The organism is Streptomyces sp. NPDC054765 (assembly GCF_053612065.1).
This window is the reverse complement of record NZ_JBSHBP010000033.1, coordinates 1-57,671: the sequence shown is the minus strand read 5'-3', so window position 1 is coordinate 57,671 and position 57,671 is coordinate 1. Positions and strand designations below refer to the sequence as shown.

At 69.9% G+C, this 57,671-nt stretch carries 36 protein-coding genes and 2 pseudogenes (1 of these 38 running past the window's edge); 24 read left to right on the top strand and 14 right to left on the bottom strand.

Annotation, left to right across the window (positions count from 1 at the left end; all coding sequences use genetic code 11):
• Together ACWGJY_RS21335 and ACWGJY_RS21330 are read left to right on the top strand one after the other, a co-directional pair.
• A protein-coding gene (locus ACWGJY_RS21335) for a hypothetical protein (protein ID WP_453262391.1) crosses the window boundary here: on the top strand, positions 1–17,456 show its 3' portion. The gene continues 13,588 nt to the left of window position 1, outside the view; the window shows 17,456 of its 31,044 coding nt (coding positions 13,589–31,044); the start codon falls outside the window, past its left edge; the stop codon is at positions 17,454–17,456.
• 558 nt (positions 17,457–18,014) lie between these two features.
• A complete protein-coding gene (locus ACWGJY_RS21330; protein WP_453262390.1) occupies positions 18,015–18,488 on the top strand; it encodes a LuxR C-terminal-related transcriptional regulator in 474 nt (157 codons plus the stop codon).
• 142 nt (positions 18,489–18,630) lie between these two features.
• Here the strand turns inward: ACWGJY_RS21330 and ACWGJY_RS21325 are convergent.
• Positions 18,631–19,525 (bottom strand): annotated as a pseudogene (locus ACWGJY_RS21325) (IS982 family transposase).
• A 296-nt stretch (positions 19,526–19,821) separates the two neighbouring features.
• On the opposite strand from ACWGJY_RS21325, the gene ACWGJY_RS21320 reads away from it, so the two are divergent.
• The 3 genes and pseudogenes from ACWGJY_RS21320 to ACWGJY_RS21310 all read left to right on the top strand — a co-directional run bounded on the left by ACWGJY_RS21320 (position 19,822) and on the right by ACWGJY_RS21310 (position 23,237).
• Entirely contained in the window at positions 19,822–21,807 is a 1,986-nt protein-coding gene (locus tag ACWGJY_RS21320; RefSeq protein WP_453262389.1) for a DUF6461 domain-containing protein, read from the top strand.
• Positions 21,797–21,913, top strand: a pseudogene (locus ACWGJY_RS21315) (IS982 family transposase); the annotation flags it as partial. The gene ACWGJY_RS21320 and the pseudogene ACWGJY_RS21315, both read left to right, overlap by 11 nt.
• Positions 21,914–22,331: 418 nt before the next feature.
• Positions 22,332–23,237, top strand: a complete 906-nt coding sequence (locus ACWGJY_RS21310) for a S1 family peptidase (protein ID WP_453262388.1) — start codon at positions 22,332–22,334, stop codon at positions 23,235–23,237.
• 228 nt (positions 23,238–23,465) lie between these two features.
• Here the strand turns inward: ACWGJY_RS21310 and ACWGJY_RS21305 are convergent, their stop codons facing one another.
• The gene (locus ACWGJY_RS21305) at positions 23,466–24,464 is read right to left on the bottom strand and encodes a chitinase (protein ID WP_453262406.1); all 999 of its coding nucleotides are present in this window, start codon (positions 24,462–24,464) and stop codon (positions 23,466–23,468) included.
• Positions 24,465–24,886: 422 nt separating this feature from the next.
• Between ACWGJY_RS21305 and ACWGJY_RS21300 the strand changes: the two genes are divergently transcribed.
• The 12 genes from ACWGJY_RS21300 (at position 24,887) to ACWGJY_RS21245 (ending at position 35,812) form a co-directional block, all read left to right on the top strand.
• Positions 24,887–26,392, top strand: a complete 1,506-nt coding sequence (locus ACWGJY_RS21300; RefSeq protein WP_453262387.1) for a hypothetical protein — start codon at positions 24,887–24,889, stop codon at positions 26,390–26,392.
• A gap of 170 nt (positions 26,393–26,562) precedes the next feature.
• Positions 26,563–27,288 (top strand): Flp pilus assembly protein CpaB, encoded by a 726-nt coding sequence (cpaB, locus tag ACWGJY_RS21295; protein WP_453262386.1) that lies wholly within the window; start codon positions 26,563–26,565, stop codon positions 27,286–27,288.
• A 13-nt stretch (positions 27,289–27,301) separates the two neighbouring features.
• Positions 27,302–28,762, top strand: coding sequence for an AAA family ATPase (locus ACWGJY_RS21290; protein WP_453262385.1), 1,461 nt, complete (start codon positions 27,302–27,304; stop codon positions 28,760–28,762).
• Positions 28,763–28,765: 3 nt separating this feature from the next.
• A complete protein-coding gene (locus ACWGJY_RS21285; RefSeq protein WP_453262384.1) occupies positions 28,766–29,149 on the top strand; it encodes a TadE/TadG family type IV pilus assembly protein in 384 nt (127 codons plus the stop codon).
• Positions 29,146–29,718: a TadE/TadG family type IV pilus assembly protein gene (locus ACWGJY_RS21280; RefSeq protein ID WP_453262383.1), complete on the top strand. Its 573-nt coding sequence runs from the start codon at positions 29,146–29,148 to the stop codon at positions 29,716–29,718. The genes ACWGJY_RS21285 and ACWGJY_RS21280 overlap by 4 nt, the downstream gene beginning before the upstream one ends.
• Entirely contained in the window at positions 29,715–31,055 is a 1,341-nt protein-coding gene (locus ACWGJY_RS21275; RefSeq protein WP_453262382.1) for a CpaF family protein, read from the top strand. The genes ACWGJY_RS21280 and ACWGJY_RS21275 overlap by 4 nt, the downstream gene beginning before the upstream one ends.
• Positions 31,052–31,999, top strand: coding sequence for a type II secretion system F family protein (locus ACWGJY_RS21270; RefSeq protein WP_453262381.1), 948 nt, complete (start codon positions 31,052–31,054; stop codon positions 31,997–31,999). The genes ACWGJY_RS21275 and ACWGJY_RS21270 overlap by 4 nt, the downstream gene beginning before the upstream one ends.
• A 38-nt stretch (positions 32,000–32,037) precedes the next feature.
• The gene (locus tag ACWGJY_RS21265; RefSeq protein WP_453262380.1) at positions 32,038–32,931 is read left to right on the top strand and encodes a DUF5936 domain-containing protein; all 894 of its coding nucleotides are present in this window, start codon (positions 32,038–32,040) and stop codon (positions 32,929–32,931) included.
• Positions 32,932–33,543: 612 nt separating this feature from the next.
• The gene (locus ACWGJY_RS21260; protein ID WP_018089307.1) at positions 33,544–33,708 is read left to right on the top strand and encodes a membrane protein; all 165 of its coding nucleotides are present in this window, start codon (positions 33,544–33,546) and stop codon (positions 33,706–33,708) included.
• 23 nt (positions 33,709–33,731) lie between these two features.
• Positions 33,732–34,466, top strand: a complete 735-nt coding sequence (locus tag ACWGJY_RS21255; protein ID WP_453262379.1) for a pilus assembly protein TadG-related protein — start codon at positions 33,732–33,734, stop codon at positions 34,464–34,466.
• Between the two features lie 124 nt (positions 34,467–34,590).
• Entirely contained in the window at positions 34,591–35,175 is a 585-nt protein-coding gene (locus tag ACWGJY_RS21250; protein WP_453262378.1) for a hypothetical protein, read from the top strand.
• A 10-nt stretch (positions 35,176–35,185) separates the two neighbouring features.
• Positions 35,186–35,812, top strand: a complete 627-nt coding sequence (locus ACWGJY_RS21245) for an OmpA family protein (protein ID WP_453262377.1) — start codon at positions 35,186–35,188, stop codon at positions 35,810–35,812.
• A 90-nt stretch (positions 35,813–35,902) separates the two neighbouring features.
• Here the strand turns inward: ACWGJY_RS21245 and ACWGJY_RS21240 are convergent, their stop codons facing one another.
• Positions 35,903–36,256 (bottom strand): DUF192 domain-containing protein, encoded by a 354-nt coding sequence (locus ACWGJY_RS21240; protein WP_453262376.1) that lies wholly within the window; start codon positions 36,254–36,256, stop codon positions 35,903–35,905.
• A gap of 99 nt (positions 36,257–36,355) precedes the next feature.
• Here ACWGJY_RS21240 and ACWGJY_RS21235 point away from each other — a divergent pair, with 99 nt between their 5' ends.
• The gene (locus tag ACWGJY_RS21235; protein ID WP_453262405.1) at positions 36,356–37,084 is read left to right on the top strand and encodes a prepilin peptidase; all 729 of its coding nucleotides are present in this window, start codon (positions 36,356–36,358) and stop codon (positions 37,082–37,084) included.
• Positions 37,085–37,279: 195 nt separating this feature from the next.
• Here ACWGJY_RS21235 and mgrA read toward each other — a convergent pair whose 3' ends face one another.
• Positions 37,280–38,311 (bottom strand): L-glyceraldehyde 3-phosphate reductase, encoded by a 1,032-nt coding sequence (gene mgrA, locus ACWGJY_RS21230; RefSeq protein ID WP_453262375.1) that lies wholly within the window; start codon positions 38,309–38,311, stop codon positions 37,280–37,282.
• A gap of 140 nt (positions 38,312–38,451) precedes the next feature.
• On the opposite strand from mgrA, the gene ACWGJY_RS21225 reads away from it, so the two are divergent.
• From ACWGJY_RS21225 to ACWGJY_RS21210, 4 genes are all read left to right on the top strand, one after another.
• Entirely contained in the window at positions 38,452–39,231 is a 780-nt protein-coding gene (locus ACWGJY_RS21225) for an isoprenyl transferase (RefSeq protein ID WP_453262404.1), read from the top strand.
• A gap of 552 nt (positions 39,232–39,783) precedes the next feature.
• Positions 39,784–41,106, top strand: coding sequence for a PhoH family protein (locus ACWGJY_RS21220; RefSeq protein WP_453262374.1), 1,323 nt, complete (start codon positions 39,784–39,786; stop codon positions 41,104–41,106).
• A gap of 406 nt (positions 41,107–41,512) precedes the next feature.
• Complete coding sequence (locus ACWGJY_RS21215) at positions 41,513–42,217, top strand: aggregation-promoting factor C-terminal-like domain-containing protein (RefSeq protein ID WP_453262373.1); 705 nt, start codon at positions 41,513–41,515, stop codon at positions 42,215–42,217.
• Positions 42,218–42,344: 127 nt separating this feature from the next.
• Complete coding sequence (locus ACWGJY_RS21210; protein WP_453262372.1) at positions 42,345–43,859, top strand: AI-2E family transporter; 1,515 nt, start codon at positions 42,345–42,347, stop codon at positions 43,857–43,859.
• Between the two features lie 78 nt (positions 43,860–43,937).
• Here the strand turns inward: ACWGJY_RS21210 and ACWGJY_RS21205 are convergent, their stop codons facing one another.
• Both ACWGJY_RS21205 and ACWGJY_RS21200 read right to left on the bottom strand, forming a co-directional pair.
• On the bottom strand, positions 43,938–44,471 hold the full coding sequence (locus ACWGJY_RS21205; protein ID WP_086718421.1) for an alkyl hydroperoxide reductase: 534 nt from the start codon (positions 44,469–44,471) through the stop codon (positions 43,938–43,940).
• A gap of 32 nt (positions 44,472–44,503) precedes the next feature.
• Positions 44,504–45,058, bottom strand: a complete 555-nt coding sequence (locus tag ACWGJY_RS21200; protein ID WP_361173960.1) for a peroxiredoxin — start codon at positions 45,056–45,058, stop codon at positions 44,504–44,506.
• Between the two features lie 132 nt (positions 45,059–45,190).
• On the opposite strand from ACWGJY_RS21200, the gene ACWGJY_RS21195 reads away from it, so the two are divergent.
• Positions 45,191–46,150, top strand: a complete 960-nt coding sequence (locus ACWGJY_RS21195; protein WP_453262371.1) for a hydrogen peroxide-inducible genes activator — start codon at positions 45,191–45,193, stop codon at positions 46,148–46,150.
• A 3-nt stretch (positions 46,151–46,153) separates the two neighbouring features.
• Here the strand turns inward: ACWGJY_RS21195 and ACWGJY_RS21190 are convergent, their stop codons facing one another.
• From ACWGJY_RS21190 to ACWGJY_RS21155, 8 genes are all read right to left on the bottom strand, one after another.
• On the bottom strand, positions 46,154–46,753 hold the full coding sequence (locus tag ACWGJY_RS21190; protein WP_453262370.1) for a Uma2 family endonuclease: 600 nt from the start codon (positions 46,751–46,753) through the stop codon (positions 46,154–46,156).
• Positions 46,754–46,924: 171 nt separating this feature from the next.
• A complete protein-coding gene (locus ACWGJY_RS21185) occupies positions 46,925–47,524 on the bottom strand; it encodes a dihydrofolate reductase family protein (protein ID WP_453262369.1) in 600 nt (199 codons plus the stop codon).
• Between the two features lie 57 nt (positions 47,525–47,581).
• Positions 47,582–49,978, bottom strand: a complete 2,397-nt coding sequence (locus ACWGJY_RS21180; protein ID WP_453262368.1) for an FtsX-like permease family protein — start codon at positions 49,976–49,978, stop codon at positions 47,582–47,584.
• Positions 49,979–49,986: 8 nt separating this feature from the next.
• Complete coding sequence (locus tag ACWGJY_RS21175) at positions 49,987–52,413, bottom strand: FtsX-like permease family protein (protein WP_453262367.1); 2,427 nt, start codon at positions 52,411–52,413, stop codon at positions 49,987–49,989.
• Positions 52,410–53,099 (bottom strand): ABC transporter ATP-binding protein, encoded by a 690-nt coding sequence (locus tag ACWGJY_RS21170; RefSeq protein WP_453262366.1) that lies wholly within the window; start codon positions 53,097–53,099, stop codon positions 52,410–52,412. The genes ACWGJY_RS21175 and ACWGJY_RS21170 overlap by 4 nt, the downstream gene beginning before the upstream one ends.
• Positions 53,096–53,620 (bottom strand): PadR family transcriptional regulator, encoded by a 525-nt coding sequence (locus tag ACWGJY_RS21165; protein WP_453262365.1) that lies wholly within the window; start codon positions 53,618–53,620, stop codon positions 53,096–53,098. Before ACWGJY_RS21165 ends, ACWGJY_RS21170 begins: the two co-directional genes overlap by 4 nt.
• 170 nt (positions 53,621–53,790) lie before the next feature.
• Positions 53,791–54,057: a hypothetical protein gene (locus ACWGJY_RS21160; RefSeq protein WP_453262364.1), complete on the bottom strand. Its 267-nt coding sequence runs from the start codon at positions 54,055–54,057 to the stop codon at positions 53,791–53,793.
• Positions 54,054–55,025 carry an SPFH domain-containing protein gene (locus tag ACWGJY_RS21155; protein ID WP_453262363.1) on the bottom strand — a complete coding sequence of 324 codons (972 nt, stop codon included), beginning with the start codon at positions 55,023–55,025 and terminating at the stop codon, positions 54,054–54,056. Before ACWGJY_RS21155 ends, ACWGJY_RS21160 begins: the two co-directional genes overlap by 4 nt.
• 319 nt (positions 55,026–55,344) lie before the next feature.
• Between ACWGJY_RS21155 and ACWGJY_RS21150 the strand changes: the two genes are divergently transcribed.
• Entirely contained in the window at positions 55,345–57,621 is a 2,277-nt protein-coding gene (locus tag ACWGJY_RS21150; protein WP_453262362.1) for a transglycosylase domain-containing protein, read from the top strand.
• The last annotated feature ends 50 nt before the right edge of the window (positions 57,622–57,671 follow it).

Sequence of the window (57,671 nt, the reverse complement as noted above, 5' to 3'; positions counted from 1 at the left end):
ATTCCGGCTCGCAGCTGTCCACCGCCGCATCCGCTGGGATCATCGACGTGTGGACGGCCTCCGCAACCGCCACGCCCTCCGCGCACGCGCCTGCCACGGACCCTGAGACCACCCCCCCCTGGCCAATCGTTGACGACACAGAATCCACCAGCGGGGACCCCGACACCACCATCAACGTGTGGATGGCTTCCGTCCACGACCCGATGATCAATGGCTTGCTCTCGGCGCTGCGCGGTCCGGCAGCCGGCTCGTCCCCTGAACGGCGTGAGGAGCTGCTCGAACAGCTCGGCACGTACGAAAAGGTGATGACGCCCGAACAGCTAAAGGAGTTCAAAGGGATCGGCTCCCCGATCCCCCCGGCTGTCCCGGCCCAGGGGGCGGCGCGTGACGTAGCGCCCCGGGCAACTGGGTACCTGGACCAGGACGGCCTGGTTGCGGCCGATGATGGAACGACGGTGCTCTCCCACCCCGACGACGGACAGGTTGAGCAGGTTTCCGTCTCGGAACAAGGCGCGGACGAGCAAGCCGAGGGCCTCCGGCCGATGACCCCGCCGCCGGTGCCGCCGGCGACCCGGCAAGCCGACATCAAGAAATCCGTGGCCCCGCGCACAGGTCCGGAGCCGATGGGCTGGGAGGGCCTGCGGGAATTCGTGAAGAACGCGGGTGTCTCCGGCCAGCATGAGGCCGGGATGACTGGTGGCCCAAGGACTTCCGGACAGCCTTCGCTGTCGCCGCATGACATGACGGAGCAGGACTGCCTGGTGCGGTTGGCCGCCTTCCGGGACAAGCTTTTCCCGCAGGGCATCGCACCCGCGAATGCTGTGGACGACAGCGTGTTGGACGTACATCCGCAAGAGGGACTGCTCGCCGTCGGACCAGGTTGGCGGACTGTTGACTCGTGGGATGCGGTAGCGAACGAGCTGACAAGTGCCGGCATGACCGCGTTCGTCCTGGCGCGGCGTACCTCCGGCATGGGGCACGCCTTTGCCGCCTACGCCCTCGCCCCCACCACCACCGACGGCGCCCCCCAGGTCGTCTGGATCGACCTCTCGGCAACCAGTGAAAACGCTCAGGTGTCCAAAAAGACCCCGGACATCAAACCAACCGATGCACGCGCACTGATCGTCGACGAAAACTCCCGCGTCGTCCCCCCCCGTAATCAACTCGGCATCCAGGCATCCACCTCCACCGCCCATGCACTGATCGACCCAGCCGCCAACCACCAATACGGCGCCCTGGGACTGGAAGTGGAATACAACAACATTCTGAACGAAGGGTGGGCGAACTTCACTGACGACAATGGTCTCCACCGCGAACTTCAATACGGTCGCGCCCTGGCCACCCATGAAAAATCTGGTTCGCGTATAGAGATCGATACGCGGAGATTCTGGCAAGATCGTGCCAACGGTCGGATCTACATGCGTGACGAAGCGCCCCCGGAAGGATCTCGTTGGGAACGTGAGAATCTCCTAATCCCGGAGTTTATCTCGACTCCCGCGCGAATACTCGACGGGGAAACTCGTAAACTTGACATCGAATCGTTGATGAAGCTTGCAGAGGAGACCCAGAAGGCGTTCAACAACGTTAACGAGAGAACGACGTTGGAGAAAATTCTCCTACCTGAGGACGGCTGGAAGGTCAAGCGCGGATTTAAGCAACTTACCGTCGATCCTGCGCCCATAGGCAAAGATAGGCAATCTGCATACACGCAGATCACCGTAGGCGTTCCCGTGGGTGGCATCCTCCCCCTTCTGCTCAACGCCGGATCTCGACTGAATGAATTCTCGGAGCAATGGAAACTCTTTTTCGCATCCAGGGGCTTCGGCCTCAATTTGGCGCTGAAGTTTTCGAAGCAACACGACCAACTCCCGTCGGAAAAGCTTGACTTGCTCGCGGACGAAGTATGGGGTTATGGCTGGCTGTTCTTCAATCACGCGGCAGCAACACCGGTCAGAGATGGATTCTTTGGGCGTGAGATTCCGAAGAATATGACTCCCGTTGCATCACGGAATCCGCTGGGGGAAATTCTGGCCGCTTTGCAGCCAGAGGTGAGAGAATTCCTGCAGAAGGAATTTGAGGACATTAAGTATCAATTTGAAAAGGCGTTGTCGCAGTTCTTCAACGAACTGGGCGGCCCCGATGGGGCTCTCCACCCCGACTTCCTGACTCAGAAGGTGGCAAAAGGCCCGTTCACTGTGGAGGACTATCTCAAGTATGCCGTAACCGGGGATGGGGTTGTCGTCAGTCAGCATCACGGCATCGGCATGAACGACGTTGATTCCAGTTTTGACGAGCTTGAAAAGCCCTCCGGTATCGCCCTCGCCGTTTTCGAACTCCGGCGCTACGGAACGTCTGCCTGGATGTTTCCGACGGAGGTGAATGAATACATCGACGAGATAACCAAGCAAGCGCAAAAATATTTCCTCCAGCAGCAGCTCGCAACGCCGTTGCCGCAGCGGCCCTTGACACCCGCAACACAACCCGCCACGAGCACTCATCGTCCCTTGCCGCCGGTGCCGCCGGCGACCGGCTCGCAGCTGTCTGCCGCCGCTTCCGCTGGGACCATCGACGTGTCGATGGCTTCCGGCCACGACGCGGTGATCAGTGGCTTGCTCTCGGCGCTGCACGATCCGCTTGACACAAGCAAGTGGACTGAACCCGTTCGGGACAGTGAGACCATTCATGTGCCCTTCGAGGAGGGCGTGAAGGCTGAGCCGTCGGGCGCTGGCCAGACCGCGCTTGACAATTTCGTCGGCCGGCTGGTTCTGAACAGCGTCCGTAACTGGCGGCAGAAGTTGCCCTTGCCGAAGATCAAGGTGACCGGGTACGGCAACGGCAGGTTCCGCCGGGGCGGCGGCAGGGCTCAGCAGACAGCGGAATCGCGTGCGGAGACCGTTGCCAACGAACTGCGCACGCAGATCGAGGCACTCCTGCAGGGGCAGAAGGAGCCCAAGCCGAGGGCCAGCGACTTCGACATCGATCGGGTGGCCGGGGAGTGGCAGGCCGGGGTGTCCGCGGATGATCGGCGTCGTGTGACTGTCGTGGTGGACTACGACCAGCGGCAGGTCGTTCTCGGCGGCCCCGGTGGCAGGCCGGTGGAGGTCGCGAAGAATCTCCACACCTTCGATCCGGCCCAGCACGAGACCTGGCAGGGCCTGCAACTGCTCACCGACGAATCCGAGAACCAGGGCATCGCGGATGACGCGCACTCGGGCGCCGCCGCATCCGCTGGGACCACCGACGTGTGGATGGCTTCCGGAAACGACGCGATGCTCAATGGCTTGCTCTTGACGCTGCGCGATCCGGCAGCCGGCTTGTCCCCTGAACAGCGTCAGAAGGTCCTCGAACAGCTCCGCACGTACCGAACGCTGACGCCCGAACAGCGAAAGGCGTTCGAAGAGATCGGCTCCCCGATCCCCCCGGCCGTCCCGGCCCAGGGGGCGGCGCGCGACGTAGCGCCCCCGGCAACCGGGTACCTGGACCAGGACGGCCTGGTTGGGGCCGATGATGCTGACGAGCCGCTACGGCATATGGCCGTTCGCGCCGGAGACGATACGTCGGTGCAGCACGATGAACCCTCCGGCATGCCTGCCCCAGTCGTTCAGCGCGACAAGGGGAAGCAGCCGGTCCGCAGCGGGCAGCGCGATCAGGACCCGCACCAGCGGACGGAGCCTTCCGAGGATCACGAGCCGGCCGATCCGCAAGGTCTGCACGAGAAGTACGGCGACGTCATGGCCAACCTCGATCGCGCGCAAAGGGACCTGGAGCTGGCGAAGCAGTTGGACGAGGTCGGCATCGGCACGTCCTCCGACGCGCCGCATGGACGGGCCCACGCAGCGCTCCGGCGCGTCCAGGCCGCCGAACAGGCCGTCGAACAAGCAAGCCTGTTCGACGTCCTCCCCTCCGTCGCGCCGGACCAGGAGAGCGACACCGATGTCTCCGCGGCCGCGCCCGTCGATCGGCACACAGCTCCTTTCCAGGCGTTCTTCGACGCCCCGAGGGGTGACGTCGCCCGACCGTCCTCCGAAGCGGCTTCCCCGCCGCCGCGCCCCGGCACGGCCGACGACGGGGAAGCGCTGCAGGCTCCCGCCGCGGAAGCGGCGTTCCGGGGCACCGAGGCCGGGTCCGGCATCGAAGAGCCCGTGTCGGCCGCCGCCGACCCGGCCGACGAGGGGAGTATCCGCACCGACGCCGCCGACCAGCAGCCGGCGAAGAGCGAGCCGTCGCGGCAGCTGCCGGCCGGCTTCGGCGAGCAGGACGTGTCCGGCAACGTGCAGTACCCGCTGGGCCGCCGGGGACGGATGCAGAGCCTGGACCAGGCGTGGCTCGGCGACGACGACGCGGTCTCGGACCTGGTGGGCGACAGCCTGCCGCCCGCCACCGACGTGACGACCCGTGAGGCGGTCAAGGCCGCGTTGCGCGACGAGCTGATACGGCTGGGCAATCGCGAGGCGACCCAGCGGATGCTCGAGGGCGGGCTGAAGTTCCTTGTAGAGCCCGAAAATTCTCCGAGCCAGGAGGTGACGGTCAAGCTGGACCTGGGCGACCTGGGGCGCGCCCGCCATGTGCCGGACTGGGAGGCCAAGCGCGATCAGGAGAGCGCGCCCGCCTCCCAGCAGGCGCCGTTCGGCCAGACCCACAACGATGCCGAAGCCACCGACCACGGTCGCACCGCCGGTTCCTCGACCGGCCAGCAGAACAGCCGCTCGGTCTTGGTGACGGCCAGCCTCACCACGCCGTTCGGCGGGATGCCGGACGCGATCTTCTCGGCCATCCCCTCGGTCGCTTTCGGCGGGAACAGCTCGGACGGGACCTCCCGGGGCATCAGCACCACCTCCAAAACGAAGGCGCTACCGGCGGTGGGCGGTCAGGAGGCCATGTTCGACTTCCCCGAGGCGAAGCTGACGGTTGATCTGGGCGGGCCCGGCAGCCGCGCCGAGCGCGAGACGTTGCTGACGATCAGGATGGCCTTCCCGCGGGAGCTGGCTCCGGAGCAGCCCGCGGGCGGCGGCCAGGTCAAGCCCGCCCAGCCGCGCGGCAGTTCCCACCCGGTGCTCGGTATGGACGCAAACACCCAGCACGTCGCCTTCAACGATGTCGCGGGCGAGAACCCCCCCGCGACGGTGGAGCAGGTCCACAGCCAGCTGCCCAAGGTGATGACCGTCTCCGAGTCGATCTCGGGCCTGGAGCAGCTGCGCGAGAAGCTGCGGGCGAGCCTGCCGGACGACGCCGCGAAGCTGGGCTCGGAGCTGGACGAGGGCATCGATCACTGGGTCAGCGAGTCCAACTTGCTGCGCAACTACCGCGACCTGATGTCTGGCGGCGCGCTGTCCCCGGCCTACGCGACCGCCGACGGCAAGGCCGTGGTCCGATTGTCGGTGACCGCCCTGATGGTCAACGCCCAGCGCGTCGGCGAGGACGCGGTGCCGCTGAAGGAGGATCACCAGCGCTCCTCCAGCATCAGCAGCAGCTCCAGCAAGTCCGGCGGCTTCAGCATCACACCAGTCAAGGGCTCGTTCGGCTACGCCCTCCCCGGCGGCCATATCCTGGGCCTCAACTTCAGCGTGGACCTGGGCGTGTCCGCCACCCGGTCGATGAGCGAGAACGCCGGTGCGAGCGCCTTCCGCCAGATCACCTACAACGGTGACACCGTGCTGTACAAGCTGACCGCCCGGACCAGCGTCAAGGTGATCAGCAGCATCGAGGGCTTCAAGCCCAACGGCCCGGTGGTCCACAACATCCTCGCCTACGTCCGGGTCCCGGTCCGCTCGGCCGCGCGGTTCGAGGCGTTGATCCGGCGCGCGGCATCCGGCCGCGTCCATAGCCGGGCCTGGAAGGCGCTCACCGTGCCGGACGACCGGGATCCACGCCCGACCGACCCTGACGAGGCCGCCGCCCTTGACGCGGCCTGGGCTCAGGCCAAATACCCGCCCGCCGTGATCAGCTCCGGGCAGGGCATCGGTCCTTCGGTAGTGGAGTACCTGACCGGCTCCGACAAGGTCATACCCACGATCCTGGCGACTCTGGCCACGCTCGAGGGCGCGCGGCCCTGGAGCGAGCTGGAGGAAGCCGACTGGTTGGACCAGCTGGGGGCCAAGTTCAGCGCCGAGACGCTGCAGAACCACGCCGCCTCGCTGTTCAAGCCGGGCGGTGTCTTGGAGCACTACCGCCGCCAGGCCGAGGGCGGCACCGTGGTCATCGAGGTCAGGGTCACGGCCACGAAGACGAACGAGCAGCCGGTCGTCGGGTGGCCGGCCATGGCCACCTTGGAGACGATGCAGACCGCCTTCGCCGGTGCCGAGGGCGGGGAGTCACTCTCGGCCTCGGCGAGCGGCAGCGTCAGCGGGGGCGTGACCCTCGGCATCAGGAATACGACCGGCGACGCACTGCGCACTGTCGGCCCGTCCGCCGGCTACTCCCGCAGCTTCTCCAAGTCGGCGAGCACCGTCGTGAAGGCCGGGACCTACCTGGGAATCGGCCAGGAGTTCGAGGGCTACGCCCGCACCTTCGACTTCAACGTCGAGTACAAGGTCTCGGTGTCGGTGCGGCGCGAGCAGCCGACCCCGGTCGCCGGCTTGCCGATGATCGCGGTGCGGCGCCTGGCGTCGATCGGCGAGTCGGCCGGCCCGCAACGCAAGCCCTCGAGCGGGCAGGCGACCCTGAGCGGGGAGGTGCGCTTCGTCGTGCCCGAGGCCCTGGCCCTGGACGCTCCGCACACTGGCTCAGCGCCGGGCGGCAAGGTCTGGCACTCGTGTGGCGTTCTGGTGAAGCGCGCCCAGGACGGCCGCGCGGTGATCACGTTGGACAAAATCTCCCCCAGCACCCTGAGGGGGGTGGATTCCCGGCTTCCCTTCCACACGCCGCTGGCCGGGCCGGACGTGGTCATCGAGGCCATCGGCTCCCAGCACGTGGAGGAGGAGGTGCGCACTCTGCTCGGTTGGGTGGGCACCATGCGTGAGGATTTCGCGGACCTCACGTGGACGGTCACCGAGAGCGACATACTGACAGCGGCACATGTGCGCGGGCCCTCTGACATCACCACAAGGATGGTCACCCAGGGCTACCTCACGGACAAGCAGACCGTCGTGCGGATCGAGGCCTTCCCGGTGGGTGCCCACCCGACGGCGGCCGGGGTGGTGCGCATGAAAAGGATCGACATGGTCGAGGGCAATCTCGGTGTCTCGGGCGGCCAGGGCCGCGGCTCCAGCAATGCCTTCAACGTCGGCCTCGGGTTCGGCGTCAAGACCGGTGAGGCCGGTGGCGGCACGCAGACGGTGTTCCCGAGCTTCGGCTACGCGCGCAGCGGCAACTCGAGCACCTCGCACACCACCTCGCTCATCCATACAAGTGGCCGGATGATCTTCATTTCGGAGAGCTATCAGGAGCACTCCGCGAATGTGCTCTACCGCATCACGGTGGTCAACCAGGCCAAGAACGTCTTCTCCTCGGGCCGGCCGCAGGTCGCGGTCAGCCTGTTCCACATCACCGACGGCATCACCTTCCTGCGCCCGACCAGCGCGCACGCCGACCCGCACCACCGCTACCTGGTGACGGCCGCCGAACCCGCACCGGACGGCCGTCCGACGCTGCTGCGCAGCGACCTCCCCGTTGCGGAGCGGGCCACCTTCAAGCCCACCAGGCGCGCCACCGACCACGTCGTCACCTCCTTCCCGGCGACCGCTCGTGACCGGCGGCTGAGGGACAGCGATCAGCCGTACCGGCAGGTGACCACCGAGTCACCGGTGCCGCACGGCGCCGCCTCCGAACTGCTGCTGGCCAAGCCGTCCGAAGGCGTGTCCACGCCCAGCGCCGACGTCACCGGCCACGGCGACGTGATCCGGCGGACGGTGGAGTTGCTCCTCGCGCGGCACGGCTCGTACCCGCTGGAGGAGTACTACTGGCACATCGCCGGCACCGATGCCCGGCCGATGAGCAAGCTGGCCAACCTGCTGGACCTCAAGCAGGGCGCGGGGGCGCTGGACCACATGCTCAGCTCTGGCCTGGAGCTGTACGTAACCAAGGGCCGCATCCTCCACGACGTGGCCTACGTGCTGCGCCTGCAGGCCACCCGGGACCCGGAGCGCAAGGGCTTCCACTTCGTCGAGTCCGTGCCCGACGCGGACGTCGCTATCTACCACACTGAGACGCACCGCACCGAGACGAAGACTTCCGCTTCGAAGAACTCCAGCGGGTCGATCAGCACCAAGGTGACCGAGAGCCCGGCCGCAGGCACGGCGGGCGGCCGGCTGAACCAGGTCAACGGCACCCCCGCCATCAGCGCCGGCCACACCGCCAGCCAGGGCAGCGCACTGGGCCGGTCCGACTTCACGCGCGACTGCTTCACCATAAGCGGCCCTGCCGACCGCTACGCGGGTGATCTGAGGATCGAGATCTCGCTGGTGACGACCTCGATCCCGGCTTCGTTCGCCAACGCCGTGCTGGGGACCCTTCCGGACAAGGTCGCGAGGAGGCTGCAGCAGGACCCCAGCGCCAGAAAGACCGACCTGACCGTGCGGGAGCAGGCCATCGTGCCGCGCGTGCTGCTCAAGGAAAGCCTGCAGCGGTACCTGCCGGGCCCGAACGACGTGGCCGTCGAAGAGGTCGACCCCGCCGCCACCCCCGCCAGCTTGGGCGGCACCCCGCTGGGGATCACCGGTGCCCATGTGAGGGACCGCGGGGTGATCAACCTGGGCTGGGACCACGACAAGCTGCAGATCCTCGACGAAGAGGTGTTCCGGGCTCTCGACGGCACCGAGCAGCCGCTCGGCGGTTCGGCCAGTACCGCCGTCACCCGGGCCACCAGCCACGGCTCGCGCCCCCGGAGCTCCCTCCACGCGCTCCTGTCGCACTTGGCGATGACCAGCGAGCTGAGCCGCACGCTTGGCGAGACCGGCCTGGTCTCACCCGAACTCGTCCGCTCCGGAGGCCCGCTCACTGACGACCACGTCACGGTCACCATCAAGGTCCAGCCACTCAACCCGTACGTCGGCAACTACGTCGACGGCAGCTCGGTCTCCGATACATGGCACAAACTGGAGACCGGACAGAGCAGTTCAAGCGGCAGCTCCCGCAGCATCAGCGTCTCGCCCGGCGGCATCATCACCTCCGGCGACACCTCCCCCCAGCCGCCCGGCTCGCACCAGGCCCAGAACCCGGCCGCCAGCGTGAGCCTCAGCACCACCCAGAGCAGCGATCAGTCCTCCTCCGCCACACACTCGGACCAGACCCACGCCACCTCGCGCCGGCGCGAGGCACCCTGGCTGACCGTCAAGGCGGATGCGATCGTCCGGATCAAGATCGAGGTGCACAACCGGCGCGGCCTGTTCGACTATTCCGGAGGCACCACCGAGCTGGCGTTCCACGTCCGCCACGGTCTCAACCTCGTCTTCAGCCCGGAGGGCGCCCTCGAGCTGCTGGACTCTCCGGAGCTGCACGCCCACGGCATTCCCACCCCGGCAGGCGTGTTCATCCCAGCCCGCAACTACCCGTCCGCCCAAGGCCTCGCCGTCCTCAACGACGGTCCAAGCCACCTCCAGGCCGCGTACAAGGTCCCGAAGGTGGACAATGCCACCGTCATCCACGTCCACACCGACCCGGTCAACGGCAAGTTCATCGTCGGCAACCGGAGGCTGACACCGCAGGAGTTCTCCACCAAGGTCCTTCAGCCCAAGGTGCAGGACCTGCCCGCCGGCCACGTGCTGGTCTTCGTCGGCGGTGACGTCAACAAGGTGCCGGCCGGCGACATCGACTCCCCCGCCGACCTCATCCGGGCCGAACACCCCGGTCTGCACCTCGTCAGCACCGACAGCCCGGTCTTCACCACCCAGGACGGCGCCGTGCTGGCCGGTCGGTTCAGCTACGACCGCGACGGCCGCCCGCGGGCCGAGGGCGGTCGGCCCGGCACCTTCGCCCTCGCCGCCGCGGACGGCAGCAAAGTCGATCTCGGCCACGACCTCATCGCCGCCCTGAAGAAGGACCTGGCCACCCTCACCGGCGGCACCGGCCACGCCGTCCCGGACACCGCCGTGCCGGTCGCCGACAGCACTGTCCCGGCTTCCGGCACGCACACCGGATCCGACGCTCCGCCGGTTCCGCCGACCGCGCCGCCGCACGACTCGACGGACCCGACGCCGGACGACCCGACGCCGGAGGACCCGACGGACCCGCCGCCGCACGGCCCGAAGGACCCGCCACCGCACGGCCCGACGAGCCCGCCGATCGCGCCGCCGCGAGACCTGCCATCCGACACTCCGCCGGCCTTCTTGCTGGAGGCGCTGCCGAGCACGGAGGAGGTGCCCCCGAGCACGGAGGAGACGCCGCCGAGTACGGAGGAGGCGCTGCCCGCGGAGGAGGCGCCGCCCAGCACGGAGGAAATGCCGCCCAGCACGGAGGAGGCGCTGCCGAGCGCGGAGGAGGTGCTGCGGCCCGATACCCGGACGTACGGCGATGGTGAGGTGCGTACCCCGGCTCGCCTGGAGCGCTTCCGGATCAGCGCCTCGGACCACGTGGACGAGCTGACCGCCAATGAGGCGGGGGTCGTCGACTACGTCGAGGAGGTGCTGCGAAATCGCCTCGGCCCCAAGGTGTGGCAGGAGGTCGCGCCGCAGGTCCAGCCGTCGCTCGCGGGCAAGATACTCAAGTCGCGGCTGTCGCCGATGTCCCGTGGCGACAGCTTTAAGGTCGACATCCAGCACCACCAGTGGCTGGGTACCGTCGTGGTCGACGGTGCCGTCGGACGCTTCGGCGAAGGCGCGGCGCAGAAGTCCGTCGAGTTCGCGACCGGCTCGGAGAGCCAGAAGTCCAACGGCATCGGCCATGACCACCGCACTCAGGGTCAAGCGTCGTGGCAGAGCACGTTGAAGGTGGGCCCGAACGCGCTCACCGCGACGTTTGCGAAGGGGCGCGACTGGCAGCAGGCCAAGACGCAGACGACTGACGGCCGGACGGTGTCCAAGGCCAAGACGGTTGAGGACGGCGCCCAGTTCAAGGGTTACGCGGTCTTCGGCATCGAGATCGAGCTGTCACACGCCCTCGATACCACCAAGTCGTTCCATGTGCCACGTACCGAGGTGGTCTCGGGCGTCACGATCACCACGCCGATGGCGGACACGCGGAAGGCGGACGGCAGCGTCCACACCGCACCCCGGCAACTGCACGTGCCGCGCATACAGGAGCGCGGATTCGGCTCCACGGACGTGATCGAGGACGTCTACCCGCTGACGAACGGCTCCGGCCCGCTGCGGGACTCGCGCGGTATGGCGGGTGTTCTGGACGGACTGGACACCGAAGGCCGCGAGGTCTTCGGCGACCGCTGGAAGAACGTCCTGAAGCAGGTCAAGCAGCAGGTCAACCTCGACTCGGTGCACATGGACCTGAAGGGGATGACCGCCGGGCAGCCGATGACCGTGTGGCTGGAGAACGGCGGCCGGGTCGAGTTCACCGCCGAGGTCACCAGCCACAGGCACCGGCGTCCCACCACGGCCACCGAGTTCAACACCGGTACCGAGGTCCGCGGTGCGGTCGCCACCCAGCGGGGTGGCGCGAGGCGGACCCAGGTACCGCTGCCGCTGACGCAAGGTCAGTTCGACGGCCCGGGCCCGACCGACGGATACGCGGGCGGGGTCGGCACCTACACCCGTACCACGGCGTCGTTCGACTCGTTCGGCACCCGCAACGGTATGGGCACCAAGTCCAAGGTGCCGGGTGACATCTTCGACACGGAGGTGACGCTCAACGCCAAGCTCGTCGGCCCCGATTCCGACGACGCGGTGAAGACCAGGGTGAAGGGGCTGAACATCGGCGCCCAGGTGCTGGTCGAGCACGACGAGACCGAGCCGCTGCCCGCCCCCACCACGCCAGTGGGCAACAGGCACACAGCGGACGGCCAGCTGCTGCCGCCGCGGCGCGTCTGGAACGAAGGCCTCAAGCCCACCGACGTCGTACGTGGCGTGTACGACTACGGGTCGGTGCCGACGACGCTGGAAGAGCGCGGCGTCGAGTTCTTCGGGCCGAAGTGGCCCGCCATGCGCCGCATGGTGCTTGACTTCTTCCACAAGGACCTGGTCGAGGCCAAACTTGGCGCGATGACTCGCGGCACGGTGCTCAACGGGCCCACGTTGCACCAGTTCGACACGTTCCCGGGCGCCAAGATCTACGCCACCGCCGAGGTCGACTCGATGACCTTCCGGAAGTCGGGCGACACCCAACTCTCCCCGGTGCGGCGCAGGTTGGCCGGATCGGGCACCGGTACCGCGGGAACCCACGAGGAAGCCTTCACCGGCGGTCCCGGTGGAGGCGGCGAGGTCGGCGAGACGGCGCTCTCCGGCCTGGTCACCAAAACTCTCGCGGTCGGGCACCTCACCGGCAACCGCTCCCTGACCCACGGGGTGTCGCTGGGCAACGCCAAGTTCCCGACAAAGATCGGTGTCTTCGACTCCCGGGTCAAGCTCACCTTCCACTTCGAAGCCACCGGGAAGGAGCCCGCGGCGCACAGCACCGAGGTGGGCGCCGAGGTGACCATTCCCAAGGGCGAGACCATGGTGGTCTCGGCCAAGGATCTCGCGCCGATCACCGTGACCGAGGGGACCCACGACGCCGAGGTCGGGAAGCTGGGCACGGAGGTCCGCGAGCCCACCGGCTACCTCGTCGCGCAGCCGAAGACGGGCGACGACCTGCTGCTGCCGCCGACGTATGCGAGCAACGGTGTGCTGCGCGTCAACGACCTCGTGCTCAACATGTTCCCGCACGACGACGCGGTGATGGAGAAGATCACCGCAGACCTCAAGGACGTGCTCGGCAGCGGCTGGGAGAAGTCCGAGCAGGCGCTGCGGGCCGAGTTCGACTCCGATGTGCTACAGCCCATGGTGGCCAACCTGACCCTGGGCGACTCGATCTCCGCCAGCGTCTCCGGTAACGGCTGGAGCGGCGAGGTCGTCATCACGTCGGCCAGGGTCGGCGACCTGACGCACAAGGAGAACATCCCGTCCTTCGAGACCGAGGTGGCCACCGACGCCCAGGCGGAGCTCGTCGTCGACGAGAACACCTCGTTCCGCAACGTGACCACGGCCGGCGTGAAGGCCACGGCGCGGTGGGCACGGATCACCGGCTCTGTCGCGCACCAGCGCACTGCCACCGACAGCCTGTCGACCTCGGTCATCGGGCGCGAGGTGCACCGCTACAAGGCGGTGGAAGACGGCTCGCGCTTCGTCGGCGAGGTGAAGTTCCACGTCGAGTACCGGCTCAAGCGGTTCTTCGGGCTGCAGAAGCTGAACACCAAGGGCGCCACGGTTGAGGCGCCGATCGATGTCGTGTTCCCCAAGGCGGACACGATGATCAAGCGACCTGATGGCACGGAAGTGCCGCAGCCGGTGGACAAGGTCTTCGAGGCGCCGAAGCGGATCGACGAACGGCGTGTGTTCACCTCGTCGGACGCCGTCACCCATGTCGCGCCGCTACGCACGGACGGCACCCCCGGGACGATCGAGGACATCGTGGACGGGGTGGCGAAGGAGGGGCGTCAGGTCTTCGGGCGCCTCTACTGGCCAACCGTGCGCAAGGACCTCATCGACGGTCTGAACCTGACTGAGTTGCAGTCCCACATGCGGTTGATGACTCAGGGCCAGCCGTTGGTGAAGCACACCAAGCTCGGTCCGGTGGAGATCACCGCTTCCTTCCCCGGTTACTCGAAGACGCTCGACATCACGCACACGCGGAACATCACGTCCGCCGAAGCGAACGTCGGTACCCGCAGCTCGACCAGCAGCGCCACGGTCTCCAACGTCGCCCACCAGGTCACCGGCACCGTGACCTTCGACGGCTCGGTGGAACACTCGGGCACGGTCCACTTCGGCAGCGGCGGCAGCGTCACGCTCGGCGAGGACAGCCAGTCCGGCGTCGTCCAGAAGACGGCGAGCGCCCAGCACACCCAGACCAAGACCGCAGGCGCCGCCTTCGAGTCCGGCATGCAGCTGCACTTCCGCTTCGCGTTCAGGGAACTTCCCCTCTTCACCAAGGTGGAGAAGATCGGCGACGTCAGTGTGCAGGTCTCGTGGATCAGCGAGCAGGTCGAGTCGGTCGAGCAGAAGGCGGTGGCTGCCGCCACCACCCACGGGATCCGCTCGACGATCCCCGAGGAGCCCGAGGAGTCGGGTACCACGCGCCTGCTGCCTGATGAGTTGAAGCAGCCGGCTCCGAAGGATGCGGTGGCTCCGCCGCAGCGGGTGTGGAAGGTGCCCGAGGGGGTGCCTGAGGGTTCGGTGCCTGAGGGTTCGGTGCCTGAGGGTTCGGTGCCCGGCGTGCGCGAGACCGACACGGTCCGCGGTCTGACCGACACCAAGGGCATCCGCGACGCTGTGAAGATCGCGGCGAAGGATCTGCTCGGCAGAAAGTACCAGCGCAACAAGGACATGATCCTCACCGCGGTCAGCAACCCGATCCTGCGCTCGCACTTCCCGGCGATGACCCGGGAGCAGAAGCTGCTCTCGCCCACCGGCGACAAGCGCGTGCAGGTCAAGGGCAGCGCGAAACTCGTCCAGCTCACCTACGTCCGCACCGAGAACATGGCCCAGACCCACCAGGTCAGCGAGACCACGACCGCGTCCAACAGTCGTCAGCAGGGCGCCACGGCGCTGGGCGGCACCGCCTATGTTGCGGGCAACGCCACCGTCCTCGGCCATGGCCTGAACACGCAGATCACCGGCGGCCTCCAGCACCGCCGGCAGGAGAACGACACAGCGGCCGGCGACGGCCGCATCGTCGACAACATCAAGCGCCCCGAGAAGATGGTGATTTACCAGGGCTACACGCAGTTCGTCATCACCATCACGCACGGTGATCAGGAGACGACCGTCTCCGGTGTGGTCCCGGTCGAGCTCGGCCTGCCGCTCTCCGAGACACAAGCGCTGAACAACGGCTACCAGGGCCCGGCGATCTTCATCCCGGAAAAGCCGTGGGGCGTGGGCGAATCGTACGGCGATCCCCAGGCCGACCTGCCCGCCGCCACGAGCAACACGCCTGCCCCGACAGTGCCCGCCGCGACGAAACCCGACAGCAAGGCACCCGTTAGCCCGGCGGACGCCACGGCAACCGGCGCCATCGCGGACACGACGGCGACCGGTGCCACCGCGGACACGACGACACCGGTGACGACCGCCAGCGAGGACGGGCCCGTCACCGATCCCACCGCTCAGCCCGGGGGCCGGACCACGGGCCGGCCTGCCGAGCGCTCGTGGGCCGGTCAAGTCGAGGTCAGGATGGCGACCACTGAAGACGCCATGGTCGCCGGGCTCAGGGCAGGACTGAAGGCCGTGGATCCTGAGCGGGACCCGATGCGCCACGGACAGCTCAAGAAAGCGCTGGACACGTACTCCGGCTATAGCGAACCGGGGACGGGGTCCGCGCCGAGCTCTGTTCCGAAGACGGGAGCGGACCCGGAGCACATTCAAGTGCCGCCCGCCGCCCATGTGACGGAACATCTCGCCACGGTCATCGACGACCCCGCCGCCGGGGCGGGCCGTGGGCAGACTCCCGCCTTTTTGGATGCGCCGCGTTCGGTGTCGGGGCAGCGGGGCATCGACGCGGCGGAGACGGGCAAGAGCACTGCGGCGGACGCGGACGAGGTGCAGCGGCAGTTCGACTCGTTCAGTTTCGGGTCGGCGAGCAGGCAGGCGCCGGCGGCGCGGGCCGTGGTGGATCCCCTGGCCGCTGATCCCGGCACGGGGTACTTCGATGAGCCGCTGATGGAGGAGCCCCCCGGGGAGGGGAACGCGGGAGGCGTGCGAACACAGGCGGCGCGCCGGACCAGCGGGGTGCTGCCGGCCTCGGCGCTGTCCGCACAGACGGAGCGCAGGTTCTCTGCGTTCCGGCGGACACCACAGGATTCGGCGTTTTCGGTGTCGCCGGTGGAAACGGGCAACGGCAGTTTCAGCCGGAGGCCTTCGCAGGCGATTGTGACCAGGAAGATGTCGGCGATGTCAGACCCGGCGTCGCTCTCCCGCAGGGCGTCGGTCGCGGCGTCGTTGGGTGTCTCCCCGCTTGATGTGACGGGTGGTAAAGAAGGCGGTATCGCTGACCGTAACAGCGCGTTGTTCCGGGAGGTGGCGGACAGGCACGGGGTGCAGATCCAGTTCCGCAAGACGAATGTGGAGTCCGTCCCCTGGAACGAGCACGGCTCAGCCGCTGTCCCCAAGCCGGAGGCGATCAAGGCCAAGTCAGCAAGCAGGATCGACGCTCATCTGGGTGTGGTTCCCGCGGCGCTGCGAGGTCTGGTCGCCTACTACCGGCCCAGTCTGCCGCGGGCGGAGCAACTGGCGCACCTACCGGCGGAGGAACAGCACGCCGTATGGGGCGCTTTCATCACCCGGTTGCGTGAGTTCATCGTCCTCGCTCCGGACATGAAGAAGGTCGAAGGAACGTTCCAGGCGCACGAGTACGGCATCGTCCACCAGTTGGTCCACGTCGATGACGACGGCGACATCAAGACCGCGGTCCGCCCTGGTCCGGACGGGGTGACCACCGACGACGATGGCAGGCGGTTGACGGCGAAGTGGATCCCGGTCACCTCGGACTACGACCTCATGCGGATCACCGATATCGACGGCAATGAGGTAGAGCCCTCGAAGAAGGAACAGATCATCCAGGAGATGTGGCAGGCCGGTGTCCGTCATGGCGCTCTGATGGACTGGAAGCCGGTCACCGATAGCCACGAGCGGCTGAAGCAGAGCCTCCTCGACGCCACCGATGAGGTGGTGACCTACGCCCAGGATGTCTCCCCCTTCGTCGAACGTTTCCCCGACCATATTCAGGACCGGCCAGCGCCGGCCCGGCCGGCCGGTGTGGAAGACCTTGAGCGGCGGGCGGCCCGATTCGACGCCGCTTTCGAAGCCCACCAACAAGCCCGCGCCGCCCTTACCGCCCTCGCCCAGGCCACCGCAGTCGGCACACCCACGGAGGTGAATGATTTCCTCACCACCGGCTGGAACCTGGGGGCCGCGGGCGCCGACCCCTTCACCCCCTGGGCCGAGGCTGCCGGCAGCCTGCCCCACCTCACAGCGGTCCTGCCCACGCTGACCGAACCCCTGGCCAGCACACCTCCCTGGGAAACCGCTGACCAGGCCTGGAGGCTGGGCGCCCTGATCGTCGCCCACGACCACGCCGGCCCCGACACCACCCGCGCCGTGGCCGACGCCCTGCGCTCCTTCACCCCGCCCACCACACCAGCCGAGGAGGAGCGGACCGTCTCCGGTGTGGTCCCGGTCGAGCTCGGCCTGCCGCTCTCCGAGACACAAGCGCTGCGGAACGGCCACCAAGGCCCGGCGATCTTCATCCCAGAAAAGCCGTGGGGCGTGGGCGAATCGTACGGCGATCCCAAGGCCGACCTGCCCGCCGCCACGAGCAGCACGCCTGACCCGACAGTGCCCGCCGCGACGAAACCCGACAGCGGTCTGATCCAACCCTAGCCCGAGTTCCCGGGCTACGTGATCGACATGCTTCAACATCGACCGAGTAGGACTACGGCCTGGCCAGCGGTGCCCCCGTGCCGGGACCCCCGACGCGATCAGTGGCTGTGTCGATGCGGCAGCAGAGCTCGGGAGGGCCGTCCCCCACCTCCCGATCATTGCGGAAGGGACCCTTGGCACCGTTGCGAGAGGGCGCCGGATCCGGCTGACGCAGGCTCCGTGAACTCTGACCGGCCCCCTGATGTGGTCGGTCCACAGGTTCTTGGTCGGGACCTGTCTACGCGCACTATCGGGCCTCCGCTGCCCGATGGCTAGGCTCCGGGCGAAGCGAAGAAGTGCAGCACCGGAAGAGCAAGAGTGCGAAGGACGATGACGTCAGGAAAGCCACGCCAGAGCGGACAGTCAGAATCCGTGTCCCTTCCGAACGTGGCCGTCCTCTCCCGGGATTCGATCACCCGAGAGGGCATGCTTTCCTGCTTGCGGGCCTGTGACCAGGTCAGAGTTCTTCCCCCTGGGTCCGAGGCCCACGCGGACGTGGTGGTCATACTGGCTTCAGAAGTGGCCGAGCAGGTGCTCTTCTCGATGCGGCGCCTGGTCGCCGAGGGATCACGTGCCGACATACAGGTCGTCCTCGTCGCGAACTCCATCAGCGGGCCTCATCTGCTGAGGGCCATACGTTACGGCCTTGTCAGCTTCCTCCCCAGGGACCGGACCAGCATGGCTGGTGTGCTGCAGGCCGTACTGGCCGGTCAGCAGGGCCGGGCCCAACTCCCCGACGAGTGCCTCAAGTCGCTGATCGATCGACTAAGAAATCTGCAGGGGCTCGTGGTTCAGGATTCGGCCGGACTGGCGAGTCGTGAGGTCGACATTCTGCGGCTTCTCGCCGAAGGGATGGACACGGCAGAGATCGCACGGAACATGAACTACTCCGAGAGTACGGTCAAGAGCATTGCCACCGAGATGATGAGCCGCCTGGGGCTGCGCAACCGCACGCACGCTGTTGCCTACGCCGCGCGAGCAGGCGTCCTTTGACAGGGCGGCCGGCAGGCATCCGGAGTGACGCGCTGCCTGGAGGCACGTCGGACTCCCCCATCGACTGCGCATCCCGGATGTGGGCCGAGCACATTCGGCGAGCCCCACCCCCCACCTAGCTAGACGAGTCATTCCGATGTGATCAGTGGTCGTAGGCGATCAGGGACCGTATGACCGGTTGGCTGGTCTTGTGGTTGTGCCAGATCGCCGCGGCCAGCGCCAGGACGCGCTGGGCGACGCGGACGGCGACGCCCTCGAAGGTCCGGCCGCCGTGCTGTTCCAGGTCGAGCCGGCCCTTGAGGGTGTCGTTCACCGACTCGATCAACTGCCGCACCGACTTCAGCCAAGGACTCGCCCTTGCGGCGCTTCTCCCGCTTGAACAACGGACGCAGCAGCTCCGCCCCGCGCCAGGCCGGATCGGCCTCGAACTCCTTGGAGGCGAAGCCCTTGTCCGCGATCAGCAGCAGGCCGGGCCGGTCGGTGACCGCCTCCGGCTCTCGGTCCAGCATGGCTGTCAGCACCTCGCGCTCGTCCAGCTTCGGGTTCGCCAGGGCCCACAGGATCGGCATCCCGGTCGGGGTGTACACCAGGTACAGCCGCAGGCCCCAGAAGAACCGGGAGTGGCCGGCGCAGTATCCGTACCCGGCCCAGCCGGCCAGGTCCGACCGCTTCACGGTGGGCCGCGAGCGTCCGCACTCGACCGGGGTGGAGTCGATGATCCAGTGGTTGTCGAGCCAGAAGTCGGTGTCCGTGGCGAGGAGCCGTATCGCCCGCTTGATCAGCGGCAGCGCGGCCCTCAGCCGCTTGTTCCAGCCAGGCTGCTTCGGTACGTACGGGAACATCGTGCCCAGGCGGGAGCGGACGAACCGCAGCCACCTGGCCTCCGATGCGAAGCCCAGCATCGCCTGGGCCACGGCGAGGCAGACGAGCTCGGAGTCCGTCAGTCGCGGCGGGCGGCCCAGCCGTCGAGTATCTCCGATCTCGTCGTCGATCTTCACGTACGGTGCGGTGAGCAGAGTGTCCAGGTCGCTTGTCATAGAACGATCTTGGGCACCCTGGCTGCGTTCCCGGACGCACCGTCAGCGTCCGGAATGACTCGTCCAGGTCCAGTAGCCGATGAGCCGGGCTGCCGGCTCGGCGTCAGTGTGCGAGTACTCCATGACTGAACCCTCGCCGATGGCTCGGCTCTCCGCCCGCACAGGGAGCGTACGACCCCAAGAGCGAGGTCAACCTCTCCCGGCTCCGCGCCCCGCCCGATTGTCAGTGGTCGGTGGCAGGATCGGTGGCGTCGAAGGTTCGCCTGGCGATTCACCTGGCGAGAGAGAGGGCCACCATGCGGGAGTTGACCCAGTTCGGGCGTCTTCGGGAGGACGATCCGCTGCGGTCGCCGTCCGGGCGGTTCGTGCTGCACTACGACGGGGAAGGTGTCGCGGTCCTCACGGACACGAGAACGGGTGAGACCACCTGGCGGGCGGGCGAGGAGGGGCGACCCGCGGCCGGGAACCTGCTGCTCGGGAACCGGGACGAGGTGCAGGTCGAGAGAGTGGACGGGGACCGCGAGACGATCTGGTGGTCGGGGATTGCCGCGAGCGGGGCGCAGGAGCTGATCCTCACGGACGCGGGTGACTTGGAGCTGCTCGACAGAGCGCGCGTCCGGTTGTTCAACTCCCGCACCGGCCCCGTGGAAACGCGGGCGACGCACGACTCCGCGCCCGCGGCCGACATCACCGCCGACCGCTTCCTGGTGCGTGAGGACGGAAAACTGCGCCGGACCGTCGCCCGCGAGCAGGACGGCTCGCTGCGGGTCTGCGAGCACACACGGAACGGCGGGATGAGCTACACCATGTCCGGGCCGCTGGTCCTCTGGCTGGAGCAGGACGAGACCGTGCTCACCTGGCGGTTGCTGCCGGAAGACGGTAAGCCGAGGTGGTGGACGCTGTGTCTGACGGATTCCGACGGTTCGGTGCTCTGGTCCGAGCTCAGGCGCAACCTCGAAACCGCGCTGCCTCCGGCGGAGCCGCACGCGTACGGCGGTCCGGAACTCGGCGCCGGCGGGCGGCTGCGCCACCAGTCGCTGACCTCCCCCTCCGGGACCCACACACTCGTCCACCAGGAGGACGGCGACCTGGTGCTCTACTGCAATCCGGCGCACCGCGCGGTGTGGTCCACCGGCACCTGGTGGGCCGGTGGCGGCTGGGCCGAGCTGACGGCCGACGGCGACCTGGTGGTGCGCAATCCGTACGGCGCCGCGGTGTGGCGTTCCGGAACGGCGGGTTCGGGCGAGCGACGGCTCGTGGTCGGTGACGACGGCCGTGTGGCGCTGCGGGACACCGGCGGCGTGGAGGTCTGGGCGGTGGCCGCGCACACGTCCTGCGCCGAGCCCGGCACGAACACCGCGCGCGGCTCAGTGCTGCGCCGGGGGCAGACGCTCCAGCGCCAGTCACTCACCTCCGCCGACGGGGGCACGGTGCTGGTCCACCGGGAGGACCGGCGGCTGGTGCTCCACGCCGACGACGGACAGTGGATCTGGAACGCGTGCGGGTGGGACGCGGAGCGGTCGGCGCTGGCGCTGGACGAGGACGGCATGCTGCGAGTCCGGGCCGAAGACGGCGGTGTGGCGCTGGAGTTGGGCGGTCCGGCCGACGAGCTGCGGGTGCTGCCGGGCGAGGTCCAACTGTGCCGCGCGGACGGGACCGTGGTCTGGCGCAACGGTGCGGAGGTGGCCGAACCCGAGCCGGGGACACCGCCTGCCGAAGACGCCGACGACGCCGAAGACTTCGAGTCCTGGATGGACGAGCTGACAGGCGGCCAGGCGTACTGCGCCACCGTCATCCACCACACGACACCCGACGAAGCGCTACGCCGACTGGGCGCCGAGCCCGACCGCATCACGACCGGCACCTGGGATGACCTGCGGACGCAGGGCGAGATCGAAGGGGTCGACATCGACGACCTCGTCGTGGCCGCGTTCGCGCTCGGCCCGCACACGCTGCTCGTGGAGGACAACGGGTGGACAGGGGTCAACAGTCCGCAGCTGTCCCAGGGCACGTTCGCCGTGTCCTGCTACATGAGCATCAACGCGGACGCGAGCTTCGTGGTGTTGCGCGACGGGGAGGTGGTGGCCGACCACTCCGACAACGGCAGCGCGGAACCGACCACGCCCGAGGTCCAGGCGGCGCTGGACGCGATGGGCGCTGACGACCCGTTGGACGCCGCCTTCGAGTACGACCTGGAGCTGCTGTGCCGCACAGCCGGCGTGCGGCCGACGGTGGCGGACGTAACCGGAGTCGCGCGGTGGGCGATCATACCTGGGCCGTGACGGGACCGTGGGAGCTACCAGATGGCTGGGCCGCCCGCCGCGATTGACGGACTCCAAGCTCGCCTGCCTCGCCGTCGCCCAGACGATGCTGGGCTTCGCCTCCAAGGAGTTCGAGGCCGATCCGGCCTGGGCTCGGCGGGCCGCGCCGGCAGCCGGAGCACCACCTCGCGGTTACGGGAGGGCTCCTTCGGGGTGACCGTGTCGCGTGGGGGAAAGCCGTCGCCCAGCACGGGTGACGGGCGCATCTCGGACGTAAGCGCGAAGACCTTCGGTCTCCTGTGGGGTGTGAGCCGAAGCGACGGCGTCAGTTCTGGCGCGCCGGCATGGCGGGAACGAGGCGTCGGGAGGCCAGATGTGCGGTGGCCGCGGGCCGGCGGGGGCCGTCCTCGCGGGGAGGGAACCCGGCAACTTCCCATCGGTTCACGGAAATTGATTGCCTCATGCGGCTGTGGCGCCAACAATGCGCACGACAAAACCGAAGGCACCTGATGGGCCTTCGGTGACAGAAGCTGAGAGGACCCCACATGAATCGACCTCTCGTCGGCACCCTGGCCACGGCCGTGCTGGGAGCCGCAGCCCTGGTGGGCACCGTCGGAACGGCCCATGCGGCGCCGCAGCGCGGAGCGCAGCAGCCCAGGCAGCACAAGACCGGAGCGCAGCAGGCCAAGCAGCACAAGGCCAAGGCGGTGGACTTCGCCGGCACCGTCGCGCTGAGCAACTGCTCCGGCTCGGTCGTCCGGATGCCCACCTCGCAGCCGAACGACCCGGCCCTGGTGATGTCCAACGGCCACTGTCTGGAAAGCGGTATGCCCGGCGCGGGCGAGGTCGTCGTCGACCAGCCGTCCAGCCGGAGCTTCACCCTGCTCAACAAGTCGGCCGGCCGGGCGGGCACGATCCGGGCCACCAAGATCGCGTACGCCACGATGACCGACACCGATGTGTCGATCTACCAGACCGGGTCGACCTACGCCCAGATCGAGCAGAAGTACGGCATCAAGCCGCTGGAGCTGGCCACCGACCACCCGGTCAAGGGTACGGCGATCAGTGTCGTCTCCGGCTACTGGAAGAAGATCTACTCCTGCAACATCGACGGGTTCGTGCCCACCCTCAAGGAGGGCGACTGGACCTGGAAGGACTCGGTCCGCTACACCCCGCAGTGCCAGACGATCGGTGGCACCTCCGGATCGCCGGTGGTCGACACCACCACCGGCAAGGTCGCCGCCATCAACAACACGGGCAATGAGGACGGCGAGAAGTGCACCGTCAACAACCCGTGTGAGGTCGACGAGAACGGCAATGTCACGGTGCACCAGGGCACCAACTACGCAGAGGAGACGTACGGGATACCGAAGTGCTTCGGTGCCGGCAACAAGCTGGACCTGAGCGCGGCCGGGTGCGCGCTGCCGAAGCCGGCGGCCACCCGTAGGTGACCGACGGCCACCCGTAGGTGACCGGCGCCACCCGTAGGTGAGAGGGCGCTGAACGGAACGCCGGGTCCCGTGCACGCGGTGCGCGGGACCCGGCGCTGTGTCGGCCTGCTGGTGTGGGAGCCCGGTGGTGTGGGGCCCGGTGGTGCGTGTGGGGGGCGGTGCCGGGGCGCCGGAGGGGCCGGCGCGGGAGTGACGCGGTGTCCGCCGGGGGACCGTGGTCCGGGTCCGTTACGGGAGGCCGTGGACGTGGGCGCCCACCTGGCGGGCGAAGGCATTGCCGCCCGCGGCGTCCCAGTTGGCGGACCAGGTCATCGCGCCGCGCAGGCCCGGGTAGGTCCTGGACGGCTTGAAGGAGCCGCAATGGGTGCCCTGGCTAAGGCAGTCCAGGGCGGCGTTGACGACGGACGGGGCGACATATCCGCTGCCGGCTGCACTGGTGGAGGCCGGTACGCCGATGCCGACCTGGGACGGGTCGAGCCCGCCCTCCAGTTGGATACAGGCGAGCGCGGTCAGGAAGTCGACCGACCCCTGGGAGTAGACCTTGCCGTCGCAGCCGTTCATCGAACCGCTGTTGTAGTACTGCATATTGACGGCGGTCAGGAAGTCCTTGATGCCGAGCGCCGTCTTGAAGTACTCGTTCTGCGGCGACTGCATGTCGATGGTCTGCGGGGCCATGGTCACCACGACGTCGCCGTGCCGGTCGTGCACGGCCTTGAGCGCCTGCGTCATATACGTGGAGTTGAGGCCGTTTTCCAGGTCGATGTCGACGCCGTTGAAGCCGTATTCGTCCATCAGGCCGTTGAGGGAATCGGCGAAGTTCTTGGCGGAGGCGTCGTCGTTGACGGACACCGCGCCCCTCTCGCCGCCGACGGAGAGGATCACCGACTTGCCGGCCGCCTGCTTCGCCTTGATATCTGCCTTGAATTCGTCGGCGGAGCCGTAGCCGACGGCCGGGTCGAGACGGAAGGTGACGGCGCCCGGCGTTCCGGTCGCCTCGGCGAACGAGACCGCGATGATGTCGTAGGCGTCGTCGACGTCCTTCAGTTTCTGCACCGTGGCGCCGTTGTCGAAGTTCTGCCAGTAGCCGGTGACGGCGTGCCGGGGAACGGCGGCAGTGTGCGCGGCGGGGGACGGCTGGGGGTGTTCCCCGGACGCGTGGGCGGTGCCCGGCGCGAGGATGCCGCTCCAGGCCAGTGCCGTGGCGGCCAGCGGGGCCAGCGGGGCCAGAAGCCTTGTCCGCAGCCGGTTCTTCCTGTGCTTCCTGTTCTGCGGCGTCTGCGGCGTCTGCGGCGTCTGCGACTTCTTCGACGTGCCTGATCGTGCGCGAACCACGACTGCCTCCGTGTGGGGGGAAGGTGAGGGGGAGTGGTGCGGACGCGTGTTTCAGGGGCCCCTGCGCGTGCCGTACAACGTGGTCCAGACCATTGGCCCTGTCAAGAGTCTTGGCTGAAGTGGGTGTTCCCCTCATGGCCGCTCGGGAGGTATGCGCCATTTCCCTACGGGGTGATGGTCATGACGAGTAGCCCAGAACGTGTTCTCCGGGGCGTATCTCTGTGGATAAAGTGCTGAGCGTATGGCGCCGATGGCGCAGAGCTGTGCCGATCCGCGGTCCCGGGGCCCCCGGCGGCCGGAGGGAGTGGGGGAGCGACGTGCCGACCGCGATTGCAGTCACCAGCCCTGACCTCGTGCTGCCCGCGACCGACCGGCAGACCCCCGCCGCTGTCGTGCTCCAGGCCCCGCATCTGGCGCCCCTGGACGACGCCCTGACGGAGACCAGCGCGGTGCTGGAGCACCACGGCCACCTCATCGTGCTGTACTCCTCGGCCTGCCCGCCGGAACACATCCGCCGGCTGCACACCCTGCGCTCCGTCCTGGAGAGCGACCGGCTGGCCATCGTGCCGCTGTCCCTGCCGCCGCTGGGCGTGGCTCTGCTGGCCCGTCAGCTGCGGCAGTTGTCGCTGGGCGACTTCAGCCCCGGTGTGCTGGCCGGTGCGGCCCGGCTGCTGACCCATTACGTGCACGCGGGCGCCCTGCTGGGCAGCGTCAGCGGCCTGGACCGGATCGAGGTCGACCTGCGGTCCCATGTGAAGTCCTGGCTGCCCGGGGCGCATTTCGCGGTGCTGGCCCATCCCGAGCCACAGCTGCTGCATCTGGACCGGCACAGTACCGAGGCCGGGTTGCCGGCGCCCGGTTTCCCCACCCAGCTCGCGGTCGCCCGCGGCCAGCTCACCTCCGAGTGGGTGACCGGGGCGCTCGCCCCGGCCTGGCAGGTGCAGGGAGTGTACGAGGCCCGGCTGCCCGCCGAATCCGCCCGGTGGTGGGGGACCCAGAAGCTGATCGAATTCGCCGCCGCCATACCGGACTTGTCCGTCCTTCACCAGTTGGTGGCCTCCGTACGACGCGAGGAGTGCGGCTGGTGCGGGCTGGAACTCCTCGGCGACCACTGCGCGTTCTGCGCGGCGCCGCTGAGCAGGGAACGCGCGGCGGGGGGTGGCGGCTCGGGGCGGGGGCCGGCGGCCATAGGCCCGGGGGCGCCCGCTTCTCCCTCGGCTTCACCCCCGGCGTCGCGGGCCGAACCGCCTTCCGCGCCCTGGGGCGAGCGCGGCCTCTCGACGGTGGCGCCGCCTGGTGTGGCCGGTGTGCTCGGTGTGCCGGACGCGACGGGCATGCCGGATGCGACGGATGCGACGGATGCGACGGATGCGACGGATGCGACGGATGCGAGGGGTGTGCGGGATGGTGGACCCGGTGTGTCAGGTGCGCCGGGTGTGCCCGGTGTTCCCGGCGAACCGGGGCAGTTGGACGTCCGCGGGCCGGATCTCGCGGCGGGCAGCCCGGGAGCACCGGGAAACCCCTACGGGGCTGAGCGTCCCGCGCCGAGGAACCCCTACGGCGACGGGGGTCCCGCGCCGGGGAACCCGTACGGCGACGGGCGCCCTGCCCCGGGGAACCCGTACGGGTCCGGACGTCCGGTGCCGGGGAACCCCTACGCGTCCGACGGCCCCCGGGCCCCCGGCCACTGGGATCTGCCCGGACACCCCGACTTCGCCGGACACCCCGACTTCGCCGGCCATCCCGATCTCCCCGGCCGGCCGGACCTGCCCGGCGGTCCGGACGTCCCCGGCACCCCGCGGACGGTGGCCCGCGTGCGCTGAGCCCGACCGGGCCGCCCGTGCCCGCGCCACCGGCCGACCCCGTCAGCCACCCGCCGACCCGTCAGCCACCGGCCGCCCTCCGTTCCCCGTCCGGCGACCGATCGCCCGCCACCTGTCCGTCCGTCCGCCCGCCCGTCCCTTCTCCCCGTCCCGATCGAGGTCCCTCCCCCATGAACTCACGCCAGCGCCGCGGAGTGATCCTGCTGCTCCTGTCGGTTCTCTGTGCGGTCGGCGCGTTCGTCGGCGTACTGTCGGTGATCAAGAACGTCGAGTCCGAGGTCGGCCCGGAAACGACGGCGTACCGGCTGAAGACGGACGTCGCGGCCTATAAAGCGCTGGATCCTGGGCAGTTCGAGAAGGTGAAGATGCCGCAGCGGTGGCTGCCTCCCACGGCCGTGACCGATCTGGACAAGGTCAGCGGACGCATCGCGGTCACCCCGCTGAAGAAGGGGTCGCTGCTGCAGGACGACATGATCGTCGAGCGGCCCGCGCTGAAGGCCGGACAGCAGGAGATCGCCATCATGATCGACGCGGCCACCGGAGTGGCCGGCAAGATCAACCCCGGTGCCCGGGTGAACATCTACGCCACCTTCGAGGGCAAGCGCCCCGAGGACAAGCCGGTCTCCAAGGTCATCGTCTCCGGCGCCCAGGTCATCGACGTCGGCAAGCTGACGCCCCTGCAGGCCAAGGACCCCGGCGACACCACCAGCACCACCAGCGGCCGGCCGGGCGGCGAGGCCGTCCCGATCACCTTCGCGCTGAACACCCAGGACGCCCAACGGGTCGCGTACGCCGAGTCCTTCGCCACCCACGTACGGCTCGCCCTGCTCGCCCCCGGCAGCGAGGCCACCATCCCGCCCGGCCAGCGCACCTACACCCTCGACGGCGACAAGTGACCCGGAGGCTTTGGTGACCATCCGTATCCTCCCGGCAATCGGCGACCCGGACGCCGCACGAGCGGTGTCCTCGCTGCTCAACCAGCTGCCGGACGCCGAGCCCGCGCCCACCGTCGCCGACTCCGCCGCGCTGCTCAACGCGCTGGCCGGCGCCGCCGCCCAGGGGGCCGGTGCCTCGGCCGCCGGTGCCCCGTCCGCGGCCGGCCCGCCGTCCGCCGTCGAGGCGCTCCCGGAGGTCGTGCTCGTCCATGAGCGGATCGGCCCGACGCCGGCACTGGAACTGATCCGCGAGGTGGCACTGCGCTTCCCCGCCGTCGGCGTCGTACTGATCACCACGGATGCCGGGCCCGCACTGTTCTCCGCGGCGATGGACGCCGGTGCCCGCGGCATCGCGGGATTCCCGCTCGGCTACGACGAGTTGGCGGCCCGGGTGCAGTCCGCCGCCCAGTGGTCGGCGGGCGTACGGGTCCACCTGGGGGGCAGCCCGGAGGCGGCCCCCGGGCCGACCGGCACCCTGGTGACCGTGACCGGCGCCAAGGGCGGGGTAGGCACCACCGTCACCGCCGTGCAACTGGCGCTGGCCGCACGGGCCGCGGGCCGCAGCGTCGCGCTGCTGGACCTGGATCTGCAGTCCGGCGATGTGGCCTCCTATCTGGACGTCCAGTTCCGCCGCTCGGTCGTCGACCTGGCGGGCATTACGGATATCTCCGTACGGGTGCTCCAGGACGCGGTGCACGACCACCACACGGGCCTCGGACTGCTGCTGGCGCCCGAGGAGGGGGAACGCGGCGAGGAGGTCGACGACCGGGCGGCCCGCCAGATCATCGGCGCGCTGCGCTCCCGCTACGAGGTCGTCCTCGTCGACTGCGGCTCCCAGATGCAGTCCGCCAATGCCGCGGCCGTCGAACTCGCCGATGTGGCACTGCTGGTGACCACCCCGGACGTGGTGGCCGTACGGGCCGCCAAGCGGCAGGTGCGGCTGTGGGACCGGCTGCAGATCCGTTCGGCGGAGGACACCACGACGGTGGTCAACCGGCTCACCCGCAATACCGAGATCCAGCCGCCGCTGGTCGCCAAGGCCACCGGCACCCAGGTCGCCAGGACCCATGTACCGGCCGCCTTCAAGGAGCTCCAGCCCTGTGTCGACGCGGGCCGGATGCAGGATCTCGACGGCCGGTCGACGGTCCGGCAGGCGCTGTGGGCGCTGGCCGGCGAGCTGGGCCTGGTCGAGTCACCGGCCGCGCGGCAGGGCCGGGGCAGCCACCGGGCGCGCCCGACCCTGACGGGGCGCAAGCGCAAGGCCATAACGCCGGGGGCGGCTCCCGGTTCGGGGGCGGGGCAGGGTCCGGCATCGGGGGCGGCTTCCGGGGCCGGGTCGGGGTCGGGTATCCGCTTCGGCGGGCGGCGTGGCTCCGCGGCGGCGGCCGGCGGCTCGGGCCCGTTCGATCCGGCCGGTCCGTACGAGGAGGGCTGAGCGGTGCGGCGCCCGTGGGGCGGCAACGACCGGGGGCAGGTCGCCGTGGAGTTCATGGGGCTGCTCCCGCTGATCCTGCTGGTCCTCGCCCTGCTCTGGCAGCTGGTGCTGGTCGGCTACGGCTACTCGCTCGCCGCCCACGCCGCCGACCGCGGCGCGCGGGCCGGCACCGCGACGGAGGGCGGCGGCGACGGAGCCTGCCGCACCACCGCCGAGGACCAGCTGCCGAGTTCCTGGCGAGGCGGCGCCAAGATCTTCTGCCGCCCCGAGGCGGGCCTGTGGAAGGCGACCGTCCATCTCACGATTCCGCTGCTCTTCCCCGGCGCGGGCAGCTTCCCGTGGGCCGCCGAGAGCTCGGCCGGCGCCGCGAAGGAGGCGACCGGATGACCGCCGTCCGCCTCGCTGCCAGGCAGCGTGTCCCTGCCCGGCTCCGCCTCGCTGCCGGGCGGCGTGTCCCTGCCCGGCTCCGCCTCGCTGCCGGGCGGCGTGTCCCTGCCCGGCTCCGCCTCCCCGCCCGGCTGTGTGTGCCCGCCCGGCTCCGCGGCCACGGCCGCGACCGGGGCCAGGCCTCCATCGAATTCCTCGGTTTTCTGCCGATCCTGCTGGTCATCGGGCTGGCCGTGGTCCAGCTCGGCATCGCCGCGTTCGCCGTCCAGCAGGCCGGTACGGGAGCGCGCGCCGCGGCCCGTACCGCCTCCATGGACCAGGCCGACCAGGAGACCGACCCGGTGTCCGCGGGCCGGGCCGCGATGGGCGGCTGGGGCGAGCCGCAGATCTCCGTGGCTCCCGGCGCCGACGAGGTCAGCGCGACCGTGCGGGTCCGCATCCCCTCGATCGTCCCCGGCGTCGGCAACTTCGGCTACGCCAGCCGCAGCGCCACCATGCCCCTCCCGCAGAAACCGGGCGCCCTGGGCCTCCGGGCGGCGGCCACGTACGAAGGAGCACCCCCGCGATGAGCCTGAAAGCCCGGATCGTCGCACCCGAACCGGCCGGTGAGGCGCGCCAGGACAGCCATATGGTCGCCGTCTACCGCGCCAAACTGCTCGAAGAGATCGACCTCGCCGAGATGTCCTCGCTGGCCGCGGCCGAACGCCGCGGGCGGCTGGAACGCGTACTGGGCCACATCATCAGCCGTGAGGGCCCGGTGCTCTCCACCGCCGAACGCGCCCAGCTCATCCGCCGGGTGGTGGACGAGGCGCTGGGCCTCGGCGTGCTGGAGCCGCTGCTCGAAGACGCCTCCATCACCGAGATCATGGTCAACGGCCCGGACCAGGTGTACGTCGAGCGGGCCGGCCGGGTCGAGCTGCTGCCCGTCCGCTTCGCCTCGCACGAGCAGCTGATGCAGACCATCGAGCGGATCGTGTCCACCGTCAACCGCCGGGTCGACGAGTCCAATCCGATGGTCGACGCCCGGCTGCCGTCCGGCGAACGCGTCAACGTCATCATCCCGCCGCTCGCTCTCAACGGCGCCACCCTCACCATCCGCCGCTTCCCGCGCGCCTACACCCTCGCCGAACTCATCGGCAGGGGCACGCTCGACGAGCAGATGCTGATGCTGCTGGCGGGGCTGGTGCGGGCCAAGTTCAATGTGGTGGTCGCCGGTGCCACCGGCGCGGGCAAGACCACGCTCCTCAACGCGCTGTCCGGGCTGATCCCGGACGGCGAGCGGATCATCACCGTCGAGGACGCCGCCGAACTCCAGCTCCAGCAGAGCCATGTCATCCGGCTGGAGTCCCGCCCGCCCAACGTGGAGGGCAAGGGCCGGATCACCATCCGCGACCTGGTGCGCAACTCCCTGCGGATGCGCCCCGACCGCATCATCGTCGGCGAGGTGCGCGGCGGCGAGACCCTGGACATGCTCCAGGCGATGTCGACGGGCCACGACGGCTCGCTCGCCACCGTGCACGCCAACAGTGCCGAGGACGCCCTGATGCGGTTGCAGACCCTGGCTTCCATGTCGGACGTCAAGATCCCCTTCGAGGCGCTGCGGGACCAGATCAACAGCGCCGTCGACTGCATCGTCCAGCTGACCCGGCACGCCGACGGATCCCGCCGGATCAGCGAGATCGCCCTCCTCGACTCGCGCGGCCACGAGGACTACCGGATCGCGACCGTCTGCCGCTTCGACGCCGAACCGATGGGCGCCGACCGCATCGTGCACGGGCACTTCCGCTACTTCCCGCTGCCGCGCCGGGTCGCCGAACGCCTCTTCATGGCGAGCGAGCCCACCCCGCCCGCCTTCGGCGTCGCCACCGATGACGCTCAACTCGCCACCCGGAAGGCCCTCTCATGACCGGCGGGAACGACCTCGCCCTGCTCGCCATCGGCGCCACGCTGCTGTGCGGGGTGCTCGCGATCGCCGGCGTACGGACGTACGCGGCCGGGCGCGCCCAGCGGCAGGCCATCGTCGACCGGCTCGACGACGAGCGCCGGCGGCCGGCCGACGGACGGCGGCGCCGCTTCCCGTCCGTCGACCGCGCCTTGCGCGCCACCCGCTTCGGCCGCCGCCTCGAACTGCGGCTGGCCGCCACCGGCCTGGACGTCACCCCCGGCGAATTCTTCGTCGCCATGCTCGGTGCGGTGCTCGCGCTGTGGCTGGTCGCGCAGGCCACCCTCGCCCCGTTCTTCGGCCCGATCGCCGCGCTGGTCGCCGTCTGGGCCGCGTTCGCCTTCCTCAACTGGCAGCGGCAGAAGCGCATCGAGCGGTTCATCAACCAGTTGCCCGAGCTGTCCCGGATCCTCGCCAACGCCACCCAGGCCGGGCTGGCGCTGCGTACGGCGCTGGGCATGGCGGCCGAGGAGCTGGAGGCCCCGGCCGGTGAGGAGCTGGCCAAGGTCTCCGACAAGCTCGCCGTCGGCCACTCCGTCGACGAGGCGCTCGGCGAGCTGGCCGAACGCCTCCCGTCCCGCGAACTCGTCGTCCTCGTCACCACTCTGGTGCTCTCCAACCGCGCCGGCGGCACCGTCGTCGGCGCGCTGCGCAACCTCACCACGACCCTGGAGGAGCGCAAGGAGACCCGCCGGGAGGTCCGCACCCAGCTCTCCCAGGTCGTGATCACCGCTTATGTCGTCCCGCTGCTCGGTATCGGCACCCTGCTGCTGATGAACCGGATCGCGCCGGGCGCCATCGACCGGATGACCTCCTCCTTCCTCGGCCAGCTCGCGGTCGTGGTGGCCTTTGCCCTCTACGGGCTCGGGTTCTTCTTCATCCGCCGGCTGTCCAAGATCGACGTCTAGATACCGGCAACGGCATCGGTATCCCCAGGGGAACAGGAATGGGAATCGCAATTCTGCTGGCCGCGGCCTTCGCCCTCTCGGTCGCCGGCATCTGCTGCGGTATCGCGCTCTACCGCCGCGAGGCCCGGCTGCCGGCCGATCTGGCGCTGTCCCTGGAGGTCGGCGCGACGCGCACCACGGTGGTCGGCTCGGCGGTGGACCGCACCGGGATGCGCTATGCGCCGCTGGTGCTGCGGCTGATGGGCGACAAACGCACCGCCCGGGTCCGCCGCCGGATCGATCTGGCCGGCAATCCCGGCGGGCTGACCGTCGACCGGTACGCCGCCCGGCGCGCCGTCTACGGAGCCCTCGGTTTCTTCGGCGCGCTGGTGATGTTCCTACGCGGTCAGCCGCTGCTCGGGGTCCTGATGGTGCTCTTCGGCCTCTTCTGGACCGAGGTCGGCATCTGGGCCGCGATCCGGCAGCGCAGGGACACCATCGAACGCACTCTTCCGGACTTTCTGGATGTGCTGGCCGTCGTGGTCAGTGCCGGCCTGAGTTTCCGCCAGGCCCTGGACCGGGTCGCGGAGAAGTACGAGGGGCCATGGGCCGATGAACTCCGCATCACGCTGCGGCAGATGGACATGGGCGTCAGTCGCCGCGCGGCCTTCGAGGAACTGCGCAAACGCAACGACTCCGAGCAGGTCGCCCAATTCGTCACCGCCCTCCAGCAGGGTGAGGAACTGGGCTCGCCGATCGTCGAGACCCTGATCCAGATCGCCAACGACATGCGCCGCACCGACGCCCAGAACGCCCGGCGCCGCGCCGCCCGCGCGGTCCCCAAGGCCACCATGGTCGTCACCACTTTTATGGTTCCGGCCACGATGATCCTGCTCATCGCCGGGTTCTTCCTGGGCTCGGGCACCAACTTCAGCGTGCTGACGGGGAAGTGAGCCGTGCCACACATCCCTGCCCCGGCCCCGCCCGAGGCCGCCCCGCGCCGCCGGGCCGGGCTCGGCGTACCCCGGCCGGCGCTTCCCAGGGCGGCCCCTTCCGCCCGCTCCGCCGCCTCGTTCGCCGGCACCTTCCGCGACGGTCATGACGCCGGGCCGCCCTTGCGGATGCACATCGTCGGGTGGGAGGTTCTCTGTGCACGCCGCGCCGCCCGCGCCCGGAGGCAGTGGCCGGTGCCCGGCCGGATGCGTACGCCGCACCGCCCGCTTCTCGTCAACTCCTTCGCACGAGCAACGAGTTGTGTCACAGTGGGTGGGCGGACGATTTCGCTCGCACTATGGTGCGCAGGGGCCGGCCGGTCCACATGGGCAGGAAAACGGGGCGTGGTCCCGGAGGGGGAGCGGGGGTGGGTGGGGTGCGGCTGAGTGGCCGAAATGTGCCGTTGCGCCTGCCGTCCGTGACCCTGAATGAGGATGGGGTATGGAATCCCTGTCCGGGGCACGCTGTTCCGGCGTACTTTTCTCGTGTCGTGAGCGCGGTCGGCCGCGCCGGCGCCACGGGGACAGACCAGCCGGACCAGAGCGGGACGGCCGCCCATGGAGGGGAAGACGATGGCGAAGCGTATTTTGGGGAACGACCGGGGACAGACCTCGATCGAGTACCTCGGCATCATCGCGGTGGTCGTGGCGATCGTCCTGGTCCTGTCGACCACGGACTTCGGCAGCCAGATCGCGAACGCCATCGCGAACAAGATCTCCGACGTCGTCGGTATTTAGGCCCCGCGGCTGCCGCCACCGTCGTGCCGGCCACCACCGTGCGTCGCCGGCGTGACGCCGGGCAGGCCTTTCCGCTCTACATCGTCGCGGTCGCGGGCCTGCTCTTCCTCGCGCTGGCCTTCTTCGCCGTCGGGCAGGCCGCGGCCACCCGCAACGGCGCGCAGACCGCCGCCGACGCGGCCGCGCTCGCCGCCGGACAGAAGTACCGCGACCTGCTGACCAAGGGTTTTCTCGACGGCATCCGCAGTGGGAGCTACCAGAGCAACGAGGCCGTTTGGAAAGACCTGCTGAACGGGCGCGGCGCCCCGTCCCCGGCGGCCTGCGAGAGCGCGGCCTGGTTCGCCGAACGGAACGGTGCCATGCTCTCCGGTTCCGGATCGGGCTGCATCCCGGCCTCCTGGCCCACCGCGTTCGCTGTCGCGGTCATCACCCGCGACACCGTGGGCAATTCGGTCATCCCGATGACCCGGAGCACCCATGCGAAGGCCGAGGCGAAGTCGGTTGTCGAGCCCCGCTGCACCCTCGATCCCGCCAAGGGCGCACCGGACGGCACCGGCGGGCCGGACGGCAAGGGCGGTGCAGGAGACAAGGGCGGTGCAGGAGACAAGGGTGGCGCAGGAGACAAGGGCGGCAAGGACGGCCCCGGGCCCGCGCCCATCGGGCTCACCTGCGACGGAAAGCGCTGGACGCTCGACCCCGCCCACCTCCAGCATCCCCCCGACGCCCCCGACCTCTTCGCCGTACGCCTCGCCCATTGACCGGCCGCCCCCGCCCCCGCACCCCCCGACCCGCACCCCGCACCCCGACCCGCACCCCCCGACCCGCACCCCGCACCCCGAGACTTCCGAGACGACCAGACGACGATCAAAGGAATCGCATCCCATGAGCATTCGGCGCACCACGAAGGCCGCCAGAGGAGCGGTCGCCATGGCGAGCGCTGTCGGCCTGGCTCTCGTCGTGGCCGGCTGTGGTGGCGGCGACGGCGGCGGCAAGGCGTCGGACGGCAACAAGCCGCCGGCCCGCAGCACCGCTCCCAAGGACGGCGGCCCCGGCAGCCCGGCGGCCGACTCCGACAAGGTGATCGGGGAGATGAAGGGGCCGGACGGCGTGGTGGTCACGCTGCACTCCGTCATCCGCGACTCCGGCGGATTCGTCACCGTCAACGGCACGGTGTCCAACCACGGCACCCGCGCCTTCAACGCGATCGACTGGCGCTCCAACGAGACCGAGCTACGGTCCCGTTCCTCCATCTCCGGAGCCACCCTCGTCGACAAGGCGGGCAAGAAGCGGTATCTGGTGCTGCGCGACACCAACGGCGAATGCCTGTGCACGACCGGTCTCAGCGGCTTGATGCCGGGAGCCAGCCGCCCGATCTTCGCCCAGTTCCCGGCGCCGCCCGCCAAGGTGACCCAGGTCGACTTCCAGTTGCCGACCATGCCGCCGGCCAGCGTGCAGATCACGGATTGAGCGGGCACCGATGACCGCGACCCCCATGTCCCGCGCGCGCCGAGCGCCCCGTAGCGCCGTCACCGCCGCCGTCGCCCTGCTGCTGACCGCGGTGCTGACGGCCCCCGCCGCCCACGCCGATCCGCCGGGCCTGACCGAGGATTCCAGCCCCCCGGTGCGCATCGACCCGAACGATCCCGATCTGCGGATGGTCCAGGGCGCCAAGCTCGCGCCGTCCAAGGTCCTCAACATCAAGTCCATCGTCGAGAGCGACGACGGCTCCGAGCGCCGCCAGGACACCAACGACAACGTGACCTTCGCGCTCCAGGCCGAGGTCCTCTTCGGCAAGGACAGCGCCGAGCTGACGCCCGAGGCGCTGTCCCGGATCGGCGCCATCGCGACGGAGATCAAGAAGCAGAACGCCACCCACCTCCGGGTCTTCGGTTTCACCGACAATCTCGGCTCGGCGGGCCATGGCCTGGTCCTGTCCAAGCAGCGGGCCAACGCCGTCCAGCAGGAGCTGGCCAAGGACCTCGGCTCGTCCGTCAGCTTCCAGATCCGCGGCTACGGCGAGCAGTACCCGATCGCCGACAACAGCACCGAGGCGGGCCGCCGGAAGAACCGCCGGGTCGAGGTCAGCTTCCCGCGCGCCTCGTGACCGGGACCGGGGTCGAGGCCGGGGGCCGGGGCCGGTGCCGCCGGGCGCCAAGGGCAAGGCCCTGTCGGTGGTGGCTGGACCGATCCGTCGTCAGCGGGTCGGTTCGACCGCGAGGCGGAGGCCGGGACGCAGGCCCCAGCGCGCCATCGCACCGGCCTCCGCCTCCAGGACGTGCCGGGCGCGCGGGCGGGGAAGACCCAGCCGACCCGGGCGCATGGTGCGTACGGCCAGCACGGTGAAGTCCCGGCTCAGATAGGCGACATCGATCGCAAACCGCATCCGGACGGTGTGCACACTGCTCGCCGGGGTCAGCAGCAGCGCCCCCTCGATGCCGTCGCGGCCCAGCAGACCGCGGGTGCGGGCGCGATAAGACGCCGCGATCTCCACCGGAATGCCGGCCTCCACCCCGTGCAGGACCCCCGTGCCGTTCTCCCAACGCGCCATGCACAGCGTTCTATCAGCTCCCGCGCCCCCGCCCCCAACCCGATCCGTCCGGTGGCCGGGACCCACCCGGACACCCCCTAGGGTCGACGTGTGTCAGTGATGCTGATGGTTCTCGCCGCCGTCTACGGGGCCGCGGCCGGGGTGCTCATACCGCGGCCCGCCCACCGGATGTCCGTCGAGCCCGAGGAGGAGTGGCGCGCGGTCTGTCCCGGGGGGCATGCGATCACGGGGGTGGCCCGGGGCTGGCTGGGGCGGGGGCACTGCCCGGACTGCGGGGCGTACGGGCCCGGTGTGCTGCCGACGGCGGCGGCCACCGCGCTGGTCTGTGCCGCCCTGGCCGCGGCCACCGGGCCACGGCCGGAACTCGTCGCCTGGCTGGTGATGGCGCCGGTCGCGGTGCTGCTGGCGGCCGTCGACTGGCGGGTCCGGCGCCTCCCGGACCAGCTGACGCTGCCGCTCGCCGTGGCGGGGGCGGCGCTGCTGGGGCTCGGCGGCTGGCTCACGGGGGAGACCGGGGCGTGGCGGCGGGCACTGCTGGGCGGCCTGGTCCTCGGCGCGTGCTACCTCCTGCTCTATGCCGTCAACCCCCAGGGGATCGGGCTGGGCGACGTCAAGCTGGCGGTCGGGCTCGGGGTCGCCCTTGGGTGGTACGGCTGGCGCACCCTTGTCACCGGGGGCGCGGCGGGGGTGCTGATCGGTGCGCTCTACGGTGCGGGGCTGGTGCTCGTCCGGCGCGGCGCGCGGAAGATGGCCATGCCGCTCGGGCCTTTCATGATCCTCGGAGCCTTCTGCGGACTGCTCCTCGGCGCCGCCGCGGCCCCCGCCTGAGCCCGAGCCACGCCGCCGCGCGCGCCGCTGCACGAAGCACCCCTCCCACGGGGTTATGGTGGAAACCCCCCCTCGGGCCGGTCCGTATCCCCCCCCACGGACCGGCCCGCTTTTTGTTGAGTGCACCGGCGGGGCGCGCACCGGCGACGCAGCGGCCGCGGAGAGACGCCCCCCCCGGCCCCCTGGGGAATGCCGCTAGCGCCGCGCCCAGATGTTCACGCCGTCCGTCGTCTTCGCGAACGCGTCGATCTCCGCGAGTTCGGCGTCCGTGATCTCGGGGGCGTCCAGGGCGGCGATATTGGCCTCCAGCTGGGCGACGCTGCTGGCGCCGATCAGGGCGGAGGTCATCCGCTTGTCGCGGAGCACCCAGCCCAGGGCGAGCTGGGCCAGCGACTGGCCGCGGCGGGCGGCGATGTCATGGAGGCCGCGCAGGCGGCGTACGACCTCGTCGGACAGCAGGCCCGGGTCCAGGGACTTGCCCTGCGCGGCGCGCGAGCCCTCGGGAATGCCGTGCAGGTACTTGTCCGTGAGCATGCCCTGCGCAAGCGGTGCAAAAGAGATACAGCCCATGCCCTCGGCTTCGAGGGTGTCCAGCAGCAGATCGTCCTCGGTCCAGCGGTTGATCATCGAGTACGAGGGCTGGTGGATCAGCGCGGGTACGCCCATACCGCGCAGGATTCCGGCCGCCTGACGCGTCTGCTCGGCGTTGTAGGAGGAAACCCCGGCATACAGCGCCTTGCCCTGCTGGACGGCGGAGGCCAGTGCGCCCATCGTCTCCTCGAGCGGGGTGTCCGGATCGAAGCGGTGCGAGTAGAAGATATCGACGTAATCGACACCCATCCGCTTCAGTGACGCATCCAATGACGAGAGGAGATATTTCCGTGAACCCCATTCTCCGTAGGGGCCGGGGTGCATCAGATATCCGGCCTTCGTCGACAGAATCATCTCGTCGCGGTAGCCGCGGAAGTCCTGAGCGAAGATCTTCCCGAAGTTCAGCTCGGCTGACCCGGGTGGCGGGCCGTAGTTGTTGGCCAGGTCGAAGTGGGTCACGCCCAGGTCGAAGGCGCGGCGCAGGATGTCCCGCTGGGAGCTCAGGGTGCGGTCGTCCCCGAAGTTGTGCCAGAGTCCAAGGGAGATAGCGGGGAGTTTGAGTCCGCTGTGACCCGTTCGTCGGTACTTCATCGAGTCGTAGCGGGAATCCGCCGCGCGGTAGTCGGTGCCAGTCATGCTGATCTCCCTATCACGTCCTTGTGACCTACCTGATTGGGCCGTCGGCACGGCCGAGAAGTAAAGTTGTCCACTTGAGGCGACGGGGCGACCGCCATTGGCACGGAGGGGCTGGACCACACATGCTGCGATCTTCCGGGATGCGCATCCCTTATCCGCCTGCACTGCGCAATCTGGTCTACCGGCTGTACGCGCGCAGGGTGGAGGGTCGCCTGGATCACACCCAGGTGCCCAAGCACATCGGCGTCATCCTGGACGGCAACCGGCGCTGGGCGCGGGCCGACGGGCGGACGACCGAGCAGGGCCACCAGGCCGGCGCGGCCAAGATCAGCGAGCTGCTCGGCTGGTGCGAGGAGACCGATGTCGAGGTGGTCACGCTCTGGCTGCTGTCGACGGACAACCTCGACCGGCCCGCGGAGGAGCTGAAGCCACTGCTGGGCATCATCGAGAACACCGTCCGCGATCTGGCCGCCGACGGCCGCTGGCGGGTGCACCACGTCGGCAACCGCGATCTGCTCCCCGAGGCCACCCAGCAGGTGCTCAAGGAGTCCGAGCAGGCCACCCTCGACAACCGCGGCGTCCTGGTGAACGTCGCGGTCGGTTACGGCGGCCGGCAGGAGATCGCCGACGCGGTGCGTTCACTGCTGCTGGACCACGCCGAGCGCGGCACCTCCTTCGAGGAGCTCGCCGAGATCGTCGACATCGACCTGATCTCCGAGCACCTCTACACCCGCGGCCAGCCCGACCCGGACCTGGTGATCCGTACGAGCGGTGAGCAGCGGCTGTCGGGCTTCATGCTGTGGCAGAGCGCCCATTCGGAGTACTACTTCTGCGAAGTTTTCTGGCCGGCGTTCCGGAAGGTCGACTTCCTGCGCGCGCTGCGCGACTACGCCGCCCGGCACCGGCGCTACGGCTTCTAGGCACGCCGCTTCGTTCCGCCATCGGAGTTATGCCCTTGTATGTCGCCGTACGTCCGCTTCGTTCCTGACGCCTCCTGTGTCACGAGGCGTCACCCGGTCCCGCCGGCCCTCCATCAGCCGTCGGCGGGGCCTCTTCTGACACACCCTCCTCTCGGGCAACACCTTTGGGCGGCCGCCGCCGGGCGAGCACCTGTAACCCAAGGTTCATCGGCCGTGTGTCATATGCCGTGGCATGGCAACGGGGGTTCGAGGGAATATCCCTTCCAGGTCGGCGTCCGGAACAAGCCATCGGGCGCCGCATCTCAGCGGACGGCATGGGGCCGTCCGCCCGGGAGGCCCTTTGCACATCACGGAGGTCCGTGCGCACCGCACGGTCGACGCGGAGGGCCGGCGCTCGGCCCGCGCAATGTGGTCCGAGCCCGGTCCGGTCACTAGATGGCCGGGGGTCCCGGGGACGCCGCCCAGCGGTAGCTGGGAAAGCGGTGGCCCCGGGAGAACACCGCCCCGCGACGCCGTCGCACCCCAACCTCATCCGAGGGGGTTCGTCCACCCGTGGTGAACATCAAGCAGCGCCGTGAGCACGACCGGCGCACTTATGTCCTCGACACCAGTGTGCTGCTGGCGGATCCAGGAGCCATGGCCCGCTTCGACGAGCACGAAGTCGTGCTGCCGGTCGTGGTGGTCACGGAACTGGAGGCCAAGCGGCACCACCCCGAGCTCGGCTACTTCGCGCGGCAGGCGCTGCGCCGGCTGGACGAGTACCGGGTGCAGTTCGGGCGACTGGACTCGCCCATCCCCATCGGGGATCTCGGCGGGTCACTCCGGGTCGAGCTGAACCACTCCGACCCCGGCATCCTGCCCGCGGGCTTCCGGCTCGGTGACAACGACTCGCGGATCCTCGCGGTGGCGCGCAATCTGCAGGCCGAGGGGTACGACGTCACGGTCGTCTCCAAGGACCTGCCGCTGCGCATCAAGGCGTCCTCGGTCGGTCTGCTGGCCGAGGAGTACCGCGCCGAGCTGGCGATCACCGACTCCGGCTGGACGGGGATGGCCGAGCTGACCGTCTCCGCCGAGCAGATCGACGATCTGTTCGCCGCCGAAACCGTCCCTGTACCGGAAGTCTCCGAACTTCCGGTACATACCGGACTTGTGCTGCAGTCCGAGCGCGGCAAGGCGCTCGGCCGGGTCACTCCGGAGGGCGCGGTCCGGCTGGTGCGGGGCGACCGGGAGGCGTTCGGGATCCACGGCCGCAGCGCCGAGCAGCGGATCGCGCTGGATCTGCTGCTCGACCCGGACGTCGGCATCGTCTCGATGGGCGGCCGGGCCGGCACCGGCAAGTCGGCGCTGGCGCTGTGCGCGGGCCTGGAGGCCGTATTGGAGCGCCGGCAGCACCGCAAGGTGATGGTGTTCCGCCCGCTCTACGCCGTCGGCGGGCAGGAGCTGGGCTATCTGCCGGGCAGCGAGGCGGAGAAGATGAGCCCCTGGGCCCAGGCGGTCTTCGACACACTGTCCGCGGTGACGACCAAGGACGTCATCGAAGAGGTGGTGGGGCGCGGCATGTTGGAGGTGCTGCCGCTGACCCATATCCGCGGGCGGTCGCTGCATGATGCATTCGTCATCGTGGACGAGGCCCAGTCGCTGGAGCGGAATGTCCTTTTGACGGTTCTGTCCCGTATCGGCTCCAACTCCCGGGTGGTGCTGACCCATGATGTCGCCCAGCGCGACAACCTCCGGGTCGGGCGGTACGACGGCGTGGTCGCGGTCGTCGAGAAGCTGAAGGGGCATCCGCTGTTCGCCCACGTCACGCTGAACCGCTCGGAGCGTTCGCCGATCGCGGCGCTGGTGACCGAAATGCTGGAGGACGGCAGGATCTGACCGCTTGTGAACACCGCGCCGCCCGGCAAGAGCGAAGGAGCTTAGCCGGGCGGCGTTGTGCTGCGCCTGGATATCCGAAAATCATTTGCCGTAAACGAGGTGTGAGCTTTCACACCCAGTGGGGAATTGCCTCCCGGCTCCCGGTCGGGCAGAGTCTGGGTCCTGTCAGGCCCCGCATACGGCATCAAGCACCCCCAGCGGTGCGTAGAACCAACGAACTTCATAGCGATGCGCCGTATGCCGCCCGAGCACCACGCGGACCCCGAGGGGGACGTACCGGGCCAGTGCCTCCCGTGACCAGCCGGACCCGCCCGCTCAACAGGGCCCGGAACAAGGGGAGACCAGCGTCAGGGGCACGATTGCGCCCGCGAGGTCACCTATGCGGGCGGTGCTGGAAGGAAAACGTGTGAGCCGGATCTCGGTCCGGGGATTCGCCGTGGCATCCGCCACCGCGGTCACCACCGTCGGCGCCGTGGTCGGCGTCGCTGCAGGCAACGAGCCCGCCTCGGTCGGCAACACCGAGGCCACCGCTGCCGACGCGACGATCGCCGACATCCCCGCAGGCGCACAGGCCCAGGTGCAGACGGCTTCCCTGACGCAGCAGGCGGACGACCAGTCCACCCAAGCGGACACGGCAGCGCTGAAGTTCGCTCAGGAGTTGGCCCGCAAGGCTGCCGCTGAGACCGCGCAGAGCAAGAAGGACGCGGCGGACGAAGCAAAGGCCAAGAAGGCGGCCGACGCGCGCAAGAAGAAGGAGCAGGCCGCGTCCCGCTCCTCATCGCGCGGTGACCTGGGCGACCTCCTCGGCAAGAGCTCGTACACCATTGCCGAGACGCAGGCCATGGCACGCCAGCTGATGGCCGGCGACCAGTTCCAGTGCTTCAGCCACATCGTGGACCACGAGTCCGGCTGGAACTACAAGGCCACCAACGCCGGCTCGGGCGCCTACGGGCTCGTCCAGGCCCTGCCCGGCTCCAAGATGTCCTCGGCGGGCTCCGACTGGCAGACCAACCCGGCCACCCAGATCAAGTGGGGGCTGAACTACATGAACGACCGCTACGGCAGCCCCTGTGGTGCCTGGTCGTTCTGGCAGGCCAACAGCTGGTACTAGGCCCGCCGGCAGCACCACCGCACTTCCGAAACCCCCGAACGCGGCAGCGTCGGGGGTTTCGTGCGTCCGGCGCAGGTAACGTCGTGCCCGTCAGGTTGTGGCGCGTGGGAGGGGAAGAGGAAGGCACATGTCCAGATTGCCTCAGTGGGTCGGTGGCCTCGGCGCCGGACTGACACGGCTCTCGCAGCGGCTGGAGGAACAGCGCCGCCGCGCGGAAGCCGCAGCGGCGGCCGGCGGCGACCCGGATGAGCTGAGGCGTGCCGGGCACGCGGACGCCCTCGCGGACGCCCCCGCGGCCGACGGCCCGGCGCACGACGGTCCGGTGCGCGACGGTGTGCTGGGCACGCTCACCGTCACCCGAACGCAACTGCCGGAAGCGACGGACGGGGTACCGCATCCCGCGACGGAGCTCGCACCGCCGTCCCCCCAGGCCGTACCGCCGGAGAACGTCCCCCCGCCGCCTGCTTACGCCCCGGCCGTCGCGGCCCGCCCCGACCCGGTCGACGCGGTGCCGTGGGGTGTCCGGGTCGCCGCCGAGGCGGGCTGGCGGCTGCTGGTGCTGGCCGCCACGCTGTGGGTGCTCGCACGGGTCATCACCACCATCGAACTGGTCGTGCTGGCCTTCATCGCGGCGACGCTCATCACCGCGCTGCTGCAGCCCACGGTGGCGTGGCTGCGCCAGCGCGGGCTGCCGCGCGGACCGGCCACCGCGCTGACCTTCATCGGCGGGTTCGTCATCATGGGCCTGGTCGGATGGTTTGTGGTCTGGCAGGTCCAGGACAACATCGACTCGGTCTCCAGCCGCATCCAGGAGGGCATCACCGAGCTCAAGGGCTGGCTGCTGAAGAGCCCGTTCCATGTGACCGAGTCTCAGATCACCCATATCGCCAAGAACCTGCAGGATGCGATCGGCGCCAACACCGAGGCCATCACCTCGGTCGGGCTGGAGGGCGTCACCGTCGTCCTCGAAGTGTTCACCGGCATCCTGCTGGCGATGTTCACCACGCTCTTCCTGCTCTACGACGGCCACCGGATCTGGAACTGGCTGCTCAAGCTGGTCCCGGGCGCGGCCCGCGGCGGCGTGGCGGGCGCCGGGCCGCGCGCCTGGCGGACGCTGACCGCCTATGTGCGCGGCACGGTCGTCGTCGCCCTGATCGACGCCATTTTCATCGGTATCGGCCTCTACTTCCTCAATGTGCCGCTGGCCGTGCCGCTCGCCGTCTTCATCTTCCTGTTCGCCTTCATCCCGCTGGTCGGCGCGGTGGTCTCGGGCGCGCTGGCGTGTGTCATCGCGCTGGTCGCCAACGGGGTGTTCACGGCCCTGATGGTGCTGGCGGTTGTGCTGGCCGTCCAGCAGATCGAGGGCCATGTCCTCCAGCCGTTCATCCTGGGCCGGGCGGTCCGGGTGCATCCGCTCGCGGTGATCCTGTCGGTCGCCGCGGGCGGGCTGATCGCGGGCATCGGCGGTGCGGTCGTCGCGGTGCCGCTGGTGGCGGTCACCAACACCGTGGTCGGCTACCTGCGTTCCTACTCCAGGGAGGAGGCGCTGCGGATGTCGGTGGCCCCGCGCGGCGCCACCGCGATCTCGGTCGCGCCGACCCCGCCCCCGGTGCCGCGCCCGCCCGAGGAGCCCCCGGCGTAGACCGGCTGCACACCGGACGACAGAACCCCGCAGACGCCAGGTCTGCGGGGTTCTGTGCGTGTGTGACGCGTGCCGGGATTACTCGGCGAGCGCGGCCTCGGCGTCCAGTGTGGCGCCGACGGCCTGCAGGACGGATGCGATCTTCACGGCCTCCTGGATCGTCTCGCGGTCCACACCGGCCTTGCGGAGCACCTGCTCGTGCGAGTCCAGGCACATACCGCAGCCGTTGATGGCCGAGACGGCCAGCGACCACAGCTCGAAGTCGACCTTGTCCACGCCCGGGTTGCCGATGACGTTCATCCGCAGACCGGCGCGCAGGTTGCCGTACTCCGGGTCCGACAGCAGGTGCCGGGTCCGGTAGAAGACGTTGTTCATCGCCATGATGGCGGCGGCCGACTTGGCGGCGGCGTACGCCTCGGCGGAGAGGTTCGCCTTCGCCTCCGGCTCCAGCTCGCGCAGCACCTTCGGCGAGCGCGAGGCGATCGCGCAGGCCAGCACGGTGCCCCACAGCTGCTGCTGCGGCAGGTCGCTGTTGCCGATGACCGAGCCGAGGTTCAGCTTCAGGTCCTTGGCGTAGTCCGGTACGGCGGACTTGAGTTCGTCGAGAGCCATGTCAGATCAGCCTCCAGTTCGCTAGCGGAGTGTCACTCGCCCGAGAGCAGCGCGACCGGGTCGAGGGTCTCGTCGCCCTTGGACCAGTTGCAGGGGCACAGCTCGTCGGTCTGCAGGGCGTCGAGGACCCGCAGGACCTCCTTGGGGTTACGGCCGACGGAGCCGGCGGTCACCATGGTGAACTGGATCTCGTTGTTCTGGTCGACGATGAAGACGGCGCGCTGCGCGAAGCCGTCCTCGCCCTCGATGCCCAGGTCGCGCATGAGCTCGTGCTTGGAGTCGGCGAGCATCGGGAAGGGCAGGTCGGTCAGGTCCGGGTGGTCCTTGCGCCAGGCGTGGTGCACGAACTCGGAGTCACCGGAGAAGCCGAGGATCTGGGCGTCACGGTCGGCGAACTCGTCGTTCAGCTTGCCGAAGGCGGCGATCTCGGTGGGGCACACGAAGGTGAAGTCCTTGGGCCACGCAAAGACGATCTTCCACTTGCCCTCGTAGGTCTTGTGGTTGATCTGCTCGAACTCCGCGCCCTTCTCCAGCGAGACGCAGGCGGTCAGGTCGAACTCGGGGAACTTGTCACCGACAGTGAGCACGTACTCTCCTTGTTGCGCAGAAAGTCCCTTTTGGGGCCTTTCCTTGAGGCTTGGACGGTTGACACAGTGCCATAGCGAGCATTGATCAGGGAAATAGCTAGACTGGTTGATGTTGATCGGAGGTGGTTATCAGTGGCTTCATTGGCGAGTCAGGGCGGCCGGCCCCGCCAGCCCAGCCTGGCCCAGCTGCGGGCGTTCGCGGCGGTGGCCGAGCAGCTGCATTTCCGCGAGGCGGCGGCCGAGATCGGGATGAGCCAGCCCGCGCTGTCCGGGGCGGTCTCCGCGCTGGAGGAGACCCTCGGGGTGCAGCTGCTGGAGCGTACGACGCGCAGGGTGCTGCTGTCGCCCGCGGGGGAGCGGGTGGCCGCACGGGCCCGTACGGTCCTGGAGGCCGTCGGGGATCTGATGGAGGAGGCGGAGGCGGCCCGCGCGCCGTTCACGGGTGTGCTGCGGCTCGGCGTCATCCCGACCGTTGCCCCGTATCTGCTGCCGGCCGTCCTCCGGCTGGTCCACGGGACCTACCCCGACCTGGACCTCCAGGTGCACGAGGAACAGACCGCCTCCCTCCTGGAGGGCCTGTCCCACGGACGCCTCGACCTGCTGCTGCTCGCGGTGCCGCTCGGCGTCCCGCAGGTCACCGAACTCCCGCTCTTCGACGAGGACTTCGTCCTGGTCGCCCCCAAGGAGCACTGGCTCGGCGGCCGCGGCGACATCCCGCGCCAGGCCCTGCGGGAACTGGACCTGCTGTTGCTCGACGAGGGGCACTGCCTGCGGGACCAGGCCCTGGACATCTGCCGGGAGGCCGGCCGGGACGAGAACACCCCCGTGACGACCAGCGCGGCGGGCCTGTCGACCCTGGTGCAGCTGGTGGCCGGCGGGCTCGGGGTGACCTTGCTGCCGCGCACCGCGCTCCGGGTCGAGACCGGCCGCAACGACCAGCTCACGACCGGCTACTTCGCCGATCCGGCACCCTCACGGCGGATCGCCCTCGCCATGCGGACCGGCGCCGCCCGCCAGGAGGAGTTCGAGGCGTTCGCGGGCGCCCTGCGGAAGGCACTGCGGGGGTTGCCGGTGCGGATGGCCGGGGGGTGAGGGTCAGGGGCGGGCAACCGAGAGGACCGCTTCGACGTCAAGTGTGATCTCGGCGCCGAGGGAAGCGGGGAGCGTGACACGTTGGCCGGGGGCGTGGACGCTGTGGTTGCGGTATTCGTTGGCGAACGGTTCCGTCAAGGTGTGGATGCGGTCCTTCTTGCGGTCGATGATCACGTAGACCGGGATCTTGGCGATCGCGTACGCGGCGACCTTCGTCTTGAGGTCGGTGGCGTAGTTGGAAGACGTCACTTCCAGCACCATCCGGAAGACATCCGGGTCGTAGCAGTTGTCCGCCACGAGGTGATCGCGATAGTCGGCGTCGACGACGGCGAGGTCGGGGATGGCGTAGTCCTCGGGGCCGTCGGGGAGCCATACGCCCATGGCCTGGGCCACTCGTGTCTCCGTTCCGTGCGCAGGCGCGAAAGCGAAGATGAGGTCGGTCAGTGAATCGGCGTGCGGGCCGTCGGCGGGCGGCGTCACGGTGAGGTCTCCCCCGATGATCTCGATGCGGTAGCCAGGGAGCTTCTCGGTGAGCTGTGCGGCCACCTCGAGCAGGCTGGGCAGCTTGCCGTCATGAGGGTGCTCGACTGCTGCGGCAGACATGTAGTGCCTCCTGATGGCTGGTATCGAGGCCATCATCGTAGGCAGGGGTAGCCGCACAGGTCTCGTATGACCACGTTCACCCGTTCGGGGAACGCGCCGTACGAAGGTCCTCGGGCGCCTCAGGACGGGCCGCGTCGGGGCGCCGTCCGCGCGCCGGCACCCCGGCGCCGCTCAGACCGCGCCGGCCCGGTCGTACGTCAGGAAGGCCGCGCCGCTCTGGAGGACCGTGTGCTCGGTCAGTTCCCAGGTGCGGGGGTCGAAGGCGGTGTCCGGGGAGAAGAGCGGGATGCCGGAGCCGAGGGTGAGCGGGCTGAGCTTGACGATCAGCTGGTCGATCTCCGGGTAGAGCGCGCCGGCGAGTGCGCTGCCGCCCAGCAGCCAGATGTCCTTGCCGCCGGCGTCCTTCAGCTCGCGCACCGTGGCCACCGGGTCGGTGGCCACCAGCTCCACCGCCGGGTCCGGGCTCTGCCCCATGGTCCGGGAGAAGACGAGGTGCCGCAGGTGGGGGTAGGCGTCGGTGAGACCGGCCCGGAGGCCGATCTCGTAGGAGCGGCGGCCTTCGAGGACGGTGTCGAAGCGGGTGCCCTCGTCGGTGATGCCGAGTGCCGACCGGGCCTGGACGGGGAGGATCTCCGGGAGTTCGGCGGCCAGATGCTTGAGGTAGTCGTCGGCGACCGGCCAGAAACCGTCCGGGCCGGTCGGGTCCGAGCCGTCGGGGCCGGCGAGGAAGCCGTCGAGCGTGGAGGCGATGCAGTAGACGAGCCGGCGCATGAAGGGTCCCCCTCGGGCAGGTGATGGGCACTGCTGTGGCGGAATGATCTCGCAGATTCATTCCGTACGCAGCCCATCCGGGCGCATCAGCCGCCACAGCAGTGGCAGGGAGAGCGCGGTGACGCCGAGGACGACGGCCGCCGCGGTGCCGGTGAGGATCACCAGGCCCCACCAGTCGGCCCGCAGCGGGCGGTTGACCATGTGCAGGAGCAGCGAGCCGAGAGCCAGTCCGCAGCCGAGCGCCAGGGCCAGGCCGAGGGCCACCGGGACGGCCGTCTGCCACAGGACCGAGCGGCCCAGCACGGCGCGCGGCGTGCCGAGGGCCTCCAGGGCGGACAACGCCCGTGCGCGGTCGCGGAGTTGCTCCAGGGCGGTGATCAGCAGACCGCAGCCGGTCAGCAGCAGTACGGCGGCGGCGCAGGCGGTCAGGCCCTGTCGGGCGACGTCGAGGGTGTCCGTGGTGCCGTCGTTGCCGTGGGCGATGACGTCGATCCGCGGGGAGATCCCGGCGGCGGTGTTGCGGACGTATTCGATCGCGTCGGGGGTGCCGGGGTCGAGTCGCAGCAGGACGGTGATGCCGGGGTGGCGGAACAGTGCGGGGGAGAGGGCCTCGGGGGTGGCGAGCACGCCGGGGCCGCCGATACCGGGTGCGAGGGCGTCGGGCACCGCGGTGGCGCGGCGGGCGGTGTGCGGGACGGACCAGACGGCGGGCGCCCGGTGGTCGCTGCGGCTGCCGACCGGGTCGAGGGCCAGACGTTCGCCGCGGTGCGGGAGGGAGGAGGTGTCCTCGGGGTCGGGGAGGAGGAAGGCATCGCCCCGGGAACAGGCGCCGATACGGGCCAGTTGGCGCAGGGTGGCGCAGTCGGCGACGGTCACCCGGTACGGCTCGGGGTCGTCGCCGTCCTGGGGGCCGGTGCGCGGCGGGGCCTGCTGGTGGCGGGCGGAGTTCGCGTAGCCGAAGACCACGCCGTGCGCCTCGCGGACGCCCGCGACCGCGCGCAGCCGGGCGTACAGCTGCGGGGCACGGGCGACCGGCACCGCGCCGTCGCGCGCCTCGACCCGGGTCCCCGCGGGGCGGTGGATCTGCTCGTCGAGGCTCTGGGTGCCGGTCAGCAGCAGCTGCACGGCGAGGGCGCCGGCCACCGCGACGGTGATCCCGCTGACCGAGCGGCCGGCCGTGGCATCGCTCAACTGCAGTCGCCGTACCGCCAGTTGCCAGGACTGGCCGCCGAAGTCCGTGCCGTCCAGGCGGGCCACCGCGGCGGCCACCAGCCAGGGCAGCAGCGCCGCCACGCCCAGCAGAAGCAGCGAGACGCCGAGGACCACCTGCGCGTCGGCGGTATCGCTGCTGCCCGCCCCGCCGACCGTCTGCGGCAGCAACAGGGCGACTCCGGCGGCCGGCAGCAGCAGCCGCCACCACAGCCGGCGGCGCAGCGGCGGTGCCGTGCGGGTGACGCCCAGCGGCTCGACGGTGACCCGCCGCAGGCCGAACAGCGTGACGCCGGCCGAGCCGAGCGGGACGGCCAGGGCGATGACGCCGGTGAGCGCGGCATCGGGGACCACGTCGGACGGGAAGACGCCGACGCCGAAGAGCGAGATGCCGGTGAGCGGGATCCGGCCGGCGAGGAAGACCGCGGCGCCGGTGAGCAGGCCGGCCAGCGCACCGGCCAGCGCCTCGCCGACGGCGATCCGGCGGGTGGTGGCCCGGTCGGCGCCCACCAGCCGCAGCGCGGCGAGCCGCCGGTCGCGGCGCTCCCCGCCGAACCGCACCGCGGTCGCGAGGAAGACGACGACGGGAGCCAGCAGCGCGACACAGCTCACGAGGATGATCAGCACCACGAGGGGGCCGGCCCGGAACGGGTCGGCCCGGTCACCGAACGCGGTGACCCGCTCGACCCCGTCGCCGGGCCCGCGCAGGGTGTCACTGCCTTGGTAGAAGAGGAGTTCACCGGGGTGCATGAGCCCGGCGTCGCCGATCGTGGCGGTGATCCGCAGACCTGGGAAGCGCTCCTTGAGCAGTGCGCCCCCGGGCGAGGAAAGCAGCGCGCGGAGGGCGGGGGAGACGGCCAGTTCACCGGGGCCCGGCAGCCGGGACAGGCCTGGTGGAACCGGGGCGTGGGGTCCTTCGGCCCGCAGGATCCGGCCGTTCACCGGCAGTTCGCGGTACGCGCCGGCCGACGAGGCGGTCAGCAGCGTCCGGTCCGAGGGCCCGGCCCCGTCCACGGCGGGCACGACGGTGCGGGCCCGCTGCCGGTCCATGGCGGCGTTGAACACGTTCGGGAGGGCGGCCGCCAGCAGCAGCACGGCGACGCCCAGGCCGACGCCGAGCGCCGTCAGCGCCGTACGGATCCAGCCCTCGCGCCCGCCGGTCACGGCGAACCGGGCGCCCATGGCCAGGTCGGCCCACCAGCGGCCGACCGGCCGGCCCCGGCCCGGACGGGACGGACCGGGCATCGCCGCGCTCACTCCGTCCGCAGCCCGTCGGGCCGCATCATCCGCCACAGCGGCGGCAGGCTCAGCAGCGTCACGAAGAGGATCATCCCGCCGCCGATCCCGGTGATCCCCGCCACCACCGGCCAGTCGACCGTCACCGGGCTGTCGATCATCGTCAGCAGCAGCGCGCCCAGCGTCAGCCCGCAGCCCAGGGCCAGGCCCAGGCCGAGCACGACCGGGAGAGCGGTCTGCCACAGCACCGACCAGCCCAGGGTGGCGCGGCGGGTGCCGTACGCATCGAGGGTGGACAGCAGCCGGCGGCGCTCGTAGAGCTGCTCGACGGTGGAGATGATCAGGCCCGAACCGATCAGCAGCAGGGTGACCACGGCGCCGGCGAACAGGCCGTTGCGCACGCTGGAGTACGGCCCGTTATGCGGATTGTCGAGATGGGAGAGCTCGTTCATCGTCGGGTCGATCCGGGCCGCGGTGTTGCGGATGTGCTCCACCGCGTCCGGGGTGCCGCGATCGAAGTCGATCTTGAACTCCGTGGTGGGGTGGTTGAGCCGGCCGGTGTCGACGGCGGACGGTGTGGCCAGCAGGTTGTACCTGATGAGGTCGGGGCTGCGTCCGCGGTCGAGCAGCCGGGCGCCGCGGGCCGCCGCGGGGATCGTCCAGGGGCGTGGTGTCTGCGGTTCGTCGTCGGTGTACGGGGCGTTGAGGCTGATCCGCGCCCCGGGCGCCAGGGTGGTGTCCCGGTGCGGGGCGTCGGTGAGGAACACGTCGCCGTCCCGGCAGGAGTCCAGCCGGGCCAGGTGGCGCAGCTCGGCGCAGTCGGCGACGGCGAGCGTCGAGTGGGGTGCGTCGGCCGGGGGGAGTCCGGCGGCCGGCAGCCGGCCGACATTCGCGTCGATCGTGCCGCGGACCGCCGTCACCCCGGGGGTGGCGCGCAGCGCGGTGAGCGCCCGCCGGGTCTGCGGCCAGCCCTCGGCGTTGCCCCACAGGCCGATCCGCGGGAGCTTGCCGGACTCCGCGTACGCCTGGGCATAGCCGGCCTGCATACCGGTCATGAGCATATGGATCGCGATCGCACCGGCCACCGCGACGGTGATGCCGCTGACCGCGCGGGTGGCCGATGCGCTGCTCAACTGGAGGCGGCGGACCGCCAGTTGCCAGGGGACCGGACCGCCGTGCAGCCGGCCGACCACCGCGTCCACCAGCCAGGGCAGCAGGACGGTGACGCCCAACAGCAGCAGCATCGAACCGGTCGCCAGCCGGACGGTGTGGAGCCGGGTGTCGGTCCACGGCTGCTGCCAGGCCAGCGGCAGGAGCAGCAGGGTGCCCACGGCGGGCAGTGCCACCCGCCACCACAGCCGGCGGCGGACCGCGGGCCGGTGGCGGATGATGCCCAGCGGCTCGATGGTGATGCCGCGCTGGGCGAGCAGCGTCACCACGACCGCCGCCGTCGGCACCAGCACGGCGATCAGCGCCGCGGCGAGCGGGGCGGGGGCCACGTCCGAGGGGAAGACATTGACGCCCCACAGCGTGACCAGCGAGGCGAACTGCCGGCCGCCCAGGAACAGTGCCCCGCCCGCCACCAGCCCCAGCAGCGAACCGAACAGCGCCTCACCGGAGGCGATCCGGCGGGTCGTACGGACATCGGCGCCGACCAGCCGGAGCGCGGCAAGCCGGCGCTCCCGGCGCTCGTTGCCGAAGCGTACGGAGGTGCCGAGGAAGACCATCACGGGCGTCATCAGCGCCACACAGGTCATGATCACGAGCAGCACGACCGGTGCCTGCATCGGCGGCGGGTACCAGTTCTTGCCGAAGTGGTCGATGCGGTAGCCGTTGGGCTTCTTGAGGGTGGCGCTCTGCGCGACATAGGTGAGTTCGCGCGGGCCGCGCAGACCGTCGTCGCCGATCACGCCGGCCACCTCGTAGTCCAGCCGGTCGCGCAGCAGCGCACCCCCGGGGGAGGCCAGCAGCTCCTTGAGCGCGGGGGAGACCAGCATCCGTCCGGGGCCGGGGAGCCGGCCGATGCCGGGCGGTACGGGTGGGTGCGCGCCGTCGGGGCGCACCAGACGGCCGCGGACCGGCGCACCGTGGAAGGTGGTGTCGGCCGAGGTGTAGAGCACGGTGCGGTCGGAGGGCGGGGGGTCGTGCATCTGGCCGAGGTTCTCGCGGGCCTTCTCCCGGCCGTGCCAGGAGTCCAGCAGCGGCGGTACGGACGAGCAGAGCAGCAGGACGGCCACGCCCAGGGCGACGCCGACGGCGGTCAGCGCCGTACGGGTCCAGCCCTCGCGGCCGCCGCCGGCCGCGAACCGCATGCCCATCGCGAGGTCCCGGGCCCAGGCCGCGGGGCCGGTGCGCGGGACGGCGAACGGGCGCCGGGGCGCGGGGGTGGTGGGCGCGCCGTCGCCACCGCGGCCACTGCCGGTGCGCGAGCGCAGCAGGCTCATATCAAGCCCGCCAGCATGTCCTTCACTTTGCCGTCGCGGACGACGATCTCCCGGTCGGAGTAGGCGGCGACCCGGGCCTCGTGGGTGACCAGGACGACCGCGGCGTTGGTGTCCCGGGCGGCGTCGGTCAGCAGGGTCAGTACGCGTTCGCCGTTGAGCGAGTCCAGGGCACCGGTGGGCTCGTCCGCGAAGATGACCCGCGGCCGGGTGGCGAGGGCGCGGGCGACCGCGATCCGCTGGCCCTGGCCGCCGGATATCTCACCTGGCCGCCGGCCGTGCACCTTGTCGACCTCCAGCCGCTCCAGCCACTCGTGGGCCTGGCGCTCGGCTTCCTTGCGTTTGGTGCCGTTCAGCCGCAGCGGCAGCGCGACATTCTCCAGAGCCGTCAACTCCGGTACCAGCTGGCCGAATTGGAAGACGAACCCGAAGTCGGTCCGGCGCAGGGCGCTGCGCCGGGCGTCGCTCAGCGCGGTCAGCTCGTGGCCGCCGTAGCGGACCGTGCCGGAGTCCGGGCCGATGATCCCGGCGAGGCAGTGCAGCAGGGTCGACTTGCCGGAGCCGGAGGGGCCCATGACGGCGACGACCTCACCCGGGTGGATGGAGAACTCCGCGCCGTCCAGCGCGGGTGTCGTCCCGTAGGTCTTGCGGAGCCCCTCCGCCACCAGCAGGGATCCCTCCGGCGTCATGTGCGGACCGCTTCCGCCAGCTTGCCGAGCCGGGCGGCGGTCAGCTCCAGCCAGCGCAGATCGGCTTCGAGGTGGAACAGGGCGTGGTCGCAGATCAGCTGGTCGGCGAGGTCGCCGTTGCGCTTGCGTTCGGTCAGTCCGCGCATCAGCCGCAGATGCTCGGTGCGCTGGGTGTCCAGCAGCTCGGCGGCATTGCGGTCGGTCATCAGGGCCAGGACGACCTTGGTGTAGAGCGTCGACTGGAGGTACGGCTCGGGCTTCTCCGGGCGGGCCAGCCACTGGGCGACATCGGTGATCCCGGCGTCCGTGATCGCATACCGCTTGCGCTCCGGGCCGGCGCCGGCCTCCACGGCGTCCACCTCGACCAGGCCGTTCTTCAGCAGCCGGGACATCGTGGAGTAGACCTGCCCGTAGTGCAGCGGGCGGTCGTGGCCGAAGCGTTCGTCGAAGGCCCGCTTGAGGTCGTAGCCATGGCGGGGGCCGGACTCCAGGAGGCCCAGCAGCGTATGACCGATTGACATGCGGATCACCTTACTCGGCGGTGTATTGCTGGTGTATACGCGTGCTGTATAGCGGTCCGGGCAGAGGCGCCCGGCCCCGGTGGGCGGGCCCCTGGGCCCCGGCGGGCAGGTTCCCGGGCCCCGGATGCGGTCCCCGGGTCCCTGGGACCCGCCCGCCGACCTCGGGGAATTCAGACATCCTTCTGCTGCTTGGGCGGACGCCCGCGCCGCGGGATCGCCCCCGCTCCCCGGGGCAGCCGCCCCGCCTCCGACAGCGCCTTGCGGAGCAGGAACTCGATCTGTGCATTGGCGCTGCGCAACTCGTCGTCGGCCCACCGTGTCAGTGCGTCATGGACCAACGGGTCCAGCCGCAGCAGCACCTGCTTGCGCTGCTGCGGCCGTCGCGCGGGAGTCCGCTCGCCCTCGGCGCCGGGCCCCTCGGGGGTGTCGGTGCTCACTGGTAGAGCGAGCCCGTGTTGAGGACCGGCTGGGCGGCCCGGTCGCCGCACAGCACCACCATCAGGTTGCTCACCATGGCCGCCTTCCGCTCCTCGTCCAGTTCGACGATGCCCTGTTGGCTGATCCGGTCCAGCGCCTGCTCGACCATGCCGACCGCACCCTCGACGATCTGCTGGCGGGCCGCGACCACCGCGCCGGCCTGCTGTCGCTGCAGCATCGCGGAGGCGATCTCGGGGGCGTAGGCGAGGTGGCTGAAGCGGGACTCGATGATCCGTACGCCGGCGGCCTGGACCCGTGCGGTCAGTTCGAGAGCCAGCTTCTCGGTGATCTCCTCGGCGTTGCCGCGCAGCGACAGGGCGTTCTCGTCATGTGCGTCATAGGGGTACTCGATCGCGATGTGCCGTACGGCCGCCTCGGTCTGGGTGGCGACGAACTCCAGGAAGTCGTCGACCTCGAAGAGCGCCTGAGCGGTGTCCTCGACCTGCCAGACCACGATCGAGGCCAGCTCGATCGGGTTGCCGTAGGCGTCGTTGACCTTGAGAACCGCGGTCTCGTGGTTGCGCACCCGGGTGGAGATCCTCCGGGCGGTGGTGAGCGGGTTGACCCAGCGCAGGCCATCGGTGCGGATGGTGCCGGCGTACCGCCCGAAGAGCTGGATGACCCGGGCCTCGCCGGGCGCGACCATCTTCACGCCGGTCATGCAGAAGAGCGAGCCGATCAGCAGCAGGACGCCGGCGATGACCGTCGGCGCGGCGGCGGCGGCGTTGCCGCCGGAGCCGAGTATGCCGCCGACGCTGATCACGGCGATGCCCAGCGCGACGCCGAGCACGGTCAGCAGCAGGGCCACGCCGCCCGCGATGCTGTGCGCCGGGACCTCGCGGACCTGTGGACGGGGCAGCTCGGGGGCGTCGACGGAGAGGCCGCCGCCGGGTCCGGTGGTGCGGCCGGCCGGTGTCTGATCGGACATGGGATCCCCGTTTCTCCAGGTACGGCACGTGATGTCGGCCGCATTGGTTGATGTCGCTGGTCTAGCAAACTGCTAGCACTTTATTCTCTGCACAGGTGCCGTGTCCAGGGGTCTTACCGGGGTCGTGCAGGGGGTGGCCGACGGCAAGTCCCCAGGTGGGGCCGCTGCGACGCACAAAACCCACCCCACGGTTCCGTCCCGCCGGGTGCTGTTTGTCACGTCGAGAAAAGCCTTGATCGATGAGTATTTGTTGACAGATGCGGTGTTAGCTTCAACAGCTGAGTTAGCTGGGGGCGGAACGACTGGAGTTGCTGAAGCGATGGGCCGAGCGGAAGCGAGACGGGCGCAACAGAGAAGCGCCCGCCGGGCCAGACCGAAAGACAAGAAGTCCGGCATACGCCGCTTCTTCACCTGGAAGAAGCTCCTCGGAGCCTTCCTCGGGGTGTGCCTGCTGGGCATCCTCGGCTTCATCGGTCTGTATCTGTACGTGGACATTCCCAAGGGCAATGACACAGCCAAGCTGCAGAGCAATGTCTACAAGTACGCCAACGGCAAGGTCATGGCGCGAGTCGGCCAGGTCAACCGCGAGAACGTCCCGCTCAGCCGGATACCCAAGGACGTCCAGCGCACCTTCGTCGCCGCGGAGAACAAGACCTTCTACAACGACTCCGGCGTCGACCTGAAGGGCACCCTGCGCGGTGTCCTGAACACTCTGCGCGGCCAGGGCAAGCAGGGCGGCTCGACGATCACCCAGCAGTACGTCAAGAACTACTACCTGAGCCAGGAGCAGACGGTTTCCCGCAAGCTCCAGGAGATCGTCATCTCGCTCAAGGTGGACAATAAGTACACCAAGGACGACATCCTCGCCGGCTACATCAACACCAGCTACTACGGCCGCGGCGCCTACGGCATCCAGGCCGCCGCGCAGGCCTACTACGGCGTGGACGTCGACAAGCTCACCGTCTCGCAGGGCGCCTACCTGGCCTCGCTGCTCCAGGCACCGAACCAGTACGACTGGACCCTGGCGAGCGCGGACGGCAAGAAGCGGGTCCAGGCGCGCTGGGCCTACACCCTCGACAACATGGTCGAGATGAAGTGGCTCACCCCCGAGGAGCGCCGCAAGCAGACCTTCCAGAAGCCGAAGGCCCCCAAGCCGCCGCCCGGTGTGAGCGGCCAGACCAGCTACCTCGTCGAGCAGGCCAAGCAGGAGCTCTTCGCCCAGGGCGTCGACGAGAAGCAGTTCGCGGCCGGCGGCTGGACGGTCACCCTCGGCATAGAGAAGGACAAGCAGAAGGCGCTGGAGAGTTCCGTCAAGCGCAAGCTCCTCGCCGACCTCGACCCCAAGAAGCGCAAGGTCGACGGGGACGCCCAGCTCGGTGCCACCTCGGTGGATCCCAAGACCGGCCACATCGTGGCGATGTACGGCGGCGAGGGCCCGCCGAAGCACTACCGGAACAACGCCACGCGCACGGACTACCAGGCCGCCTCCACCTTCAAGCCGCTGATCCTGGCGTCCGCGATGGAGAACAACGCGGTCACTCAGGACGGCGTTCCGATCACCCCGAACACGATCTACGACGGCCATAACCGCCGCCCGGTCGTCGGCGGCACCATCCCCTTCGCGCCGCCCAACGAGGACGAGCAGGAGTACGGGAAGATCAGCGTCCAGACGGCGACCAACAACTCCGTCAACGCGGTCTTCGCGCAGATGGGCGCGGACGCCGGCCTGGACAAGGTCAAGCAGACCGCGGTCAGCCTGGGCATGGACGACAAGATGGACGTCAAGCCCGCCATGACCCTGGGCACCATGGGCGCCAGCCCGCTCCAGATGGCCGGCGCCTACGCCACCCTCGACAACCACGGCAAGAAGGTCACCCCGACGCTGGTCACCGCGGCCTCGCACAGTGTCAACGGGGTCGACACCAAGGTCCCGCTGAAGGACCCGATCGGTGATCAGGTGCTCAGCCCCAGGACCGCCGACACCGTCACCTCCGTGCTGACCGGTGTGGTCGACGACGGCACCGCCTCGCAGGCCGTGAAGAACACCGCCTACAAGGCGGCAGGCAAGACCGGCACCTCCGACGACGACAAGTCGGCGTGGTTCGTGGGCTACACGCCCAAGCTGGTCACCGCCGTCGGCATGTTCGGCGAGTCCCCCCAGGGCGGCCGGCAGGTCACCCTCAAGAACGCCGGGGGCGACGGCCGCGTCAACGGCGGCGGCTACCCGGCCCGGGTGTGGGCGGACTACACCCAGGCGGCGCTGAACGGCAGCACCGGCGCGGACTTCGACCTGCAGACGGACCTCGGCGCCGGGGTACCCGCGACCCCGACCCCGACGCCGAGCGCCACGATGTCGCACAGCCCGAGCCCGTCCACGTCGCCGAGCAGTTCGCCGTCGTCGTCCCCCTCGGCCCCGAGCGTTCCTCCCTCGCACTCCCCGAGCGGCCGGCCGAGCCCGCCGGTTCCGTCGCACTCCGCCTCCGGCTCACCGACGGGCGGCGGCGGGGACGCGGGCGGCGGCACCGGCAATCCGGACGGCGGCACCGGAAACGGCCCCGGCGGCAACAACCCCAACAGCCTGACCGGCTTCCACTGACGCCGGTCCCGGCACACAGCACCGCGGCCCCCGCCTTCACGGGCGGGGGC

What these genes read in the sequence shown, in the direction of transcription:
- ACWGJY_RS21280 (WP_453262383.1), top strand. Translation starts at nt 29,146, where the DNA reads ATGACCGCCGTCCGCCTCGCTGCCAGGCAGCGTGTCCCTGCCCGGCTC.
- ACWGJY_RS21245 (WP_453262377.1), top strand. Translation starts at nt 35,186, where the DNA reads ATGACCGCGACCCCCATGTCCCGCGCGCGCCGAGCGCCCCGTAGCGCC.
- ACWGJY_RS21190 (WP_453262370.1), bottom strand. Translation starts at nt 46,753, where the DNA reads ATGTCTGCCGCAGCAGTCGAGCACCCTCATGACGGCAAGCTGCCCAGC.
- ACWGJY_RS21180 (WP_453262368.1), bottom strand. Translation starts at nt 49,978, where the DNA reads ATGCCCGGTCCGTCCCGTCCGGGCCGGGGCCGGCCGGTCGGCCGCTGG.
- ACWGJY_RS21170 (WP_453262366.1), bottom strand. Translation starts at nt 53,099, where the DNA reads ATGACGCCGGAGGGATCCCTGCTGGTGGCGGAGGGGCTCCGCAAGACC.
- ACWGJY_RS21260 (WP_018089307.1), top strand. Translation starts at nt 33,544, where the DNA reads ATGGCGAAGCGTATTTTGGGGAACGACCGGGGACAGACCTCGATCGAG.
- ACWGJY_RS21275 (WP_453262382.1), top strand. Translation starts at nt 29,715, where the DNA reads ATGAGCCTGAAAGCCCGGATCGTCGCACCCGAACCGGCCGGTGAGGCG.
- ACWGJY_RS21165 (WP_453262365.1), bottom strand. Translation starts at nt 53,620, where the DNA reads ATGTCAATCGGTCATACGCTGCTGGGCCTCCTGGAGTCCGGCCCCCGC.
- ACWGJY_RS21270 (WP_453262381.1), top strand. Translation starts at nt 31,052, where the DNA reads ATGACCGGCGGGAACGACCTCGCCCTGCTCGCCATCGGCGCCACGCTG.
- ACWGJY_RS21235 (WP_453262405.1), top strand. Translation starts at nt 36,356, where the DNA reads ATGCTGATGGTTCTCGCCGCCGTCTACGGGGCCGCGGCCGGGGTGCTC.
- cpaB (WP_453262386.1), top strand. Translation starts at nt 26,563, where the DNA reads ATGAACTCACGCCAGCGCCGCGGAGTGATCCTGCTGCTCCTGTCGGTT.
- ACWGJY_RS21155 (WP_453262363.1), bottom strand. Translation starts at nt 55,025, where the DNA reads ATGTCCGATCAGACACCGGCCGGCCGCACCACCGGACCCGGCGGCGGC.
- ACWGJY_RS21265 (WP_453262380.1), top strand. Translation starts at nt 32,038, where the DNA reads ATGGGAATCGCAATTCTGCTGGCCGCGGCCTTCGCCCTCTCGGTCGCC.
- mgrA (WP_453262375.1), bottom strand. Translation starts at nt 38,311, where the DNA reads ATGACTGGCACCGACTACCGCGCGGCGGATTCCCGCTACGACTCGATG.
- ACWGJY_RS21310 (WP_453262388.1), top strand. Translation starts at nt 22,332, where the DNA reads ATGAATCGACCTCTCGTCGGCACCCTGGCCACGGCCGTGCTGGGAGCC.
- ACWGJY_RS21225 (WP_453262404.1), top strand. Translation starts at nt 38,452, where the DNA reads ATGCGCATCCCTTATCCGCCTGCACTGCGCAATCTGGTCTACCGGCTG.
- ACWGJY_RS21320 (WP_453262389.1), top strand. Translation starts at nt 19,822, where the DNA reads ATGCGGGAGTTGACCCAGTTCGGGCGTCTTCGGGAGGACGATCCGCTG.
- ACWGJY_RS21210 (WP_453262372.1), top strand. Translation starts at nt 42,345, where the DNA reads ATGTCCAGATTGCCTCAGTGGGTCGGTGGCCTCGGCGCCGGACTGACA.
- ACWGJY_RS21240 (WP_453262376.1), bottom strand. Translation starts at nt 36,256, where the DNA reads ATGGCGCGTTGGGAGAACGGCACGGGGGTCCTGCACGGGGTGGAGGCC.
- ACWGJY_RS21250 (WP_453262378.1), top strand. Translation starts at nt 34,591, where the DNA reads ATGAGCATTCGGCGCACCACGAAGGCCGCCAGAGGAGCGGTCGCCATG.
- ACWGJY_RS21175 (WP_453262367.1), bottom strand. Translation starts at nt 52,413, where the DNA reads ATGAGCCTGCTGCGCTCGCGCACCGGCAGTGGCCGCGGTGGCGACGGC.
- ACWGJY_RS21185 (WP_453262369.1), bottom strand. Translation starts at nt 47,524, where the DNA reads ATGCGCCGGCTCGTCTACTGCATCGCCTCCACGCTCGACGGCTTCCTC.
- ACWGJY_RS21150 (WP_453262362.1), top strand. Translation starts at nt 55,345, where the DNA reads ATGGGCCGAGCGGAAGCGAGACGGGCGCAACAGAGAAGCGCCCGCCGG.
- ACWGJY_RS21205 (WP_086718421.1), bottom strand. Translation starts at nt 44,471, where the DNA reads ATGGCTCTCGACGAACTCAAGTCCGCCGTACCGGACTACGCCAAGGAC.